The organism is Streptomyces sp. NPDC050743 (genome assembly GCF_044456925.1).
Classification (GTDB): Bacteria; Actinomycetota; Actinomycetes; order Streptomycetales; family Streptomycetaceae; genus Streptomyces.
In genome coordinates, this window is the sequence record NZ_JBITGJ010000001.1 from 112610 (window position 1) to 170046 (window position 57437).

Genomic DNA, 57437 nt, shown 5'->3' on the forward strand with positions numbered 1-57437 from the left:
AGAGCCAGACCTCGGGGTGTTCCTTGCGCATATGGGCGACGACCGTGCTCTTGCCGACCCCCGAGGGGCCGGAGAGCACGGTCAGCCGCGGACGTTCGCTCATGCAGCGATTATTCCAGCAATCCCGGAGTGCCCGGGACTCCCGGTCCGGCTGCGCCCGGACTCAGGAGCCGGTGCTGCCGAACTCACGCTCCAGGGAAGCGATCTGGTTGGAACCGAGACCGCGCACCCGGCGGCTCTCGGAGATGCCCAGACGCTCCATGATCTGCTTGGCGCGGACCTTGCCCACGCCCGGCAGCGACTCGAGCAGTGCGGAGACCTTCATCTTGCCGATGACGTCGTTCTCCTGGCCCTGCTTGATGACCTCGTGCAGGGAGGCGCCGGAGTGCTTGAGTCGATTCTTGACCTCGGCCCGCTCCCGGCGAGCCGCGGCGGCCTTTTCGAGCGCGGCTGCGCGCTGTTCGGGGGTAAGGGGCGGAAGAGCCACGCCTACGTCACCTCGGATGTCGAACTGTCGGATACGGACCGGTGAGGAACCTAGTCGCCCCACACCTGGGGAGCTACGAGCAACACGCTTCGCCCGTTCTCCCCCACTACCTGATGGGTGTGGGGGTGTCCCCACAGCTCGGAGACTAGCGGTCAAGTCCGCCAGAGTCAGCGAGAACAGCGGAAAAGTCCTGGTCAGCCTCCGCCAGGCCGGACATTTCAGACATAATGCCCCCGATTTGAGGATGTATTCACACTCAAGTCGCCGCCCCGCCGTCCTCCGAGGCCCCTTCGGAGGACTCAGGCGCCCGCGACGGCGGCCTGGATCTCCTCCGCGAAGCGCTCCGCGGACGCGCGCAGGGCCGCCACGTCGGGCCCGTGCCGCAGCACACCCCGACTGACGTTCGGCACGACGTTGCGCACGGCCGACCCGAACACCCCGGGAAGGTCGGCCGCGGTCGCCCCCTGTGCCCCGACGCCGGGCGCGAGGAGCGGGCCGTTGATCGCCAGGTCGTACGACGACAGGTCGCCGACCGTGGCGCCGACCACGGCACCGAAGGAGCCCAGCGGCTCCTCCCCCGCGTTCTCGACGGCCAGGTGGGCCAGCATGGTCGCGCCCACGGTGCGGCCGTCGGCGCGGATGGCGTGCTGGACCTCGGGGCCCTCGGGGTTGGAGGTCAGCGCCAGCACGAACAGGCCGGCGCCGCTCTCCCGGGCCAGCGCGACGGCCGGGCTCAGGGAGCCGTAGCCGAGGTAGGGCGAGACGGTCAGGGCGTCGCAGAACAGCGGGGCGTCCTTGTGCAGGTAGGCCTCGGCGTACCCGGCCATGGTCGAGCCGATGTCGCCGCGCTTGGCGTCCATCACGACGAGGGTGCCGGCCGCGCGGGCCTCCTGGACGACCTTCTCCAGCACGGCGACGCCCCGGGAGCCGAAGCGCTCGAAGAAGGCGCTCTGCGGCTTCATCACGGCGACCCGGTCGGCCACCGCCTCGACGACCGTGCGGCTGAACCGCTCCAGACCGGCCACTTCGTCGTTCAGGCCCCACTCCGCGAGCAGGGAGGCGTGCGGGTCGATGCCGACGCACAGCGGGCCGCGCTCGTCCATGGCGCGGCGCAGCCGGGCGCCGAAGGGCTCGTACGAGGTCATGCGGGCTTCCTCACGTCGGCGCCGACCGCGTCGGCGAGGGTGGCGTACGGGCTGGTGCGCAGGCGCGCGGCGAGACCCTTGTGGATCGCTCGGGACCAGAAGGGGCCCTCGTAGACGAAGGCGCTGTAGCCCTGGACCAGCGTGGCACCGGCCAGAATGCGCTGCCAGGCGTCCTCGGCCGTCTCGATGCCGCCCACACCCACGAGGGTGATCCGGTCGCCCACGCGCGCGTACAGGCGGCGCAGGACCTCCAGGGAGCGCGCCTTGAGCGGGGCGCCGGACAGCCCGCCGGCCTCCTTCACCAGCGAGGGTTGGGATCTCAAACCAAGTCCCTCGCGCGCGATGGTGGTGTTGGTCGCGATGATGCCGTCCAGGCCCAGCTCCACGGCCAGGTCGGCGACGGCGTCGATGTCCTCGTCGGCGAGGTCCGGGGCGATCTTCACCAGCAGCGGGACGCGCCGGTTCGCCACCGTGCGGTCGGCGGCCTCGCGGACGGCGGTCAGCAGCGGGCGCAGATGGTCCACCGCCTGGAGGTTGCGCAGGCCGGGCGTGTTCGGCGACGAGACGTTGACGACCAGGTAGTCCGCGTACGGCGCGAGGCGCTCGGCGGACTTCACGTAGTCGCCGACGGCCTCCGCCTCCGGGACGACCTTGGTCTTGCCGATGTTGACCCCGACGACCGTCCTGAAGACCGGCTCCCGGGTGGCGAGGCGGGCCGCGACGGCGAGCGAGCCGTCGTTGTTGAAGCCCATGCGGTTGATCAGCGCGCGGTCCGCGACCAGGCGGAACAGCCGCTTCCTGGGGTTGCCGGGCTGCGGCTCGCCGGTGACCGTGCCGATCTCGACGTGGTCGAAGCCCAGCATGGACATGCCGTCGATCGCGACGGCGTTCTTGTCGAAGCCTGCGGCGAGCCCGAAGGGGCCGTGCATGCGCAGCCCGAAGGCCTGAGTGCGCAGCTCCTTGTGGCGCGGCGCGAGGGCGGCCGCGACGAAGGTGCGCAGCACCGGGATGCGGACGGCGAGGCGGATCCAGCGGAAGGCCAGGTAGTGGGCCTTCTCGGGGTCCATACGCTTGAAGACCAGATTGAAAAAGATCTTGTACATGGTGTCCTCATGAAGAGGGGGACACCGTTTCCGGTGTCCCCCTCAGGGCTGCTAGTCGCGGGCCGCGGTCAGGTGTTCCGCGTGTTCCTGGAGCGAGCGGACGCCCACGTCACCGTGGTTGAGGGCGTCGATGCCCTGGACCGCCGCGGCGAGCGCCTGGACCGTGGTCAGGCACGGCACGGAGCGGGCCACCGCGGCCGTACGGATGTCGTAGCCGTCGAGGCGGCCGCCGGTGCCGTACGGGGTGTTGACGATGAGGTCGACCTCGCCGTCGTGGATCAGCTGGACGATTGTCTTCTCGCCGTTCGGGCCGGTGCCCTCGGACTGCTTGCGCACGACCGTGGCGTGGATGCCGTTGCGCTTGAGGACCTCGGCGGTGCCGGAGGTGGCGAGCAGCTCGAAGCCGTGCGCGACCAGCTCGCGCGCCGGGAAGATCATCGAGCGCTTGTCGCGGTTGGCGACCGAGATGAACGCACGGCCCTTGGTGGGCAGGGGGCCGTAGGCACCCGCCTGCGACTTGGCGTACGCCGTGCCGAAGACCGAGTCGATGCCCATGACCTCGCCGGTGGAGCGCATCTCCGGGCCGAGGACGGTGTCGACGCCGCGGCCGTGGATGTCGCGGAAGCGCGACCACGGCATGACGGCCTCCTTGACCGAGATCGGCGCGTCCAGCGGCAGCTCGCCGCCGTCGCCCGTCTTCGGCAGCAGGCCCTCGGCGCGCAGCTCGGCGACGGTCGCGCCCAGCGAGATCCGGGCGGCGGCCTTGGCGAGCGGCACCGCGGTCGCCTTCGAGGTGAAGGGGACCGTCCGGGAGGCGCGCGGGTTGGCCTCCAGGACGTAGAGGATGTCCCCGGCCATGGCGAACTGGATGTTGATCAGGCCGCGCACGCCGACGCCCTTGGCGATGGCCTCGGTGGAGGCGCGCAGCCGCTTGATGTCGAAGCCGCCGAGGGTGATCGGGGGCAGGGCGCACGCCGAGTCGCCGGAGTGGATGCCGGCCTCCTCGATGTGCTCCATGACGCCGCCGAGGTACAGCTCCTCGCCGTCGTAGAGCGCGTCGACGTCGATCTCGATCGCGTCGTCCAGGAACCGGTCGACGAGCACCGGCCGGGACGGGCTGATCTCGGTCGACTCGGCGATGTAGGCGGCGAGGCGGGTCTCGTCGTAGACGATCTCCATGCCGCGCCCGCCGAGGACGTACGACGGCCGGACCAGGACCGGGTAGCCGATCTCGTCGGCGATGGCCTTGGCCTCGGCGAAGGTGGTGGCCGTGCCGTGCTTCGGGGCCGGCAGGCCCGCCTCGGCGAGGACGCGGCCGAAGGCGCCGCGGTCCTCGGCGGCGTGGATCGCCTCGGGGGAGGTGCCCACGATCGGCACGCCGTTGTCCTTCAACGCCTGCGACAGGCCGAGCGGGGTCTGGCCGCCCAGCTGCACGATCACGCCCGCGACCGGTCCGGCCTGCTGCTCGGCGTGGACGATCTCCAGCACGTCCTCCAGCGTCAGCGGCTCGAAGTACAGCCGGTCGGAGGTGTCGTAGTCGGTGGAGACGGTCTCCGGGTTGCAGTTGACCATCACGGTCTCGTAGCCCGCGTCGCTCAGCGCGAAGGAGGCGTGGACACAGGAGTAGTCGAACTCGATGCCCTGGCCGATGCGGTTGGGGCCGGAGCCGAGGATGATGACGGCCGGCTTCTCGCGGGTCGCGACCTCGGTCTCCTCGTCGTAGGAGGAGTAGAAGTACGGCGTCTTGGCGGCGAACTCGGCGGCGCAGGTGTCGACCGTCTTGTAGACCGGGCGGATGCCGAGCGCGTGCCGGACCTCGCGGACGACGTCCTCGCGCAGGCCGCGGATCTCACCGACCTGCTGGTCGGAGAAGCCGTGCCGCTTGGCCTCGGCGAGCAGCTCGCGGGTCAGCTCGGGTGCCTCGGCCAGCTCGTCCGCGATCTCCTTGATCAGGAAGAGCTGGTCCACGAACCAGGGGTCGATCTTCGTGTACTCGAAGATCTCCTCGGGCGTGGCGCCCGCGCGGATGGCCTGCATGACGGTGTTGATGCGGCCGTCGGTGGGGCGCACGGCCTCGCGGAGCAGGGCTTCCTTGTCGCCCGTCTCGCCGGTGAAGGTGAACTGGCTGCCCTTCTTCTCCAGCGAGCGCAGCGCCTTCTGGAAGGCCTCGGGGAAGTTGCGGCCGATGGCCATGGCCTCGCCGACCGACTTCATGGTGGTGGTCAGCGTGGAGTCGGCCTGCGGGAACTTCTCGAAGGCGAAGCGCGGCGCCTTGACGACCACGTAGTCGAGCGTGGGCTCGAAGGAGGCCGGGGTCTCCCGCGTGATGTCGTTCGGGATCTCGTCCAGCGTGTAGCCGACGGCCAGCTTGGCGGCGATCTTGGCGATCGGGAAGCCGGTGGCCTTGGAGGCGAGGGCGGAGGACCGCGACACGCGCGGGTTCATCTCGATGACGATCACGCGACCGTCCTCGGGGTTCACCGCGAACTGGATGTTGCAGCCGCCGGTGTCGACGCCGACCTCGCGGATGACGGCGATGCCGATGTCGCGCAGGATCTGGTACTCGCGGTCGGTCAGCGTCATCGCGGGCGCGACGGTGATCGAGTCACCGGTGTGCACGCCCATGGGGTCGAAGTTCTCGATGGAGCAGACGACCACGACGTTGTCGTGCTTGTCGCGCATCAACTCCAGCTCGTACTCCTTCCAGCCGAGGATGGACTCCTCCAGGAGCACCTCGGTGGTCGGGGAGAGCGTGAGGCCCTGGCCGGCGATACGGCGCAGCTCCTCCTCGTCGTGTGCGAAGCCGGAGCCGGCGCCGCCCATGGTGAAGGAGGGCCGGACGACGACCGGGTAGCCGCCGAGCTGCTCGACGCCCTCGAGGACGTCGTCCATGGAGTGGCAGATCACCGAGCGGGCGGACTCGCCGTGCCCGATCTTGGCGTTGACGGCCTCCACGACGGTCTTGAACTGGTCGCGGTCCTCGCCCTTGTGGATCGCCTCGGGCTTGGCGCCGATCAGCTCCACGCCGTACTTGGCCAGGACACCGTTCTCGTGCAGCGAGATGGCGGTGTTCAGGGCCGTCTGGCCGCCCAGGGTGGGCAGCAGGGCGTCGGGACGCTCCTTGGCGATGATCTTCTCGACGAACTCCGGGGTGATCGGCTCGACGTAGGTGGCGTCGGCGATCTCCGGGTCGGTCATGATCGTCGCCGGGTTGGAGTTGACGAGGACGACGCGAAGGCCCTCGGCCTTGAGCACGCGGCACGCCTGCGTGCCGGAGTAGTCGAACTCGGCGGCCTGGCCGATGACGATCGGGCCGGAGCCGATGACCAGGACGGACTGGATATCGGTGCGCTTAGGCACGCTGGCCCTCCATCAGGGAGACGAAGCGGTCGAACAGGTAGGCGGCGTCGTGCGGACCCGCTGCCGCTTCGGGGTGGTACTGGACGGAGAAGGCCGGCTGGTCGAGCAGCTGCAGCCCCTCCACGACGTCGTCGTTGAGGCAGACGTGCGAGACCTCGGCGCGGCCGAACTTGGTCTCGCTGACCTTGTCGAGCGGCGCGTCCACGGCGAAGCCGTGGTTGTGCGCGGTGACCTCGACCTTGCCGGTCGTACGGTCCTGGACCGGCTGGTTGATGCCCCGGTGGCCGTACTTCAGCTTGTAGGTGCCGAAGCCGAGGGCGCGGCCGAGGATCTGGTTGCCGAAGCAGATGCCGAACAGCGGCGTCTTCCTCTCCAGGACGACGCTCATCAGCGCGACCGGGCCGTCGGCGGTCGCCGGGTCGCCGGGGCCGTTGGAGAAGAACACGCCGTCCGGGCCGACCGCGTAGACCTCGTCGGCCGTGGCGGTGGCGGGCAGCACGTGCACCTCGATGCCGCGCTCGGCCATCCGCTGCGGGGTCATGCCCTTGATGCCGAGGTCGATGGCGGCGACGGTGAAGCGCTTCTCGCCGATCGCGGGGACGACGTACGCCTCCTTGGTCGCGACCTCCTCGTAGAGGCTCGCGCCCTTCATGTGCGGCTGGGCCAGCACGCGCGCGAGGAGCTCGGACTCGGCGGCGATCGCCTCGCCGGAGAAGACGCCGGCGCGCATCGAGCCGCGCTCGCGCAGGTGGCGGGTGAGGGCGCGGGTGTCGATGCCGGAGATGCCGACCACGCCCTGGCGCTCCAGCTCGTCGTCCAGGGAGCGCTTGGCGCGCCAGTTGGACGGCACGCGCGCGGGGTCGCGCACGACGTAGCCGGAGACCCAGATGCGGCTCGACTCGTCGTCCTCGTCGTTCCAGCCCGTGTTGCCGATCTGCGGCGCGGTCGCGACGACGATCTGCCGGTCGTACGACGGGTCGGTCAGGGTCTCCTGGTAGCCGGTCATGCCGGTGGAGAACACGGCCTCGCCGAAGGTCTCCCCCACGGCCCCATAGGCACGGCCGCGGAAGATGCGGCCGTCCTCCAGGACGAGTACGGCGGGAACCCTGGCAGCTCCCCTGGTGGAGGTCGTCATCGTGCGCCTTCCGTGTCGTTGATCATGTGGTTCAGGGTGTCGACCCACTCGGTGTGCTCGGCCGAGCGGTCCGAGCGGAAACCGGAGTCGATCAGCTTGTCGCCGAGCTCCCAGGTCACCACCAGCAGTCCGCCCTCGGTGAGGACTTTGCCGGCGATGCCCTTGTCCAGCCGGGCTCCGCGCAGCGCGGCGGTGGGGATGAAGAAGTCGCTCGCTCCGGGACGCTCGACCTCCAGCCCTTGGTCGGTCAGGGTGAGCTCGGCCCGGCTGCGGGTGCCCAGGCCGTGGGCCACGATGCGGTCCAGCCACTGGCCGGCCGTGGTGGAGCCGTGGTAGCGGCCGCTCATGCTCAGTCTGGCCGGGCCGGTCTCCTCCGGCGCGCCGGGCGGCGCGGGCAGGTCGCTCTGGAGGGTGCCGCGCCACTTCCAGCCCTCGCGCATCAGCCAGTAGACGAGCGCGATGAAGAGCGCGAGTCCGACGAGCCAGCCGATGCGGGCCGGCCAGTCGGTGACCTCGGCCGACCTCTTGGCCTCGGCCAGCAGGATTACAGGTGTCACGTGAGCTTCCCGTCGACGAGCGTGGCCTTGCCCCGCAGCCACGTGTGCGTCACACGGCCCGGCAGCTCACGTCCCTCGTAGGGGGTGTTGCGGCTGCGCGAGGCGAAGCCCGCGGGGTCCACCTGGCCACGGTATTCCGTGTCGACGAGGGTGAGGTTGGCGGGCTCACCAGCCGAGACGGGACGGCCGTGCCCGGTGGCCTGTCCGATCTGCGCGGGCTTGACGGACATCCGGTCGGCGACGCCGGCCCAGTCCAGCAGGCCCGTGTCGACCATGGTCTCCTGGACCACTGACAACGCGGTCTCCAGGCCCACCATCCCCATGGCGGCCGCGGCCCACTCGCAGTCCTTGTCCTCGTGCGGGTGCGGGGCGTGGTCGGTGGCGACGATGTCGATCGTGCCGTCCGCCAGGGCCTCGCGCAGGGCGTGCACGTCCCGCTCGGTGCGCAGCGGCGGGTTGACCTTGTAGACCGGGTTGTACGTGCGCACCAGTTCGTCGGTGAGGAGCAGGTGGTGCGGGGTGACCTCGGCGGTGACCTGGATGCCGCGGGACTTGGCCCAGCGGACGATCTCGACGGACCCGGCGGTCGACAGGTGGCAGACGTGGACGCGGGAGCCGACGTGCTCGGCGAGCAGCACGTCCCGCGCGATGATCGACTCCTCGGCGACGGCCGGCCAGCCGCCCAGGCCCAGCTCGGCGGAGACGACGCCCTCGTTCATCTGGGCGCCCTCGGTGAGGCGCGGCTCCTGCGCGTGCTGGGCGACGACGCCGCCGAAGGCCTTCACGTACTCCAGCGCGCGGCGCATGATCACCGCGTCGTCCACGCACTTGCCGTCGTCGGAGAAGACGGTGACCCCGGCGGCGGACTCGTGCATGGCGCCCAGCTCGGCGAGCTTCCTGCCCTCCAGGCCGACGGTGACGGCGCCTATGGGCTGTACGTCGCAGTAGCCGTGCTCCCGGCCGAGCCGCCAGACCTGCTCGACGACACCGGCGGTGTCGGCGACGGGGAAGGTGTTGGCCATGGCGAAGACGGCGGTGTAGCCGCCGGAGGCGGCGGCGCGGGTGCCGGTCAGGACCGTCTCGGAGTCCTCGCGGCCCGGCTCGCGCAGGTGGGTGTGCAGGTCGACCAGGCCCGGCAGCAGCACCTTGCCGCCGGCCTCCACGACCTCGGCGCCCTCGGCGGACAGCCCGGTGCCCACCTCGGCGACGGTCTCGCCGTCGATCAGCACGTCCTGCGGCTCGCCGCCGAGCACCTTCGCACCACGGATCAGGATCTTGCTCATGGGTCTTACTTCTCCTCGGTACGAGAGTGGGTGACGGCGGGCTCGTTGCCACCGAGCAGCAGGTACAGCACGGCCATCCGGATGGAGACGCCGTTGGCGACCTGCTCGACGGCGGTGCAGCGGTCGGAGTCGGCGACCTCGGCGGTGATCTCCATGCCGCGCACCATCGGGCCGGGGTGCATCACGACGGCGTGCTCGGGCAGCTTGGCCATGCGGTCGCCGTCCAGGCCGTAGCGGCGGGAGTACTCGCGCTCGGTCGGGAAGAAGGCGGCGTTCATCCGCTCGCGCTGGACGCGGAGCATCATCACGGCGTCGCACTTGGGCAGCGTGCTGTCGAGGTCGTACGACACCTCGCAGGGCCAGGTCTCGACGCCGACCGGCACCAGGGTGGGCGGGGCGACCAGGGTGACCTCGGCGCCGAGGGTGTGCAGCAGGTCCACGTTGGAGCGGGCGACCCGGCTGTGCAGGACGTCGCCGACGATGGTGATCCGCTTGCCGGCCAGGTCCTGGCCGAGCCCCGCGTCCCGGCCGATCAGCCGACGGCGCATGGTGAAGGCGTCCAGGAGGGCCTGGGTGGGGTGCTGGTGGGTGCCGTCGCCGGCGTTGATGACCGCCGCGTCGATCCAGCCGGAGTTCGCCAGGCGGTACGGGGCCCCCGAGGCGCCGTGCCGGATGACGACGGCGTCGACGCCCATGGCCTCCAGGGTCTGGGCGGTGTCCTTCAGGGACTCGCCCTTGGAGACGCTCGACCCCTTGGCGGAGAAGTTGATGACGTCGGCGGACAGGCGCTTCTCTGCGGCCTCGAAGGAGATCCGCGTGCGCGTGGAGTCCTCGAAGAAGAGGTTGACGACGGTGCGGCCGCGCAGGGTCGGCAGCTTCTTGATCGGCCGGTCGGCGACCCGGGCCATCTCCTCGGCGGTGTCGAGGATCAGGACGGCGTCGTCGCGGGTGAGGTCGGCGGCCGAGATGAGATGGCGCTGCATCTGTCAGGCTCCGTAAGGCAGTTCAATCGGGAGAATTCAGGCAATCCGCTACGCATGTGGGCACGCCGGAGCGGCCCTGCGCCGGATCTGCTACTGGCCGGTCTGCTTCACGCCGAGCAGCACGGTGTCGCGACCGTCCTCCTCGGCGAGCTGGACCTTGACCGTCTCCCGCAGCGACGTGGGGAGGTTCTTGCCGACGTAGTCGGCGCGGATGGGCAGTTCACGATGGCCGCGGTCGACCAGGACCGCGAGCTGGACCGCACGGGGGCGCCCGATGTCGTTCAGGGCGTCGAGGGCGGCGCGGATGGTGCGGCCCGAGAAGAGCACGTCGTCGACGAGGACGACCAGCTTGCGGTCGATGCCGTCACCGGGGATCTCGGTGCGGGCCAGCGCACGCGGCGGGTGCATGCGCAGGTCGTCGCGGTACATGGTGATGTCGAGGGAACCGACCGGCATCTTGCGGTCGGTGATCTGCTCCAGTTTGACGGCGAGCCGCTGGGCGAGGAAGACGCCCCGGGTCGGGATGCCGAGGAGCACGACGTCGTCGGCGCCCTTGGCGCGCTCGACGATCTCGTGGGCGATACGGGTCAGCACCCGCGCGATGTCGGGGCCCTCGAGAACGGGCCGCGCATCGGACGCATGCGCAGTGGCGTGCGAGTCCTGCTTGTCCATACGAAAAGGACCTCCTTCTCCGCCTCACGGGACGGACCTTAAAGGACGTCTGATTTGCGCCATCAACCCTAGCAGGTCATGAGGCAGCCCCCGATCACCCCCCTGGCCCAGCGGGCCGTCACCACCACGGAAGAGTCGGTGTGGACCATTCGGCTTGACGCAGGAGTGTCACGCTGCGTAACCTCACAGTGAGTTACCAGCCGCGCGGCGGGAAGCCAGTCCGGCCGCGTCGACACAGTGTCCGGGGAGCTATATGTCCAGCGAATACGCCAAACAGCTCGGGGCCAAGCTCCGGGCCATCCGCACCCAGCAGGGCCTTTCCCTCCACGGTGTCGAGGAGAAGTCCCAGGGTCGCTGGAAGGCCGTGGTGGTCGGGTCCTACGAGCGTGGCGACCGTGCGGTGACCGTGCAGCGGCTCGCCGAGCTGGCCGATTTCTATGGCGTTCCGGTGCAGGAGCTGCTGCCGGGCACCACGCCGGGCGGCGCCGCCGAGCCGCCGCCGAAGCTGGTCCTGGACCTGGAGCGGCTGGCCACCGTGCCGGCCGAGAAGGCGGGCCCCCTCCAGCGCTACGCGGCCACGATCCAGTCCCAGCGCGGTGACTACAACGGCAAGGTGCTCTCCATCCGCCAGGACGACCTGCGCACACTCGCCGTCATCTACGACCAGTCCCCCTCGGTCCTCACCGAGCAGCTGATCAGCTGGGGTGTCCTGGACGCGGACGCGCGCCGCGCGGTGGCCACGCACGAAGAGGCCTGAGCCGCTCGACACCTGAGCAGAAACGTGCCGCCGGGGTGGTCGGAACTTTGCGGTTCCGACCACCCCGGCGGCGTTTTCGCGGTCGTCGGAAGAACGCCTGAGGGCCCGCAGCACAAGCGTGCTGCGGGCCCTCAGGCGCTGGCGTGCCGGGCGGTTACGCCTGGTCCCGGCGCAGGGACGGCTTGAGTTCCTTCAAGCGGCCCAGCAGGCCGTTCACGAACGACGGCGACTCGTCGGTGGAGAACTCCTTCGCCAGCTGCACCATCTCGTCCAGGACGACGGCGTCCGGGGTCTCGTCGACCCAGATCAGCTCGTACGCGCCCAGCCGCAGGATGTTGCGGTCCACGACCGGCATCCGGTCGAGCGTCCAGCCGACCGCGTACTGGGCGATCAGCTCGTCGATCCGCCTCGCGTGCTCGGCGTATCCCTCGACCAGCTGCATCGTGTACTCGCTGACCGGCGGCTGCCGGGTGTCGGACCGGGACAGCCGGATCCAGTCCGCGAGGACCGTCAGGACGTCGGCGCCGCGCTGGTCGCCCTCGAAGAGGATCTGGAAGGCGCGCTTGCGGGCCGTGTTGCGGGCAGCCACGGTTAGCTGTTCACCCGGCCGAGGTAGTCGCTCGTACGGGTGTCGACCTTGATCTTCTCACCGGTGGTGATGAAGAGCGGGACCTGGATCTGGTGACCGGTCTCCAGGGTGGCGGGCTTGGTGCCACCGGTGGAGCGGTCGCCCTGGACGCCCGGCTCGGTCTCGGCGATGGTCAGCTCGACCGCGGCGGGCAGCTCGACGAAGAGAACCTCGCCCTCGTGCTGCGCGACGGTGGCGGTGAAGCCCTCGACGAGGAAGTTCGCGGCGTCGCCGACGGCCTTCCTGTCGATGTGCAGCTGGTCGTAGGTCTCCATGTCCATGAAGACGAAGTACTCGCCGTCCATGTACGAGAACTGCATGTCGCGCTTGTCGACAGTGGCGGTCTCGACCTTGACGCCGGCGTTGAAGGTCTTGTCGACCACCTTGCCGGACAGCACGTTCTTCAGCTTGGTGCGCACGAAGGCCGGGCCCTTGCCGGGCTTGACGTGCTGGAACTCGACGACGGACCAGAGCTGGCCGCCTTCGAGCTTGAGCACCATGCCGTTCTTGAGGTCGTTCGTGGAAGCCACGGTTGCGGAATCTCCTGGACTGACGTACGACCCCGGCGCACGCCACTGCCTAGAGGGCGAGCAGCTCCTTGGTCGTGATGGTGAGTAGCTCGGGTCCGCCGTCCGCCTCGGGGCGTACGACGAGCGTGTCATCGATCCGGACGCCGCCCCGGCCCGGGAGGTGGACCCCGGGTTCGACGGTGACCGGCACGCAAGCGTCCAGTTTACCCATGGCGGCGGGGGCCAACTGCGGGTCCTCGTCGATTTCGAGTCCGACGCCGTGTCCGGTCAGCGGTGGCAGTGCCTCCGCATAGCCGGCGGAGTCCAGTATGTGGCGGGCCGCACGGTCCACGTCGCGGTAGGCGGCGCCGGGTGCCAGGGACTCGCGTCCGGCGCGCTGGGCGGCGAAGACGAGGTCGTACAGCTCGATCTGCCACTCGGCGGGCGAGGTGCCGATGACGAAGGTACGGCCGATCTCGCAGCGGTAGCCGCGGTAGGTCGCGCCCAGGCACACCGAGAGGAAGTCACCCTCCTCCACCCGCCGGTCGGTGGGCCGGTGCCCGCGACGGCCGGAGTTCGGGCCGGTCGCGACGGAGGTGGGGAAGGCCGGCCCGTCGGCGCCGTGGTCGACCAGGCGGCGCTCCAGCTCCAGGGCGAGGTGCCGTTCGGTGCGGCCGACCAGGATGGACTCGAGCAGCTCGCCGAGGGCCTGGTCGGCGATCTCGGCGCCGATGCGGAGGCAGGAGATCTCCTCCTCGTCCTTGACCACCCTGAGCTGCTCCACGGCTCCGCCGAGGTCGCCGAGGCGGAGCGTCGGAGCGGCCGAGGCGATCGCTCGGTGCCGGGTGACCGTGAGGTGGTGTTCCTCGACGGCCAGGGAGTCGGCCTCCTGGGCCACGGCCAGGCCCGCCGCGACGACCGCGGCGTCGCCGCCGATGCCGCTGCCGGCACCGACGCCGTTCGGCGGGAGGACATGGAGGCGCAGGTTCTCGTCCGGGCGGCCCTCGGCGGGGCGGTCATCGGGCTGGCCGATGCATACGAGGAGGTCCTCGCGTTTGCCGAGCAGCAGCGCGGAGCCCTGCGGGGCTGCGGCGGCGAGGTAGCGCACGTTGGCTGGGCGGGTGACGAGCGCTGCCGCGGTGCCGGCCGCGGTGAAGTGGTCTCTCAGCCGGGATCGGCGGGTCGCGTACACCTCTGACATGAGATGAGCGTAGGAGTTTTATGGCGGTTATGCCCGATTTGTGGGGGCCGAGTGGGGTTGCGGGGCAGGTGGGGGGCGATGCCGTGGCCGGGTGCCGGCGCGCTCCTCACGGCACCTCGGTTTCCCTGCTCACCAGCTCGGTGGGCTCGCTATCGCCCTGGCCAGGACCTCGTCCAGAACACGGGCCGTGCCGGGGATGTCCAGCTGGGAGTTGTCGACGATCGGCAGGCCCGAGCCGTACCAGCCGGCCATGCGGCCGTGGATGCGGGCCACCTCCTCGTCGGTGAGGCGGCGGTTGCCGGTGCGTTCGGCGTTGCGCTCCAGGACGATGTCCAGGCCGGGGAGGAGGACGACGGGCAGCAGGCCGGGGCCCACGTGGCGTTTCCAGCCGCCGAGGCCGACGACCGGCCGGTCCGGGAAGACCGCGTCGTCCAGGATGCAGGAGATGCCGTTGGCGAGGAAGTTGCGGGCGGCGAAGCCGCAGGTGCGGCGGGCCAGGCGGTACTGGGCCTCGGAGTTGTCGTTCCAGCCGGACTGGGGGTCGGCGAAGCCCGAGCGGACCCATTCGCGGACGTCGTCCAGGCTGATGTGAGCGGTGGGCACGCGGCGGTGGTCCGCCCAGTACTTGGCCACGCTGGTCTTGCCGGCGCCCGCCGGGCCGATCAGCAGGACGGCGAGGGTGGTGGTCCCCGGGTCCGGGGCGGCGGCGGGAGATGGGGGCGCGGTGGGCACGCCGACGGGGCCCCCGGGCGGCAGCGGGACGTGACCGGTGGTGTCGGGGGGTGGCGGGGCGGCGGGCTGGGCGGCCGGTGGCTGGGGCGCCGGGGGTTGCGGGGGCGTCGGCGGGACGGCGCCGGTGGGGGTGGGGAAGCCCGGTGGCGGGGGCACGGGGACGGGCCCCTGGGAGGCGCCCGGGTGCGGGCCCGGGTGGTGTGCGGCCGGCGCCCAGCCGGCGTGCGGCACCTGCCCCGGCCGGTGGGGCGGCGGCAGCGGAGACCCCACTGCGTGCTGCATCCGTTGCCACTCCGTCTCGTACAGGCAATTCGTGCCGGCAGCGGGCCGGAACCCGCTGCCTACCGAACGGTACCGTCCCCCGCCGTCGATTGGTGAAACGGTCGGGGGCGGCCCGAAGTGCCCGGTCCGGCAAAGGAATCGGACGGACGGAACAGTCGGGGACTTACTGCCCGACCTCGCCGTACGCGGCGAGCAGGACGGCCGGGTCGGGGCCCTCCAGGACGGTCGGCTTGGCCAGTCCGTCGAGGACGATGAAGCGCAGCAGGTCGCCGCGGGACTTCTTGTCGATCTTCATCGTCTCCAGCAGCTTGGGCCACTGGTCGTAGCGGTAGTACAGCGGGAGGCCGACCGCCTCCAGGACCGTGCGGTGGCGGTCCGCCGTCGCGTCGTCCAACCGGCCCGCCAGTCGGCCGAGTTCGGCGGCGAAGTGCATGCCGACCGCGACCGCCGCGCCGTGCCGCCACGTGTAGCGCTCGTTCTTCTCGATGGCGTGGCCCAGCGTGTGGCCGTAGTTGAGGATCTCGCGCAGGCCGGACTCCTTCAGGTCCGAGGAGACGACCTCGGCCTTCACCCGGATCGAGCGCTCGATCAGCTCGGCCGTGTGCGGGCCCTCGGGGGTCCGGGCGGCCTCGGGGTCGGACTCGATCAGGTCCAGGATCACCGGGTCGGCGATGAAGCCGGCCTTGATGACCTCGGCGAGCCCGGAGACGTAGTCGTTGACCGGGAGGGAGTCCAGCGCGGCCAGGTCGCACAGGACCCCGGCCGGCGGGTGGAAGGCGCCCACCAGGTTCTTGCCCTCGGCGGTGTTGATCCCGGTCTTGCCGCCGACCGCCGCGTCCACCATCGCCAGCACCGTGGTCGGGATCGCGATCCAGCGCACCCCGCGCAGCCAGGTCGCGGCCACGAATCCGGCCAGGTCCGTGGTCGCGCCGCCGCCCACCCCGACGACGACGTCGGAACGCGTGAAGCCGGACTGGCCCAGGGCCTTCCAGCAGTAGGCGGCGACCTCGGCGCTCTTGGCCTCCTCGGCGTTGGGCACCTGGATGGCGATCGCGTCGTAGCCCTGCCCGGCCAGGTCGGCGCGCAGCGCGTCACCGGTCTCGGCCAGCGCCTCGGGGTGGATCACCGCGACCCGCTTGGCCTTGGGACCGATCAACCCGGCCAGCTCGCCGAGCAGTTGGCGCCCGACCAGCACCTCATAGGGGTCGGTGCCCGCCGTGCCGGCGACCTGGATCCGGGTGACTGCCTCGCTCATGCTTCCTTCAACTCCAGTGCGTCCAGCGCTGCTTGGGTGACCTCTTCGGGGCTGCGGCCGTCCGTCGCCACGACGGCGGTGGCGACCTCCTCGTACAGGTGCCGCCGGGCCTCCATCAGCTCGCGCCACTGCCTGCGCGGGTTGACCGCGAGCAGCGGACGCGCCACGTTCAGCCCGGTGCGCTTGACGGCCTCCTCCACGTCCATCGAGAGGTAGACCACCCGCAGCCCGGCCAGCAGGGCGCGCGTGTCGGCGTCGAGGATCGCCCCGCCGCCGAGCGCGAGGACGCCCTCGTGCTCGGCGAGCGCGGTGTGCACGGCCCGTTTCTCGATCGCGCGGAAGGCGGGCTCGCCCTCGTCGACGAAGATCTCGGCGATGGTGCGGCCCTCGGCGGCGACGATGTCCTCGTCGGTGTCCCGGTAGCCGAGCCCGAGGCGCTCGGCGAGCAGCCGGCCGACGGTGGACTTGCCCACCCCCATCGGGCCGACCAGCACGACGGCGGGCACGGCGCTCACCGGATCGCCAGGTTGTCGAGGTACGACCGCACGTTGCGCCGGGTCTCCGCCACACTGTCGCCGCCGAACTTCTCCGCGACCGCGTCCGCCAGCACCAGCGCGACCATCGCCTCGGCGACGATGCCCGCCGCCGGCACCGCGGAGACGTCCGAGCGCTGATGATGGGCCTGAGTGGCCTCGCCGGTGGTGACGTCCACCGTCTTCAGCGCGCGCGGCACGGTCGCGATCGGCTTCATCGCGGCCCGCACCCGCAGCAGCTCACCGGTGCTCAGCCCGCCCTCGGTACCGCCGGCCCGCCCGGACATCCGCCGGATGCCCTCCGGCGTCTTGACGATCTCGTCGTGCGCCTTGGACCCGGGCACCCGGGCCAGCTCGAAACCGTCACCGATCTCCACGCCCTTGATCGCCTGGATGCCCATCAGGGCACCGGCGAGCCGGGCGTCCAGCTTGCGGTCCCAGTGCACGTGCGAGCCCAGACCCACCGGGACGCCGTACGCCAGCACCTCCACCACACCGCCGAGCGTGTCGCCGTCCTTGTGGGCCTGGTCGACCTCCGCGACCATCGCCTTCGAGACGTCCGCGTCCAGGCAGCGCAGCGGGTCGGCGTCCAGCCTCTCCACGTCGGCGGGCGTGGGGTACACACCCCGCGGAGCCTTCACGGAGCACAGCTCGACCACGTGCGAGACGATCTCGATACCGGTCGTCTCCTTCAGGTACGACCGCGCCACCGCGCCCAGCGCCACCCGGGCGGCCGTCTCGCGGGCGGAGGCACGCTCCAGGATCGGGCGGGCCTCGTCGAAGCCGTACTTCTGCATCCCCGCGAGGTCCGCGTGACCGGGACGCGGCCGGGTCAGCGGCGCGTTACGGGCCAGACCCGCCAGGATCTCCGGATCCACCGGATCGGCGGCCATGACCTGCTCCCACTTCGGCCACTCGGTGTTGCCCACCATGATCGCGACCGGAGAGCCGAGCGTCAGACCGTGCCGGACACCACCCAGGAAGGTGACCTCGTCCCGCTCGAACTTCATCCGCGCACCGCGGCCATAGCCGAGCCGCCGCCGCGCCAGGTGATCCGCCACCATCTCCGTGGTGATCGGCACGCCGGCGGGAAGCCCCTCCAGCGTCGCGACAAGTGCGGGACCGTGGGACTCCCCCGCGGTCAGCCAACGCAGCCTGCTCAACGGTGCTCCTGTCGTGTTCGCGCCCGGTACTGCCTGCCCTGCGTACGCACGTCCTCGCGTACGGCGACGGCGCGACCGGGTGCGCGACCCCGGCCCGCCACTCCGATCCTCCCACGTCCGGGGCCGGAATCCGGCCACAGGTCCATAAGGCGGACGCGTTCGGAGCGATCAGCGCGCGGCGAGCGCCTTCTCGCCGGCGCGGCGCATGGCGTCCAAGGGTGCCGGGGAGCGGCCGGTCATCTGCTCGACCTGCAGCACGGCCTGGTGCACCAGCAGGTCGAGGCCGCTGACCACGGCGCCGCCGAACATGGACCAGCGGGCCGCGAGCTCGGTGGGCCAGGGCTCGTAGAGCACGTCGAAGAGGGTGGCGGGGCACTCGGGCACGGCGGCGGCGAGGGCGTCGGTGGTGCCGGCGGGCGTGGTGGCGATGACCAGGGGGGCCCGCAGCGCCTGCTCGGCGTCCGCCCAGTCCGCCGTACGCACCTCCACGTCGAGCCGCTCGCCCCACTGCCGCATCTCGGCGGCGCGGGCCTCGCTGCGGACGTAGGCGACGACCTCGCCGGTGCAGATCCGGGCGAGGGCGGCGAGCGCGGAGGACGCGGTGGCGCCGGCGCCGAGGATCGCGGCGGAGCCGACCTGCTCGATGCCGTGCTCGCGCAGGGCGGCCACCATGCCCGGAATGTCCGTGTTGTCGCCGATCCGGCGGCCGTCCTCGGCGAAGACGACCGTGTTGACCGCGTCGACGGAGGCGGCCGTCCCGCTGATCTCGTCCACGAGCGGGATGACCGCCCGCTTCAGCGGCATGGTCAGCGACAGCCCCGCCCACTCCGGCCCGAGCTTCTCGAAGAAGCTCGGCAGTCCGGCCTCGTCGACCTCGAAGCGCTCGTACGACCAGTCGGTGAGCCCGAGTTCGTCGTACGCGGCCCGGTGCAGCACCGGGGAGAGGGAGTGGGCGATCGGCTTACCGAGCACGGCGGCGCGGCGGGCGTCAGTTGCCCGAGCTGGCATTGAACTTGTCCTTGAGTCGCTGGAATTCGGCGAGGGTCTTGGCGAATTCGGTGTTTTTCACTCCGTCGGTCGCCACGAAATACATCCAGCCGTCGTGGGTCGGATTCAGTGCCGCCTTCAGCGCGTCCTCGCCGGGGTTGCCGATGGGACCGGGCGGGAGTCCCTTGTGCCGGTAGGTGTTGTACGGGCTGGTGTTGCTCTGGATCTCCTTGAGGGAGATATGGATGTTGCTGGTGCCCTTGAGGTAGTTGTAGGTCGAGTCGAACTGCAGCAGCTGGTTCGTCTCGGTGTTGGTGGGCTTCAGTCGGTTGTAGACCACTTCCGCCATCTTGCGGAAGTCGTCGTGCGTCTTGCCCTCCGCCTGCACCAGGCTCGCGACGGTGACGAGCTCGAACGCGTTTTTCAGGCCCAGGGCCCGGGCCTTCGACGTGAGGCCGTAGGCGTCGTACTTGGACTTGGCCTGCGCGACCATCTGCTTCAGGATCGCGCCCGGCTTCATGCCCTTGGCGGCCGGATAGGTGCCCGGGAAGAAGAAGCCCTCCAGCGGGTCCTTTATCTCGCCGGCGTACTGCGTGTTCTGCGCCCAGGTGGGCAGGCCGAGGCTCTTGTATTCCTTGTCGGCGAGCTTCTTGGTGGTACCGTCGGCGAGTTCGAGTTTCTTGTCGATCGCCTCGTAGACGCCCGCGTTCCGCTCGCCCGGTCGCACGATGACATAACTCTGGCTCTTCGGGTCGAGCATCATTTTCACGGCGCTGGCGGCGGACATCTCCTTCTTCAGGACATACGCGCCTGCCTGGATTCCATCGGCCCCCGGGACGCCGCTCTGCGCATGCACGAAGGCCTCGGCGCTCTTGACGACCCCGGCCTCCTTCAGACGGTTGCCGATGTCCCAGCCGCCCGCGCCCTTGGGAATCTCGACCGTCACGGTCTGGTCGATGCCGTCGCCCGTGTAGTCGGGCGCCGGGGCGAAACGATTTTGGTAGAACCGGTAGCCGTAGTAACCCGCACCGGCGAGGCCGCCGCCGAGGACCAGGACGACGACCATGCAGGCGCAGCCGCTGCGCCGCTTCTGGCCCTTCTTGCCGGGTTTCTTCCCTTTGCCGCGCCGTTCGCTGCGGCTCTGGAGCTCGTGCTCCTCGTCGTCATCGTCATCGCCGCCGCCCGTGAAGAAGGGGTGCTGCTCCTCCTCGGGTTCGTCCTCGGGCTCGGGTTCCGGCTCGGGGCGCCTGCGGCCGGGCGGCACCGGCGGCGGGTAGGCGTCCTCGGTGCCGTAGAAGTCGGGCTGCTGCCCGCCGTAGGCCATGGGCTGCTGACCGTACGGGTCATTGGGGTCGGCGGCGTACGGCACCTGACCGTGACCGCCTGTCGCGTCCCAGCCGCCCTGCTGCTGGTACTGCTGCGGGGTGTGGCCGACGTACTGCTGATGACCCTGTCCGTCGTAGTACGGGTACTGCTCCTGGCCGTACCCGGGGTGCTGCTGCTGGTTCCAGTCGCCGTACTGCGGCTGCTGCGGGTAGGGCTGCTGCGGGTAGGGCTGCTGCGGCTGGCCGCCGTAGGCAGGCTGCTGGCCCGTGTGGGCCTGCTGCCCCTCCCATCCGCCGTCCCCGTACAACGGGTCCTGCGGATGCCACGGTTCGGAGCCCGGGCCCCGGCCATACTCAGTCATCGATCCCCTAGAGCCGCGAGGCCGACCGGTCACGCGGCCGGCGGGCCCGCTTCCGTTCCGCCTCTTGCTGTGCGCCGACTGTTCGAACACCGACACATCGCGCGGAACGTTACCGTATCGCGATCAGATGACCACTTCGACGTCCTCGCCGGGTGGTTTACCTGACGCTCGTTCGGATTCCAGGGCCTGTTGCAGGATGATGACGGCGGCGGCCTGGTCGATGACCGAGCGTCCCTTCTTCGACTTGACCCCCGAGGCGCGCAGTCCCTGACTGGCCGTCACGGTCGTCATCCGCTCGTCCACCAGGCGCACCGGCACCGGCTTGATGCCCTTGGCCAGCTCCTGGGCGAAGGCGCGGACCTTGACGGCGGCCGGGCCCTCGCCCCCCTTGAGGGAGCGGGGGAGTCCGACGACGACCTCGATCGGCTCGTACTCCTCCACCAGCTGCCTGAGCCGGCGGTGGGCGGCGGGGACGTCCCGGCCGGGGACGGTCTCCACCGGGGTGGCGAGGATCCCGTCGGGGTCGCACGAGGCGACCCCGATCCGGGCGTCCCCGACGTCGATCGCGAGTCGACGTCCTTTGCGCATTTCCGACCGTTTCCTTACTTTGCCGTCGGCTTCGCCGTCACTTGGCGGTGTCGGCGACAAGACGCTCGACGGCGTCGACGGCCTCACCGACGGCGGCGGGGTTCTGACCGCCGCCCTGGGCCACGTCCGGCTTGCCGCCACCGCCGCCGCCGAGGGTCTTGGCGGCGGCGCGGACCAGGTCACCGGCCTTGAGGCCGCGCTCGCGTGCGGCCTCGTTGGTGGCGATGACCGTCAGCGGCTTGCCGTTGTTGACCGTGAAGAGGGCGACCACGGCGGCACGTCCGCCCTGGATCCGCCCGCGCACGTCGAGGACCAGCTTGCGCAGGTCGTCGGGGGTCGTGCCGTCCGGGACCTGGCCGGTGACGACGGCCACGCCGCGGACGTCCTTGGCGGACTCGGCGAGACCGGCGGCGGCCTGCAGGACCTTCTCGGCGCGGAACTTCTCGATCTCCTTCTCGGCGTCCTTCAGCTTGCCGAGCATCGAGGAGACCTTCTCCGGCAGCTCCTCCGGGCGGCCCTTGAGCAGCTCGGTCAGCTGGTTGACGACCGTGTGCTCACGGGCGAGGAAGGTGTAGGCGTCCACGCCGACCAGGGCCTCGATACGACGGACACCCGAGCCGATCGAGGACTCGCCGAGCAGCTTCACCAGGCCCAGCTGGGCGGTGTTGTGCACGTGCGTGCCGCCGCATAGCTCCTTGGAGAAGTCGCCGATGGTCACCACGCGGACCCGCTCGCCGTACTTCTCGCCGAACTCGGCGATGGCGCCCTGCTTCTTGGCCTCGTCGATGCCCATGATCTCGGCGTGCACGTCGAGGTCGCGGGCAAGAACCTCGTTGATCTTCTGCTCGACGTCGGTCATCACGGCCGTCGGCACGGCGGACGGGGAGCCGAAGTCGAAGCGGAAGCGGCCGGGCTGGTTCTCGGAACCGGCCTGGGCGGCCGTCGGGCCGAGGGCGTCGCGCAGGGCCTGGTGGGTCAGGTGGGTGGCCGAGTGGGCGCGGGCGATGGCCTTGCGGCGGCGGTGGTCGATGGAGGCGTGGGCCTTGGCGCCCACGGTGACCTCGCCGACCTGGACGACGCCCTTGTGGACGTACACGCCCGGGACCGGCTTCTGGCAGTCGCGGACCTCGATGACGGCACCCGAGTCGACCTTGATGCGGCCGGTGTCGCCGATCTGGCCGCCGCCCTCGGCGTAGAAGGGGGTGCGGTCGAGGACGACCTCGACCTCGTCGCCCTCGGTGGCGGCCGGGGAGGACACGCCGTCGACCAGGATGCCGACGATCGTGGACTCGCCCTCGGTGTCGGTGTAGCCGATGAAGTCGGTCTCGCCGGCGGTGTCGGCGATCTCGCGGTAGGCGCCCATGTCGGCGTGGCCGGTCTTCTTGGCCTGGGCGTCGGCCTTGGCGCGCTCCCGCTGCTCCTTCATCAGGCGGCGGAAGCCCTCCTCGTCCACGGACAGGCCCTGCTCGGCGGCCATCTCCAGGGTGAGGTCGATCGGGAAGCCCCAGGTGTCGTGGAGCAGGAAGGCCTTGTCGCCGGGGAGGACCGTGCCACCGGCCTGCTTGGTCTCGGTGACGGCGGTGTCGAGGATGTTGGTGCCGGCCTTCAGCGTCTTGAGGAAGGCGTTCTCCTCGGCGACGGCGACCTTCTCGATGCGCTCGCGGTCGGTGACCAGCTCGGGGTACTGCTGGCCCATCATCTGGATCACGGTGTCGAGGAGGTCCTTGACGACCGGACCGGTGGCGCCCAGCAGCCGCATGTTGCGGATGGCGCGGCGCATGATGCGGCGCAGGACGTAGCCGCGACCCTCGTTGCCGGGCGTGACGCCGTCGCCGATGAGCATGGTGGCGGTGCGCATGTGGTCGGTGACCACGCGGAGGGAGACGTCCGAGTGGTGGGCGTCGCCGTAGCGGACGCCGGTCAGCTCGGTGGCCTTGTCGATGACGGCCATGGAGGTGTCGATCTCGTACATGTTCTGCACGCCCTGCAGAATCATGGCGAGGCGCTCCATGCCGAGGCCCGTGTCGATGTTCTTGCTCGGCAGCTCGCCGAGGATCTCGAAGTTGTCCTTGCCGGTGCCCTCGCCGCGCTCGTACTGCATGAAGACGAGGTTCCAGATCTCCACGTACCGCTCGTCGTTGACGGCGGGGCCGCCCTCGACGCCGAACTCGGGGCCGCGGTCGTAGTTGATCTCGGAGCAGGGGCCGCACGGGCCGGGCACGCCCATGGACCAGTAGTTGTCCTTCATGCCCAGGCGCTGGATGCGCTCCTTGGGCACCCCGACGACCTCGTGCCAGATGCGCTCGGCCTCGTCGTCGTCCTTGTAGACGGTGATCCACAGGCGCTCGGGGTCGAGGCCGTAACCGCCCTTGTCCTGGGGCGTGGTGAGCAGCTCCCAGGCGAGCTTGATGGCGCCTTCCTTGAAGTAGTCGCCGAAGGAGAAGTTGCCGCACATCTGGAAGAACGTGCCGTGGCGCGTGGTCTTGCCGACCTCTTCGATGTCGGGCGTGCGCACGCACTTCTGCACGCTGGTGGCGCGCGGGAACGGCGGCTTGACCTCACCCAGGAAGTAGGGCTTGAAGGGCACCATGCCGGCGGGGACGAGGAGCAGAGTCGGGTCGTCCGCGATGAGCGACGCCGAAGGGACGACGGTGTGCCCGCGCTCCTCGAAGAAGCTCAGCCAGCGGCGGCGAATCTCGGCCGACTCCATCAGTGGTCCTCATTCCGGTTGTACGAGTACATCGGGGCTTCGATGTACTTCGGTGTGCTGCTGTCGTTCCTGTGCTGGGCCTCGATGGCGGCCTGCCGCCTCGGTGCGGGGAGTTCGGGGTTCTCGTGGATCCCGAGGGCCTCCTCCAGCTCGGACTCCCGCTGGGCCATGTTGTCGCGGACGTCGAGCGCGAAGCCCACCGCGCGGTCCTTCAGGCGCTGACCGGTCTCCAGGGCCTTGTTCGCCGCGGTGGCGGCGAGGCTCTCCGGGGTCAGCTGCTTGAGCTTGCGGTTGACCTTGGTGGTCGCCCACACACCGGCGGCGACACCGGTGGTGAACCAGAACGTACGGCGGAACATCGCTCGGTCTCAGTCCTTACTTCCGCTTGCGTCGTGCGGCAGGGACCGTGCGGCCCACGATCACGGTACGCCGGGGCGCCTTCGCGGGCACGTCCTCCTTGCGGCCGCCGAGCGCCCGGCGGACGCCGTAGCCGAACGCCGCGACCTTGACCAGCGGTCCGCCGAAGGTGGAGGCGACCGTGGTGGACAGCGCGGAGGCGTTCGACGTGACCTCCTGGACGTCGGAGGCGATCGCGTCGACGCGGTCGATCTGGGTCTGCGCGGACCGCACCGCCTGGGAGGCGTCGGCGAGCAGCGGGACGGCCTGGTCGGTCACGTCCGCCACCAGCTTGGTGGTCGCCTTGAGCGTCTGGGCCAGCCTCGCGAGAGCCACCGCGAGGAAGGAGACCAGGATCGCCCAGAAGACGGCCACCAGGATCCCGGCCACCTCTCCACCGGACACTGTGCGCACCCGCTCCCTGAAACGTGCCTCACCATCGAAAAAGTCGTGTCCGAGCCTATCGCGCCGTGGCCAGGGCTCCGTACCGGATTACCGGGCGGCGCAGACGGAGTTGCGGGAAGCGATTGTACGCACTGAACACGTTTCAGTACGCTCCGTGTCCCATGCGAGGTCCTCAGCGCCCTGATCCCCTCTCCCCCGGCGATCCGCCCCTGGAACTGACCACGTTCGTCGGGCGCCGGGCCGAGCTCGGCGAGTTGGCGGACGCGCTCGGCGCGGCGCGGCTGGTGACCGTGACGGGGGTCGGCGGTGTCGGCAAGTCCCGGCTGGCCGCGCGGGTCGCCGCCGGATGGGCCGGCGGGGCCGGGCGGGTGGAGCTGGCGCCGGTGCGCGATGCGCAGTTCGTGGAGTACGCGGTGGCGGAGGCGCTGGGTCTGACCGACCACACCGCCCGGCCGCCCCGCCAGACGCTGCTGGAGCATCTGGCCGGCCGTCCGGTCCTGCTGGTGCTGGACGGGTTCGAGCATCTGGTGGAGGCCTGCGCCGAGTTGACGGCGGAGCTGCTGCGGAAGCTGCCTCGGCTGCGGGTGCTGGCGGTGGGCCGGCGTCCGCTGGGGCTGGCGGGCGAGCGGCTGTCGCCGCTGGCGCCGCTCGGCGAGGACGAGGCGGTGGAGCTGTTCACCGACCGGGCCCGGGAGCAGGGCCTTGAGGTGTCCGACGGCCCCGAGGTGCGCGAGCTGTGCCGGCGGCTGGAGGGGATCCCGCTGGCGCTGGAGCTGGCGGCCGGGCGGTTGCGGGCGCTGTCCCCGGCGCAGCTGCTGCAGCGGCTGGACGACCGGTTCCGGCTGCTGGCCACGAGCGGCTGGGAGGGTGCCCCGCGCCCGGTCCCGGGCGGCCCTCCGGCCCGCCACCAGACGCTGCGCACGGCGATCGGCTGGAGCCACGAGCTGTGCACGCCCGCCGAGCGGCTGTTGTGGGCGCGGCTGTCGGTGTTCGCGCAGACCTTCGACCTGGACGCGGCCGAATACGTGTGCAGCGGGGACGGGTTACCCGCCGAGGACGTCCTGGACGTGCTCTCGGAGCTGTTGGCCCAGTCGGTCGTGACCCGCGAGGAGAGCCCGGCCGGCCCCCGCTACCGGATGCTGGACACGGTCCGGGCCTACGGCGCCGACTGGCTGGAGGGGATAGGGGACGCGGGCCGGCTGCGCAGGCGGCACCGGGACTGGTACCTGGGCCTGGCGACCTGGTGCGAGCTGGACTGGTTCTCGCCCCGGCAGGGCGAGGTCGCCGCGCGGGTCGAGGCGGAGCTGCCCAATCTGCGGGCGGCGCTGGAGTTCTGTCTGACCGAGCCGGAGGAGGCCTACCTCGGCCAGTACCTCGCGGGGTCACTGTGGTTCTGCTGGGTCGGCTGCGGGCGGCTCGCGGAGGGCCGCCGCTGGCTGGCGCGCAGCGTGGAGCTGGAGTCGGAGTACGACCAGTCGCGGCTGAAGGCGCTGTGGGTGCTCGGCTATGTGGCGATCCTCCAGGGCGACACCGTGCCGGCACTGGCGGCGCTGCGGGAGTGCCGGGAGCAGGCCGAGCGGGTCGCGGATCCGGCGGCGGTGGCGTACGCCGAGCATCGCACCGGCTGTCTGGCGCTGGTCACCGATGACATGGCCCGTGCAGAAACGCTGCTTCGGTCGGCGCTGGACCGCTATCAGGAGATCGGCGAACTCAACAGCAATGTGCTCATGGGCCAGGTGGAGCTGGCGATGGCGCGCGCTTTCCAGGGGGACCTGCCGGACGCGGTACGGCTGTGCGAGGACGTGCGCCGGGTGTGCGAGGACCACGGGGAGCGCTGGGCCCGCTCGTACGCGCTCTATGTGCTGGCGTACGCGGCCTGGCGGGAAGGCGCCCAGGACACGGCGCGCGAGCTGCTGTCGGACTGTCTGCGCAACGCCCACGCCTTCCACGACCTGCTCGGCACGGTGCTGTCGATGGAGCTGCTGGCCCTGGTGACGGCGGCCCAGGGCGACCCGGCCGAAGCGGCACTGCTGCAGGGGGCGGCGGCCCGGATGTGGCCCTCCGTGGGGCTGCCCCTGTTCGGCTCGGCGTACTACAACGCACCGCACGAGCAGTGCGAGGCGATCGCGCGGCGGGCACTGGGGGACGCCCGGTACGAGGAGTGTGTGGGGGAAGGGGCCCGGCTGGACCGCGCGGCGGCGGTGGACCGGGCGCTGGGCCGGGGGCCGGTACGGCCGCTGGACGGGCTGCCGGCTCCACGGGGACCGGTGCTTCGGGGCGGCGGGGGCGCGAACCGCCCCGCGGCCACCGAGCGCGCCGCCGACTCCACGCGGGGCTCACGCGCCCCGTAAGGCGCCGAGGCCGTCCGGACCACTCCGACCCGCACCATGACGAGGCCGGGAAACGCGAACCCGCCGCCTCGCCCGCCCGGCAGGACCGGGTGGGGAGACGGCGGGCCGGAGTGTTACGCCGTGGCTGGGGTCAGCGGGCGTAGTACTCGACGACGAGCTGCTCGTCGCAGATGACCGGAACTTCCTTGCGGTTCGGCTCGCGGTCCAGGCGGAACGCCAGGGCCTTGAGATTCACCTGCAGGTAGCGCGGGGTCTCACCCTCGGGGGCGAAGCCACCCTCGCGGGCGATCTGGAAGAGCGTCTTGTCCTTGGAGCGGTCGCGGACCTGCACGACGTCGTCCGGACGGACACGGAAGGACGGCTTGTCGACCTTCTGGCCGTTGACCTGGATGTGGCCGTGGACGACCATCTGACGGGCCTGGTAGATGGTGCGGGCGATGCCCGAACGCAGGACCAGGGCGTCGAGACGGCGCTCGAGCTCCACGATCAGGGCCTCGCCGGTCTTGCCCTGGACCTTGGACGCGCGCTCGTAGGCGCGGACCAGCTGGCGCTCGGAGATGTCGTACTGAGCGCGCAGACGCTGCTTCTCCAGCAGACGGACCTTGTAGTCCGAGTTCTGCTTGCGGCCACGGCCGTGCTCACCCGGCGGGTAGGGGCGGGCCTCGAAGTACTTGACGGCCTTCGGGGTCAGCGCAATGCCGAGGGCACGCGACTTCTTGACCTTGGGGCGGGACTGGTTCGCCACTGTCTCAATCTCTTTCGTAGTTTTCGGCTCGTCAGGGTTAGGGAGGTCGCATCCGCAGCCGGGAAAACCCGCCGGGTCCTTGCCGGACCTGCCGGGCAGCCGCTTCCCTGGTCTGGGCACATACGTGCAGCACGCGAGTGGCCCACCGACCGTCCCGGGAATCCGAGTGGTGGTGGGCTGCCCGCGACACCGTTCGACGGTGCGCGACGCTCCTGGAACATCACGGCCTCGCGGCCGTGGGTTCCGGCTGGGTGTCCCGCTCTGACTGCACGGGACTCAGCACTTCGGGCAAGTCTACAGGGCGCTCACGACCGCCTGCGACCAAGGTGCTTCCGGGTCCACTCCACCGCATCCGCGTACCGCGCCTCGGCGCCGTGCCGGCCCGGGGTGTAGTACTCGCGGTCCTTCAGGGCGTCCGGCGCGTACTGCTGCTGGGCGATGCCCTCGGGCAGGTCGTGCGGGTACACATAGCCCTGGGCGTGGCCCAGCTTGGCGGCGCCCTTGTAGTGCCCGTCGCGCAGGTGCGGCGGGACCGGGCCGGCCAGGCCCTTGCGGACGTCCTCCATGGCGGCGCCGATGGCGGTGGTCGCCGAGTTGGACTTGGGGGCGAGCGCGAGCGCGATGGTGGCGTGGCTGAGGGTGAGGGCGGCCTCGGGGAAGCCGATCATGGCGACGGCCTGGGCCGCGGCGACCGCGATGGGCAGCGCATTCGGGTCGGCCAGGCCGATGTCCTCGCTGGCGGAGATCATCAGGCGGCGGGCGATGAAGCGGGGGTCCTCGCCGGCCTCGATCATCCGGGCCAGGTAGTGCAGGGCGGCGTCGACGTCGGAGCCGCGGATGGACTTGATGAGGGCGCTGGCGACGTCGTAGTGCTGGTCGCCGTCGCGGTCGTACTTCACCGCCGCCCGGTCGACCGTCTGCTCCAGCGTCTCCAGGCCGATCTCGCCCTCGCCCTGGTCCAGGGCGGCTCCGGCGGCGGCCTCCAGGGCGGTCAGGGCCCGGCGGGCGTCGCCGCCGGCGATGCGCACCAGGTGCTCCTCGGTGTCCTCGGGGAGGCCGACGGAGTCCTTCAGGCCGCGCTCGTCGGTCAGGGCGCGCCTCAGCAGGCCGCGGATGTCGTCGTCGGTGAGCGGTTCGAGCGTCAGCAGGAGCGAACGGGACAGCAGGGGCGAGATCACCGAGAAGTACGGGTTCTCCGTGGTGGCCGCGATCAGGGTCACCCAGCGGTTCTCGACCGCCGGGAGCAGGGAGTCCTGCTGGGCCTTGCTGAAGCGGTGGATCTCGTCCAGGAAGAGGACGGTCTCCTTGCCGAAGCCGCCGGTGGCACGGCGGGCGCCGTCGATGACCGCGCGGACCTCCTTGACGCCCGCGGTGATCGCGGACAGCTCCACGAACCGCTTGTTCGTCGCCTTGGAGACGACGTACGCCAGGGTGGTCTTGCCGGTGCCGGGCGGACCCCAGAGGATCACCGAGGACGGTCCGGCCGGGCCGCCGGAGCCCTCGCCGACCAGTCGGCGCAGCGGGGAGCCGGGCTTCAGCAGATGCTGCTGGCCCACGACCTCGTCGAGGCTGCGCGGGCGCATCCGCACCGCCAGGGGGCTGGCCGCCGGGTCCTTCTCCTGGCGTTCTTCTGCTGCGGCGGTGAAGAGGTCGGGTTCCACGTCCGAAACCCTAAATCACCGCACTGACAATGCGGCCGGGCCCGGGGTCAGGCCCAGAGCTGGCTGCCCCAGCGGGTCAGGATCAGCATGGCGATGATGCCGCAGTGCGTGACCGGCACCACCCAGGTGAACTCGCCGAAGAAGGACTTCAGCCGGCGCGGGGCCGGCAGGAAGCCGTTGCGGACGTTGAACGAGGTCACGTACCAGAACATGGTGATCGTGGCGACCCAGGCCAGCGAGCACCACAGGCACAGCGCGTTGATCCGGTACAGGGACTGGAACTGCAGCCAGGTGACGAAGCAGACACCGAAGAGTGTGCCGAAGTTGAAGGTCAGCCAGTACCAGCGCGGGAAGCGGGCGCGGGCCAGCAGGCTCATGCCGACGCAGATCACGATGCCGTAGCAGACCAGGCCGAGCATGGGGTTCGGGAAGCCGAAGACGGCCGCCTGCTTGCTCTCCATGACGCTGCCGCAGGAGACGACCGGGTTCACGCTGCAGCCGGGCGTGAAGGTCTTGCCCGCGACCTTGGCCTCCAGGATCTTGAACTTGTCGATCGTGATGACCCAGGCGGCCAGCAGTCCGGCCGCCCCGGTGATCACGAGCAGGAGGGCGAAGGCACGGCTGCCGCCCACCGCGCGCGGGGCGTCGGCGGCAGGCTCGGGACCCGACTCCGTGGAGACGTCGTTGACTGTCGTCTTGCTCATCACGCCGATTCCGTCACTTGAGAGTTGGACCATCTTCGGGCACGGCTCATTGTGCCGCACGCACGTGTGTGTCCACCGTTCGGTGGACATAAGGAGGTACGCACGGTGGTCACGGATCGTTCGGTTCCGGCCGATGCTCGGGGGCATGACAACACACGCGAACGAACTCGCGGTGGACGTCCGGGGGCTGCGCAAGCGGTACGGGGACGTGACCGCGGTGGACGGGCTCGACCTCGGCGTCCGGCGCGGTGAGGTGTTCGGCCTGCTCGGGCCCAACGGCGCCGGCAAGAGCACCACGGTGGAGATCCTCCAGGGCAACCGGGAACGGGACGGGGGCGAGGTGTCCGTCCTCGGCGCCGACCCGGCGACGGGCACGCGCGCGTGGAGGTCCCGTGTCGGAATCGTCTGGCAGGACGAATCGGCGCCCGCGGAGTTGACGGTCCGCGAGACGGTACGGCATTTCGCCCGCTACTACCCGCGCCCGCGCCACCCCGAGGAGGTCATCCGCCTGGTCGGCCTGGAGGCGAAGGCGAACAGCCGGATCAAGGCCCTCTCCGGCGGCCAGCGGCGCCGCCTCGACGTGGCGCTCGGCGTGATCGGCGACCCCGAGCTGCTGCTCCTGGACGAGCCGACCACCGGATTCGACCCGGCCGCCCGGCGGCAGTTCTGGGACCTGATCCGGCTGCTCGCCGACGAGGGCACGACGATCCTGCTCACCACGCACTACCTGGAGGAGGCCGAGGCCCTCGCGGACCGGCTCGCCGTGGTCGCGAGGGGCCGGGTGGTCGCCGTGGGCCGGCCCGGTGAGCTGCGCGAGCGGTACGGCAGCGAGGCCACCGTCACGTGGACGGAACGCGACGGCTCCCCGGGCACGGAACTGACCGACGCACCGACGAGGACGATCGCGGGGCTGCTGGACCGCTTCGACGGCGAGATACCGGGACTGACCGTGACCCGCCCCACCCTGGAGGACGTCTACCTCCGGCTGACCGGCCAGGAGGCCGCCCGATGACCACGACCGCCGTGCGGGCCGCCGCCCGCGAGTCCGCCGGAGCCGTCCCCGGCGCCTGGACGCTCGGGCTGCTGCGGGGCGCCCTGGAGATCAAGCAGTTCTTCCGGCTGCGCGACCAGGTGGTGTTCACCTTCTCCTTCCCGGTGGTGTTCCTGTTCCTGTTCGCGTCGATCTTCCGCGACCACGTCGGGCACACCGGGGTCACCGCCTCCCAGCTGTATGTTCCCGCGATGATGGCCTCCGGGATCATGTCGACGAGCTTCCAGTCGCTCGGCATCTCCATCGCCGTGGAACGGGACGAGAGGGTGCTGCGGCGGCTGCGGGGCACGCCGATGCCGCCCGCGGCCTACTTCCTGGGCAAGATCTGGCTGGTGCTGTTCACCGGTGCCCTGGAGACCGCGATCCTGCTGGCCGTCGGCACGGTGTGCTACGGCGTCCACCTGCCGTCCGACCCCGGCCGCTGGTTCGACTTCGCCTGGATCTTCGTGCTGGGCCTGACCGCGTGCGCGCTGCTCGGCATCGCCATCAGCTCGGTGCCGAAGTCGGCGAAGAGCGCCAGCTCCGTCGTCGTACTCCCCTTCCTGGTCCTGCAGTTCGTCTCCGGCGTCTACATCGCCATCGACACCATCCCCGGCTGGATGCTCGACTTCGGCGCTCTCTTCCCGCTGAAGTGGATGTGCCAGGGGCTGCGGGGTGTGTTCCTGCCGGACTCGGCGAAGGTCCTGGAGCAGGCGCACGCCTGGGAGTTCGGACGGATCGCGCTGGTGCTGGCCGCCTGGTGCGTCGGAGGATTGGCGCTGTGCTTGCTGACCTTCCGGTGGAAGAACCGGCGCGACGGGTGAGGGGTGACAGGGCCCGCGGAGTCCACGCCTGGGACCGTTCGATCCTGCTCTGGGACGTGTACTTCGCGGTGGCCTGGCTGGCCACGCAGACCATGCTGCTGGGCGCGGAGCATCCGGTGTGGTCGGTCCGGGCCGTCGCGGCCGGGCTTCTCGTGCCGCTGGTGCCCTGGTACGCGGTCCTGGGGCGCCGGCTCCTCGGCGAGGACCCGCCGGACGAGCGCCGCGCCCGGTACTACCTGGCCGGGGCGCTGGCCCTGTTCCTGCCGTCTGCGGTGCTGGCCGGTGAAACCCGGATCCTGGCCTTCGCCCTGATCCCCCAGTGCTTCATGACCCTGCGCATGCGCGACGCGCTGATCGCGGTGACCGTGACCAACGTGGTCCCGGTCGCGGGCTGGGCCCTGCTGTGGCGGCCGGGCGGTGAGGATCTGCTGGTCAACACGCTGTCCGCCCTGGTGACCCTGGTGTTCTCGGCGGTCGTCGGAGGCTGGATCATCCGGATCATCGAGCAGAGCCTGGAACGGGCCGAGCTGATCGCCGAGTTGGACGCCAGCCGGCACGAGATCTCCCGGCTGTCGGCCGCGCACGGCGCCCTCGCCGAACGCGAGCGGCTGGCCCGGGAGATCCACGACACCCTCGCGCAGGGCTTCACCAGCCTGCTGATGCTGGTCCAGGCCGTGGACGCGGAGCTCGACACGGACCCCGCGCAGGCCCGCCGCCACCTGGCCCTGATGGACGAGACGGCCCGCCAGAACCTCGCCGAGGCCCGTGCCCTGGTCGCCGGCGGCGCGCCCGCCGACCTGGCGGGAGCCTCGCTGCCGGACGCGCTGGACCGCCTGGCCGCGCGGCACGAGGCGACGCTGGAGGTGACCGGCCCGGTGCGCGTACTGCCCGCGGGCGTGGAGGTGGTGGCCCTGCGCGCCTGCCAGGAGGCCCTGACCAACTCCCGCAAGCACGCCGGGAGTTCGACACGGGTCGAGGTCCGGCTCGACTACGCCGGCGAGACGCTGACCGTCTCCGTCGGCGACGACGGCCGCGGTTTCGACCCGGCCGCCGTGTCGAGGGGATACGGTCTGGCGGGGCTGCGCGCCCGCGCCGCCGAGGTGGGCGGCACGGCGTCGGTGCGCAGCGCACCAGGCGACGGTACGACGGTGACCGTACGCCTGCCCGTCCCCGCCGCCGTGGCTGCCGACGTGAGGAGCATGACCCCGTGATCCGGATCGTCCTGGCCGACGACCACCCCGTCGTACGGGAGGGACTGCGCGCCATGCTGAGCGCCGAGCCGGACCTCGAGGTGGTCGGCGACGCGGCGAGCGGGCCGCAGGCGGAGGCGCTGGCGGCCGAACTGCGGCCCGACATCGTGCTGATGGACCTGCGGATGCCCGGCGGCGGAGGCGTGGACTCGATCGTGCGGATGACCGCGGCCGGGCTGCCGTCCCGGGTGATCGTGCTGACGACCTACGAGACGGACCGGGACATCCTGCGCGCCGTGGAGGCGGGCGCCGCGGGCTATCTGCTCAAGGACCTGCCCCGGCGGGAACTGGCGGACGCGGTACGGGCCGCAGCGCGCGGCGAGACCGTGCTGGCCCCCTCGGTGGCGGCCCGTCTGGTCGACCGGCTGCGCACCCGGCCGGAACGCCCGCGGCTGTCCGACCGCGAGACGGCGGTCCTCCGCCTGGTGGCCGACGGCTGCACCAACGCCGAGATCGGACGCCGGCTGTTCATCGGCGAGTCGACCGTGAAGACCCATCTGCTGCGGATCTTCGGGAAGCTGGGCGTGGACGACCGCACGGCGGCGGTGACGAGCGCGATGCGCCACGGCCTGCTGGAACAGTGAGAGGGCGCCGGGTGTGTGCCCGGCGCCCTCCTGCCGTCGTCGCGCGACTCAGCCGAGCCGGGACTCCAGTTCCGCCACGATCTCGTTGACACCGATCGCCGTCTGCTCGCCGGAGTCCATGTCCTTGAGCTGGACGACGCCCTCGGCGAGGTCGCGTTCGCCGGCCACGAGCGTGTAGCGGGCGCCGCTGCGGTTGGCGTTCTTCATCGCACCCTTCAGGCCCTTGCCGCCGTAACTGAAGTCCGCCGAGATGCCGACCTTGCGCAGCTCGGTGACCTTCGCGAACAGCACCCGGCGGGCCTCCTCGCCGAGCGGGACGGCGTACACCGACGTCGTGGACGGGAGGTCCAGCTCCACGCCCTCCGCCTCCAGGGCGAGGACCGTGCGGTCGACACCGAGGGCCCAGCCGACCGACGGCAGCGCGGGGCCGCCGATCATCTCGGACAGTCCGTCGTAGCGTCCGCCGCCACCCACCGCGGACTGCGAGCCGAGGCCGTCGTGCACGAACTCGAAGGTGGTGCGGGTGTAGTAGTCCAGGCCGCGCACCAGCTTCGGGTCGTCCTCGAAGGAGACGCCCGCCGCGGTGATCAGCTCACGGACCTCCTCGTGGTACGCCTTGCAGGCGTCGCACAGGTAGTCGCGCAGCAGCGGGGCGCCGGTCAGCTGCTTCTGCACCGACTCGCGCTTGTCGTCGAGCACCCGGAGCGGGTTGATGTCGACACGGCGGCGGGTGTCCTCGTCCAGGTCCAGGCCGCGCAGGAAGTCCTGCAGCGCGGCCCGGTACACCGGGCGGCACTCCTTGTCGCCCAGGCTGTTCAGCAGGATCCGGAAGTCGCGCAGGCCCAGCGAGCGGTACGCCTGGTCCGCCAGGATGATCAGCTCCGCGTCCAGCGCCGGATCCTCCGCGCCGATCGCCTCGGCGCCGACCTGGGAGAAGTGCCGGTAGCGGCCCGCCTGCGGCTGCTCGTAGCGGTAGTACGAGCCCGAGTACCAGAGCTTGACCGGGAGGTTGCCCTGCCGGTGCAGGCTGGCCTCCAGCGCCGCCCGCAGCACGGAGGCGGTGCCCTCGGGGCGCAGTGCGAGCTTGTCACCGCCCTTGGTCTCGAAGGCGTACATCTCCTTGGTCACGATGTCGGTGGACTCGCCGACGCCGCGCGCGAACAGTTCCACGTTCTCGAAGCCGGGCGTCTCGATGTAGCCGTAGCCGGAGTTGCGCAGCGGGGTCGCGATCGCCTCGCGGACGGCGAGGAACTTCGCGGAACGGGGCGGGATCAGGTCGTAGGTGCCCTTGGGGGCCTGGAAGGTACTCACGGAAGGCTCTCTCGTCACATTCCTCGTCGGGGAGCCGGGGAGGCTCCCTGGCCGGCCGCCAACTGCCGCAGATAGGGGTTGGTGGCGCGCTCCTGGCCGATGGTCGTCTGGGGGCCGTGGCCGGACAGCACCACGGTGGAGTCGTCGAGCGGCAGGCACACGCGGGCCAGCGACTCGAGCATCTCCTCCATGGATCCGCCCGGCAGGTCGGTGCGTCCGATGGAGCCGGCGAACAGCAGATCCCCGGAGAAGAACACCGACGGGATGTCGGCGGTCTCGGGCATCCGGAAGGTCACCGACCCCTTGGTATGGCCCGGCGCGTGCGCGACGGAGAACTCCAGACCGGCCAGTTCGAGGGTGGTGCCGTTCGCGAGCTCGCGGACGTCGTCCGGCTCCCCCACGGTCAGCTCGCCCATCAGGGGCATTCCGATGGACCGGCCGAGCGACTTCTCGGGGTCGCTCATCATGTACCGGTCCTCGGGGTGGATCCAGGCCGGCACGTCGTGCGCCCCGCAGACCGGGACGACCGAGGCCACGTGATCGATGTGCCCGTGGGTGAGGACGACGGCGACGGGCTTGAGCCGATGTTTCTTCAGTGCTTCCTCGACGCCTTCGGCGGCCTGGTGGCCGGGGTCGATGATCACGCACTCCTCACCGGCGGCGGGGGCGACGAGATAACAGTTCGTCCCCCAGGCCCCGGCGGGGAACCCGGCAATGAGCACGATCGTCCTTCGTTGTGTCGATACGGGTGACCACAAGCTGTGGTCCAGAGCCTACCGGCGCTGCCGTTTCCTCAGCTAACCCATATACGGTACGGGGCTACACACAGCGGTCGGCTCACGAGCACGCACGCGTACCGGTCGGCACACGACACGCATCGACACCCATGAGGAGAGAACCCGGTGGTCAGCCAGGAGCAGCGGCGGCGTCAGCTCGCCCGGGAGAAGTTCTTGCGGCAGCAGCAGCGGCGCACCCAGGCGCGCCGCAAGGCCAATGTGCGCAACTCCGTGATCGCGTCCGTACTGGGCGTGATCGTGATCGGGAGTGTCACGCTCTACACGACCGGGGCGCTGAAGGGCGACGACAAGAAGGCCAACGCCGCCGCGGACGTCACGCCCAGCGCCACGCCGACCAGCAAGGCCCCGGACCCGTGCGGGAAGCCGGCGGCCGGCTCGGTCGAGAAGATGAGCTGGAAGACGGAGCCGGCGATGACGATCGACACGTCGGCGAAGTACTCGATGAAGCTCGCCACGACGTGCGGCGACATCGACGTCGCGCTGAAGACGGCGGCGGCCCCGCACACGGTGAACTCGTTCAACTTCCTGGCGGGCAAGGGCTACTTCGACCACACCAAGTGCCACCGCCTGACCACCACGGGCATCTACGTGCTCCAGTGCGGCGACCCGCAGGGCACCGGCATGGGCGGGCCGGGCTACACGCTTCCGGACGAGAACCTGAAGGACAAGAGCCTGAAGAGCAACACGTACCCGGCCGGCACGGTGGCGATGGCCAACACCGGTCAGCAGCACACCGGCGGCAGCCAGTTCTTCCTGGTCTACAAGGACAGCCCGTTGCCGCCCAGCTACACACCGTTCGGCACGGTGTCGGAGGCGGGCATGAAGGTGCTGCAGAAGATCGCCGCCGCGGGCGCCCAGCCGGCCGACCCGACCACGCAGAACACCGCTCCGAACGCGACCGTGGTGATCAACAAGGCGACGGTGACGAAGTCCTGACGCCGTCCTGAAGACCAAGACGGCCAACTGCGGAATTTCGGTCGCGCTGGATGCGGACAGGCAACCCGCTGGTCGCCTATGTTGGCCGTGACGAAACTGTGGACGATGCCCGGGGGTGCTGAGGCCCCCCGCAGGCATCATGTGGAGGAGGCGCTGTGAGCAGCGACCCGTGGGGCCGCGTCGACGAGACGGGGACCGTGTACGTGCGTACGGCCGACGGCGAGAAGGTCGTCGGCTCCTGGGCGGCCGGCTCCCCTGAGGAGGCGCTGGCCTACTTCGAGCGCAAGTACGAGGGCCTGGTTGTCGAGATCGGCCTCCTCGAGAAGCGAGTACAGACCACCGACCTGTCGGCGAAGGACGCCCAGACCGCGATCGCCCACCTGCGCGAGCAGGTGGACGCCCACCACGCCGTCGGTGACCTGGAAGCCCTGCGGAAGCGGCTGGACAAGCTGGTGGCGACCGTCGAGGCCCGCCGTGAGGAGCGCAAGCAGCAGCGGGCCAAGCAGTCCGACGAGGCCCGCAAGGCCAAGGAGGACCTGGTCACCGAGGCGGAGCAGCTGGCGCAGTCCGACCAGTGGCGGGCCGCCGGTGAGCGGCTGCGGGCGCTGGTGGACACCTGGAAGGGTCTGCCGCGTCTGGACCGCAAGTCCGACGACGAGCTGTGGCACCGCTTCTCGCACGCCCGGTCGGCGTTCTCCAAGCGGCGCAAGGCGCACTTCGCGCAGCTGGACGCGCAGCGCGAGGAGGCCCGCCGGACCAAGGAGCGGCTGGTCGCGGAGGCCGAGGCGCTGTCGGGTTCGACGGACTGGGGTCCGACGGCGGCCCGTTACCGCGAGCTGATGGCGGAGTGGAAGGCCGCGGGCCGCGCCCAGCGCGAGCACGAGGACGACCTGTGGAACCGCTTCCGGGGCGCCCAGGACGTGTTCTTCGCCGCCCGCAGCTCGGTGTTCGCCGAGCGGGACGCGGAGCAGGCGGAGAACCTGAAGCTGAAGGAGGAGCTGGCCGAGGAGGCCGAGAAGCTCCTGCCGATCGGCGACCTGAAGTCCGCGCGGGCCGCCTTCCGCTCGATCAACGAGCGCTGGGAGGCCATCGGCCATGTCCCGCGGGACGCGCGGCCGAAGGTCGAGGCCCGGATGCACGCGGTCGAGCGGGCGATCCAGGAGGCCGAGGAGGCCGAGTGGCGCCGGACGAACCCGGAGGCACGCGCGCGTGCCGAGGGTCTGACCGGTCAGCTGCAGGCCGCCGTTGACAAGCTGAGGGCGCAGATCGACCAGGCGCGCGCCCAGGGCAACAACTCCAAGGCCGACAAGCTGGAGCGCGAGCTGGAGGGCCGCCAGGCGCTCCTGGACCAGGCTCTGAAGGGCCTGCAGGAGTTCGGCGGCTGATCCCCCGTCGCACATGTGAAAGGCCCCGTACGGCGCGTACGGGGCCTTTCACATGGCTGCTTGGCACTAGGGCTTACGTGCTTACGACCGGGTGCGTCCCGAGGTCACGCGGTACACGTCGTACACACCCTCCACGCCCCGCACGGCCTTCAGCACGTGGCCGAGGTGCTTGGGGTCGCCCATCTCGAAGGTGAACCGGGAGGTGGCCACCCGGTCGCGGGAGGTCTGGACGGCCGCCGAGAGGATGTTGACGTGCTGGTCGGACAGGACGCGGGTGACGTCCGACAGCAGGCGGGAGCGGTCCAGCGCCTCGACCTGGATGGCGACCAGGAAGACCGAGGACTGGGTGGGGGCCCACTCGACGTCGAGGATGCGCTCGGGCTCGCGGGAGAGCGACTCGACGTTGACGCAGTCGCTGCGGTGAACCGATACGCCGCTGCCCCGCGTGACGAACCCGATGATCGGGTCGCCGGGGACGGGCGTGCAGCAGCGGGCCAGCTTGACCCACACGTCGTCGACGCCCTTCACCACGACGCCCGGGTCGGCGCTGGAGCGGCGCTTGCGGCCACGGCTGCGGGACGGCGGGACCGCCTCGTCGATCTCCTCGGTGGCGGCCTCCTCGCCGCCGAGGGCCTGCACGAGCTTCTGCACGATGTGCTGTGCGGAGACATGGCCCTCGCCGATCGCGGCGTACAGCGCGGAGATGTCCGAGTAGCGCATCTCGTGCGCGAGCGTGACGAGGGAGTCGCCGGTCAGGATGCGCTGGATCGGCAGGTTCTGCTTGCGCATCGCCCGTACGATCGCGTCCTTGCCCTGCTCGATCGCCTCGTCCCGGCGCTCCTTGGAGAACCAGGCCCGGATCTTGTTGCGCGCCCGGGGCGACTTGACGAAGCCGAGCCAGTCGCGGGACGGCCCGGCGCCGGGCGCCTTGGAGGTGAAGACCTCCACCAAGTCGCCGTTGTCCAGGGTCGATTCGAGCGGTACGAGCCTGCCGTTGACCCGCGCCCCTATGGTGCGGTGGCCGACCTCGGTGTGGACGGCGTACGCGAAGTCGACGGGCGTGGCTCCCGCGGGCAGCGCGATGACGTCGCCCTTGGGGGTGAAGACGAAGACCTCGTTGCGGGACAGGTCGAAGCGCAGGGACTCCAGGAACTCGCCCGGGTCCTCGGTCTCCTTCTGCCAGTCCAGCAGCTGCCGCAGCCACGCCATGTCGTTGATGGCGTCCTTGTCCTTGCCGGAGGCCTTGGGCACGTCCGTACGCACCTTGGAGGCGCCGGCGACGGCCTCCTGCTTGTACTTCCAGTGCGCGGCGATGCCGTACTCGGCGCGGCGGTGCATGTCGAAGGTGCGGATCTGCAGCTCGACCGGCTTGCCGTTGGGCCCGATGACCGTCGTGTGCAGCGACTGGTACATGTTGAACTTGGGCATCGCGATGTAGTCCTTGAACCGGCCGGGGACCGGGTTCCATCGCGCGTGCACGGTGCCGAGGGCGGCGTAGCAGTCGCGGACCGTGTCGACGAGTACACGGATGCCCACCAGGTCGTAGATCTCGGCGAAGTCGCGACCCCGCACGATCATCTTCTGGTAGACGCTGTAGTAGTGCTTCGGGCGGCCGGTGACGGTCGCCTTGATGCGGGCGGCGCGCAGGTCGGCCTGGACCTCGTCGGTCACTATGGCGAGGTACTCGTCCCGCTTGGGCGCCCGCTCGGCGACGAGCCGGACGATCTCGTCGTACATCTTGGGGTAGAGGATCGCGAACGCGAGGTCCTCCAGCTCCCACTTGATGGTGTTCATGCCCAGCCGGTGGGCGAGCGGCGCGTAGATCTCCAGCGTCTCCCGCGCCTTCTTCTCCTGCTTCTCGCGCTTCAGGTAGCGCATGGTGCGCATGTTGTGCAGGCGGTCGGCGAGCTTGATGACCAGGACGCGCGGGTCCTTGGCCATCGCCACGACCATCTTGCGCACGGTCTCGGCCTGCGCGGCCTCGCCGAACTTGACCTTGTCCAGCTTGGTGACGCCGTCGACGAGCAGCGCGACGGTGTCGCCGAAGTCGCGGCGCAGCTGGTCCAGGCCGTACTCGGTGTCCTCGACGGTGTCGTGCAGCAGCCCCGCCATGAGCGTGGCGGGGTCCATGCCGAGCTCCGCGAGGATGGTGGTCACGGCGAGCGGGTGCGTGATGTACGGGTCGCCGCTCTTGCGCTTCTGCCCGCGGTGCCAGCGCTCGGCGACCTGGTAGGCACGCTCGATCTGCCGCAGAGTCGAGTTCTCGATCTTCGGATCATTGCTGCGCACTATCCGCAGCAGTGGTTCGAGAACCGGGTTGTAGGGGTTCGCACGCTGCACACCGAGGCGGGCCAGGCGGGCGCGGACGCGGTTGGAGGAGCCGGTGCGGCCGGGCTGGACGACGGGCGGGCGCACCACGGGCGGCTGGGCCGGACGCTCGGGCGGGGCCGGCTTGGGACGCGAGGCCTCGGCAGCCTTCTCGACGGGCGCGGACTGGGCGTGCTCGATCGGCCCGCGGGTGTCGTTCTTCGCGTTGGACACGTTCGGCGCGGGCTTCGCCGCGGCGGCCGAGGCGGACTCGGGCTTTGCGGCGGTCAGGTGCTGGGCCTCGTCTGGCAAGAGGGCTCCTCGTGCGCGATCCGGGTCCCCCGGTCAGGCTCCGGAGACCCCATGGTAGCGATCCTGCGGCTGGTCATCGCCTTCAGGCGGAAGTGAGGACCGTCTACCCATGCAACGCGGGGGGCTTCCGCCGGATTCCGGGAGGTGGATTCCGGGTGATTCGAGGGCGTGCGGGAGGTGTCACGGGGGTGGCCTCGCACCGCAGGCGCCTCCGGCCTTCGGCGGCCTCCCACGGTGGGAGACGGGAAACACAAAGCGGCCTACGGCGAAGCCGAGGCCGCTTGTGCGACAACCCGCTCAGACCTGGAGCAGCGCCTCCAGCGGCGCCCCGTCCAGCGCCGGCTCCAGCCGGGCACGGCCGCCCAGGAAGCCCAGCTCCATCAGCACCGCGAGGCCGGAGACATCCGCGCCGGCGCGCTGGATCAGCTGGATCGCGGCCTCGGCCGTGCCGCCCGTGGCGAGGACGTCGTCCACGATCAGCACCCGGTCGCCGGAGGCCAGGTCCTCGGCGTGCACCTCGATCTCGGCCGAGCCGTACTCCAGGTCGTAGGCCTGGCGCAGCGTCGCTCCGGGCAGCTTGCCCGCCTTGCGGACCGGGATGAAGCCGAGGCCCGCGCGGACGGCGACCGGGGCGCCCAGGATGAAGCCCCGGGCCTCCAGACCGACGATCTTGGTCGCGCCGGTGTTCGTGGCGATCTCGGCCAGCGTGTCCGTCAGCGCCGTGAACGCGGCCGGGTCCGCCAGGAGCGGGGTGATGTCCTTGAACATCACGCCCGGCTCGGGGTAGTCGGCGACGTCACGGATGCGGCTGAGCAGCAACTCCTTGATGTCGGTCATCGGCGCTTCCCGGAGGGTCGGCCGCGGCCCCGGCCGCGGGACGCGGGCTGGTTGCGGGGGCCCACGACCGCGGGGGCTGCATCGGAGTCGTCGTCGGCGCGGTCCGCCGCGAGGTCCTCCTCGGCGGCGGCCTGGGCACGCTTGGCCAGGACCCGCTTGGTGAGGGCCTTCATCGCAGGCTCGCGCTCCTTGAGGTCGGCGACGAGCGGCGTGGCGATGAAGATCGACGAGTAGGCACCGGCCGCGAGGCCGACGAACAGCGACAGCGAGATGTCGTTCAGCGTGCCGGCGCCGAGGAAGCCACCGCCGATGAACAGCAGGCCCGCGACCGGCAGCAGGGCGACGACCGTGGTGTTGATGGAACGGACCAGGGTGCCGTTGATCGACCGGTTGGCGATGTCGCTGTACGTCCAGCGGGTCTGCCTGGTGATGTCCTTCGTCTGCTCCTTGAGGCTGTCGAAGACGACGACCGTGTCGTAGAGCGAGTAACCGAGGATCGTCAGCAGACCGATGACCGTACCGGGCGTGACCTCGAAACCGACCAGGGCGTAGATACCGGTCGTGATCGTGATGTCGTGGATCAGCGCGACCAGGGCCGCGACGGCCATGCGCCACTCGAAGGCGATAGCCAGGTAGATCACCACGAGCACCATGAAGATCCCCAGGCCCTCCCAGGCCTTGTTGGCGATCTGCTCGCCCCAGCTCGGTCCGACCAGGTCGGCGGCGAGCTTCTCGGGGTTGAGGTTCAGGTCCTTGGCCAGCTCCTGCTTGATCTGGTCGGACTTGTCGGTGTCGATGCCGGCGATCTGGATGCGCAGGCTGCCGTTGCCGAGCTTCTGCACGATCGCCTCGTGGCCGGAGGCGTCCTTGGCGTAGGTCTCCGCCTGGGCCACCGAGGTGCTCATGTGGGTCGGCGTGGTGAAGACCGCGCCGCCCTGGAACTCGATGCCCATGTTCAGGCCGCGCACCGCCAGGCCGACGATGGCCGTGATGGTGATCAGGATGGAGACGCCGTACCAGATCTTGCGCTTGCCGACGAAGTCGTACGCGATCTCGCCGCGGTGCAGTCGAGCGCCGAGGTTGCCGAGTTTCGACATCGCTCAGGCCTCCTTCGGGTCGACAGAGCCGGTGGCGGGACCGGCGGGACGGCGGGTGCGGCGCAGCGGCGGCTTGGCACCCAGGCTCTTCGGGTCGAGACCGGACCACTTGTGGCCGTTCGCGAAGAACTTGCGGCGGGCGAGCAGGGTCATCAGCGGCTTGGTGAACAGGAAGACGACGACGACGTCGAGCAGGGTGGTCAGGCCGAGCGTGAACGCGAAGCCCTGGACCTTGCCGACGGTCACGATGAACAGGACCGCCGCGGCGAGGAACGACACGAAGTCGGAGACCAGGATGGTGCGCCGGGCGCGCGGCCAGGCCCGCTCGACGGCGGGGCGCAGCGAGCGGCCCTCGCGGATCTCGTCCCGGATGCGTTCGAAGTACACGATGAACGAGTCCGCGGTGATACCGATGGCGACGATGGCACCACAGACGGCCGGCAGGTTCAGCGCGAAGCCGATGGCCGGGCCGAGCAGCGACATGATCACGTAGGTGAGGATCGCGGACACCAGCAGCGAGGCCATGGCGACGATCGACAGGCCCCGGTAGTAGGCGACCAGGTAGATCACGACCAGGGCGAGGCCGATCGCGCCGGCGAGCAGACCGGCGTGCAGCTGCTGACCGCCGAGCGCGGCGGTGACGGTGGTGACGGACTGCTCCTGGAAGGACAGCGGCAGGGCGCCGTACGACAGCATGTTGGCGAGGCTCTGGGCGTCCTGCTGCGTGAAGCTGCCGGAGATCTCCGCCTGACCGCCGGTGATGGCTCCCTGCACGAACGGGCTGGAGACGACCTCGCCGTCCAGGACGATGCCGAACTCGTTCTGCGGGGACTGGTTCTTCGCCAGCTGGCCCGTGATGTCGGCGAACTTCTTGGCGCCGCTGCTGCTGAAGGTCATCTGGACCTGCCAGCCGGAGGCCCCCTGGGTGTCGAAGACGGCCTGCGCCTTCTTCACCTCGGTGCCGTCGACGGCGGCCGGGCCGAGCACGTACTTGTACCAGACCTTGCGGATCTGGCCGCAGGCCACCGTGGGCTCGCCGGGCTTGGAGGCGCCTCCCACCTTGGCCCGCTCCGCGGGCTTGGAGCAGTCCAGGGCGGCGTACTGGGCCTGGAGCTTGGCGGCGGCGGTGCCGGCGCTGGAGGAGGCCGAGGGGGTCGCCGACGGGGTGGACGACGGCTTGGCGCTGCCGGAGGCGGACGCGCTCGGCGTGGGGGTGGAGCCGGCCTTCAGCGCGTCGGTGACAGGGCGGCCCTGGGAGGTCGCCGTGGCCGTGGGGGACGCGGTGGAGGACGAGGACGCCTTCTCGCTGGAGGAGGAAGAGGCGGAGGGGCTCGTGCTCGGCTGCGGCGAGGAGCTGCCGCTGGGGGTCGCGCTCGGCGACGGGCTCTGCGCGGCGCCACCGCTGGGCTCGCTGGCCAGGACCGGGCGGAAGTACAGCTTGGCGGTGGTGCCGACCTGCTGCTGGGCCTCCTTGGAATTGGTGCCCTTGGGGATGTTGACGATGATGTTGTCGGTCCCCTGGGTCTGCACCTCCGCCTCGGAGACGCCGAGGCCGTTGACACGGCGGTTCATGATGTCGACCGCGGTGTCCATGTTGGCCTTGTTGACCGCGGACCCCTGGTCGGCCTTCGCCTTGAGCGTGATGCTCGTGCCACCGGCGAGGTCGATGCCGAGACGCGGAGTCTTGTTCCCGGACAGGAACATGCCTCCCGTGAGCGCCACGATGGCGATCAGGATGAGGGCCAGCGAGCGCCCTGGCTTGCTCTGGGCGCTCGCGCTCCGGCCCCTCTTAGGTGCTGCCACCTTCTCGTACTCCCTCTCGGGCCGCCCCACGCGGTCGGCGCGGTCGGCCATGACATGGTGTCGGGCTGTTCCGTACGGGAAACAGACGCCCGGTGGTGCGCGGGGCGCGATCTTTCCGCGCAGCGCACCACCGGGGCGTGACTACTTCGCGTCGGTGTCGCCGTCGGTCTTCTTCGGCTCGTCCTCCGCCTTGGCCTCGGCGGCCACGGCCGTGTCGGTGCCGTCCTCGTCGGCGTCCTTCTTACCGAGGTCGACGGCCTTGTCGTCGGAGGCGGCGGCAGCGGGCGAGTCGGACTCGTCGGTCTCGGTGAGGGAGGAGGCGTCGTCCGGGACGATGTCGGCGTCGGACTTCAGGTCGTGCTCGATGCCGTGGACGATGCGGTTGTACTCGTCGTCGGTGAGAACGGCGCCGATCGCGTTCTTGGCGAAGAGGAGCTCGACGCCCGGGCCGGCGTCGAGGAGGACGGTTTCCTCGTTGACCTCCTTGACCGTCGCGTACATTCCCCCGATCGTGCGGACACCGGAGCCGGGCTGCATCTCGTTCCGCATGGTGGCGGCCTGCTGCTGCTTCTTCTTGGCCGAACGCGTCATCAGGAACATGGCCGCGATGAGCACGATGAAGGGGAGAAGGGTAAAGGCATTCACGGGACGGGGTTTCCTTCGCGCGACCGCGACGGAGAGCGGCCTGTTGATGGGGGTGTGGGTCGGCGCCGCCCACAAAGGCGGCATCGGCGGAGTCTAAGCGAGTCCGCGTGCATGGAACAACGTTCAGCATGGCACCTGAGTTCCTGACCGGGCCAATGTGCTCGCCGCCACGAGACATCATCGCGCCGTCAGGTCCCGAACAAGTCCTGTTGTCCGTTTCCGCCGGTCGCTCCCCCGCTCGCCGTGCCGGGCGGGGTCAGACCGAGGTGCGCCCAGGCGGCCGGGGTGCCGACCCGGCCACGCGGGGTACGGGCGAGCAGTCCCTCCCGGACCAGGAACGGTTCGGCGACCTCCTCGACGGTCTCCCGCTCCTCCCCGACCGCGACGGCGAGTGTGGACAGGCCGACGGGGCCGCCGCCGAAGAGCTTCAGCAGGGCCTCCAGGACGGCGCGGTCGAGTCGGTCGAGGCCGCGCGCGTCGACCTCGTAGACGGCGAGGGCGGCCGCGGCGATCTCACGGGTGATCACACCGTCCGCCTTGACCTGCGCGTAGTCGCGGACGCGGCGCAGCAGGCGGTTGGCGATGCGGGGGGTGCCGCGGGAGCGGCCGGCGATCTCGGCGGCGCCGTCCGGCTGGATCTCGACGTCCAGCAGGTTCGCCGAGCGGTGCACGACCCGCTCCAGCTCGTGGGGCTCGTAGAACTCCATGTGCGCGGTGAAGCCGAAGCGGTCGCGCAGCGGGGGCGGCAGCAGGCCCGCGCGGGTGGTGGCGCCGACCAGGGTGAACGGGGGCAGGTCGAGCGGGATCGCGGTGGCGCCGGGGCCCTTGCCGACGATGACGTCGACGCGGAAGTCCTCCATCGCCATGTACAGCATCTCCTCGGCGGGCCGGGACATGCGGTGGATCTCGTCCAGGAAGAGGACCTCGCCCTCCTGGAGGGAGGAGAGGATCGCGGCGAGGTCGCCGGCGTGCTGGATGGCGGGGCCGGAGGTGATGCGGATGGGGGCGCCCATCTCGGCGGCGATGATCATCGACAGCGTGGTCTTGCCGAGGCCGGGCGCGCCGGAGAGCAGCACGTGGTCGGCGGTGGCGCCACGCGCGCGTGCGGCCCGCAGGACGAGGTCGAGCTGTTCGCGGACCTTCACCTGGCCGATGAACTCGCCGAGGTCCTTGGGGCGCAGCGCGGCCTCGACGGCCTGGTCCTCCCGGTCGGCGGACGCACCGACGAGCCGCTCGGGGGCGGGGGTGTCGGTGGTGTCGTCCCAGTTCATATGCGTGTGCCTCGATCGTCGTGGGGTCAGCGGGCGCGGTTCAGGGTCTGCAGGGCGGCCCTCAGCAGCTGTCCGACCTGCGGGGTGCCGTCGGCGGCCTCGGCCTGGGGCGCCACCGCGGCGACGGCCTCGTCGGCCTCGCGGGTGGCGTAGCCGAGGCCGATGAGGGCCGCGTGCAGCTGGTCGCGCCAGCCCTGGGTGACCGGGGCGCCGATCGCGGGGGCGCCGACGGGCTCGCCGAGCCGGTCCTTCAGCTCCAGCAGCAGCTTCTGCGCGCCCTTCTTGCCGATGCCGGGGACGGCGATGAGGGCCTTCTCGTCGCCGGTGGCGACGGCGCGGCGCAGCGCGTCCGGGCTGTGCACGGCGAGCATGGCCTGGGCCAGGCGCGGGCCGACGCCGCTCGCGGTCTGCAGCAGCTCGAAGACCTGCCGCTCGTCGTCGTCGGCGAAGCCGTACAGGGTCAGCGAGTCCTCGCGGACGACGAGCGAGGTGTGCAGCTTGGCGGGCTGGCCCATGCGGAGCGTGGACAGCGTGTTCGGCGTGCACTGCACGGCCATGCCGACGCCGCCGACCTCGACGACCGCGGCGTCGGGGGCGAGCGCGGCGACCGTGCCGCTGACGAAGGCGATCATGCCGTACGGCCTTTCGTTGCGTTGACTGTGTGGCGGGCGACCGCCTGCTGGAGCCGGGTCTGGGCGGGGGCGCGCCAGATGTGGCAGATGGCGAGCGCGAGGGCGTCGGCGGCGTCGGCCGGCTTCGGTGGCGCGGAGAGCCGGAGCAGCCGGGTGACCATGGCGCCGACCTGTGCCTTGTCGGCGCGTCCGGAGCCGGTGACGGCCGCCTTGACCTCGCTCGGGGTGTGCAGCGCGACGGGGATGCCGCGCCGGGCGGCGCACAGCATGGCCACGGCGCTGGCCTGGGCGGTGCCCATCACCGTGCGCACGTTGTGCTGGCTGAAGACGCGCTCGACGGCGACGAACTCGGGCCGGTGCTCGTCCAGCCACTGCTCGATGCCCTGCTCGACGGCGAGGAGGCGGTGGCTGAGATCGGCGTCCACGGGTGTGCGCACGACACCGACGCCGAGCATGGTGAGCGGGCGGCCCGCGACCCCCTCGACGACGCCGACACCGCACCGGGTCAGTCCCGGGTCCACCCCCAGTACCCGCACCGGGCCCCTCCCTCCGATCGCCTCGATCACGTGTTTGTGCAGGCTATCGGGTCCCACTGACAATGCCGGCGGGCCGGTGGGACGTGTCCCACCGGCCCGCCGGAAATCCGCTGAGCGCGCGGCGCGTTACGCGTCGACCTTCTCCATGATCTCGTCGCTGACGTCGAAGTTGGCGAAGACGTTCTGCACGTCGTCGCTGTCCTCGAGCGCGTCGATCAGCTTGAAGATCTTCTTGGCGCCCTCCTCGTCCAGCTCGACCTGCATGGTCGGGACGAAGTTGGCCTCGGCGGACTCGTAGTCGATGCCCGCCTCCTGGAGGGCGGTGCGGACCGCGACCAGGTCGGTGGCCTCGCTGATGACCTCGAAGTTCTCGCCGAGGTCGTTGACTTCCTCGGCACCGGCGTCCAGGACCGCGCCGAGCACGTCGTCCTCGGTCAGCTCGTCCTTGGGGACGATGACGACGCCCTTGCGGTTGAACAGGTACGACACCGAGCCCGGGTCGGCCATGGAGCCGCCGTTGCGGGTCATGGCCACGCGGACGTCGGAGGCGGCGCGGTTGCGGTTGTCGGTGAGGCACTCGATGAGCACCGCGACGCCGTTGGGGCCGTAACCCTCGTACATGATCGTCTCGTAGTCGGCGCCGCCGGCCTCGAGACCGCCGCCCCGCTTAATCGCGGAGTCGATGTTCTTGTTCGGCACCGACTGCTTCTTGGCCTTCTGGACGGCGTCGTAGAGCGTCGGGTTGCCGTCGAGGTCGACGCCGCCCATACGCGCCGCGACCTCGATGTTCTTGATCAGCTTCGCGAAGAGCTTGCCGCGCTTGGCATCGATCACGGCCTTCTTGTGCTTCGTCGTGGCCCATTTAGAGTGGCCGGACATCTGCCTGTCTCCTTCGCGTAACCAATCTCTGTACGAACGTCAGAGATCCTACAAGGACTCCGGCGTACGGTTGGCGCGCACCATGTCGACGAACAGGGAGTGCACGCGGTGGTCGCCGGTCAGTTCCGGGTGGAACGACGTGGCGAGCGCGTTGCCCTGGCGGACGGCGACGATGTGGCCGTCGTGCTCGGCGAGCACCTCGGCCCCGGCGCCCACGGACTCCACCCAGGGGGCGCGGATGAAGACGCCCTCCACAGGATCGCCCGTGACGCCCTTCACGTCGACCGCGGCCTCGAACGACTCGTTCTGCCGGCCGAAGGCGTTGCGGCGCACGATCATGTCGATGCCGCCGATGGTCTCCTGACCCGAGCGCGGGTCGAGGATCTTGTCGGCGAGCATGATCATGCCGGCGCAGGTGCCGTAGACGGGCATGCCCTCGGCCACGCGCGCGCGGAGAGGCTCCATCACGCCGAAGAGGACGGCCAGCTTGGAAATGGTGGTGGACTCGCCGCCGGGCAGGACGAGGCCGTCGACCTCGGCGAGTTCCTCGGGGCGCCGCACCGGCCTGGCCACGGCGTCGGCCGCGGCCAGGGCGATGAGGTGCTCCCGTACGTCGCCCTGGAGGGCCAGGACGCCTATGACGGGGGTGTTCATGTGATCCAGTGCCTTACCAGCCGCGGTTGGCGTAGCGCTCGGTCTCGGGGAGGGTGTCGCAGTTGATGCCGACCATGGCCTCGCCGAGGTTGCGGGACGCGTCCGCGATGATCTTGGGGTCGTCGTAGAAGGTGGTCGCCTTCACGATGGCGGCGGCGCGCTTGGCCGGGTCGCCGGACTTGAAGATGCCGGAGCCGACGAAGACGCCCTCGGCGCCGAGCTGACGCATCAGGGCCGCGTCGGCCGGGGTGGCGACGCCACCGGCGGAGAAGAGGACCACCGGGAGCTTGCCCAGCTCGGCGACCTCCTTGACCAGCTCGTAGGGGGCGCGCAGCTCCTTGGCGGCGGCGTACAGCTCGTGGTTGTCGAAGCCGCGCAGCTTGGCGATCTCGTTCTTGATCTGGCGCAGGTGGCGGACGGCCTCGACGACGTTGCCGGTGCCGGCCTCGCCCTTGGAGCGGATCATCGCGGCGCCCTCGGCGATGCGGCGCAGGGCCTCGCCCAGGTTGGTGGCGCCGCACACGAACGGGGTGGTGAAGGCCCACTTGTCGGAGTGGTTGACCTCGTCGGCCGGGGTGAGGACCTCGGACTCGTCGATGTAGTCGACGCCGAGGGACTGCAGCACCTGGGCCTCGACGAAGTGGCCGATGCGGGACTTGGCCATGACGGGGATCGAGACGGCGTCGATGATGCCCTCGATCATGTCCGGGTCGGACATACGGGCCACGCCGCCGTCCTTGCGGATGTCGGCCGGGACCCGCTCCAGGGCCATGACGGCGACGGCGCCCGCGTCCTCGGCGATCTTCGCCTGCTCCGGCGTGACGACGTCCATGATCACGCCGCCCTTGAGCTGCTCGGCCATACCGCGCTTCACGCGGGCGGTGCCGGTCTCGGGAGCCTGGTTCTCGATGGTGGACACGGGTGACCTCACTGAAGTGAAAGGTGGTTGATGCTTCACCGAGGAAACGCGAGTGGACCAGGCCACAGCAAGGGCCAATGGCAAGCCGGTGGATCCTTTTCGTCCAGGGAAGGTTCCCCCCGGGGTTCAGGAGACGCGTTCCACCAGGGCCGCGGGGGGCTCGTCGTCCATCTCGAAGGCCAGCGGGAACGGGGCGTGGCCGGCCAGCCGGAACCAGCGGACCTTGCGGTGTTCGCGGAGCCTGCGTGCGGCTCCCACGGCGTCGTTGTGGAAGCGGCGGGCCATCGGGACCCGGCGCACCGCCTCGGCCAGCTCACGCGCCGCCTCCTCCCCTCCCGGGGCGTCCCTGACGGCTTCCACCTGCGCCGGATCCTCGAAGACCGCGCGCAGTGCCTGGCTCAGCTCGCTCTCGGCGACCTCCCGCTGCTCCTCCTCGGCCTGCCGGGCGGCGTGCGCGGCCTCGTACAGCACGATCGACGCGGCCGGGTCCAGCACGCCCGAGGTGGCCAGTTCCTGAGCGACGGAGGCCCGCCGCAGCAACTGCGCGTCGAGCGCGGCCCGCGCGGCGTCCATCCGCACATGCAGCCGGTCCAGCCGCCCGGCCGTCCAGCTCAGGTACACGCCGATCGCGACGAGCGCGACGAGGATCCAGATGAGGGTTGCGGTCACGGCCGAAGGCTATCGGCCCCGCACACACGCCTCACACGGCGATCCCACACCCGTATCCGGTCCGATCCGTGTCCGCGCGCTCAGTCCCGGGCCAGTCCGAAGCGTGCCCGGAGGCCTGTGGTGCGTTCGTCCGCCGCGACCGCTGCCGCGCCTGCCGTCACCGTCTCGTAGACGGACAGGATGTCCGCGCCGACCGTCGACCAGTCGAAGCGCCGTACATGGGCGCTGCCGCGTTCGCGCAGCTCCGTGCGACGGGCCGGGTTCTCCAGGAGGCGTATGGCAGCCTCGGCGAGCGCGTCGGCGTTCTCGTTGGCGAACAGCTCGCCCGCCTCGCCCTGGTCCAGGACCTGGACGAAGGCGTCCAGGTCGGAGGCGAGCACGGGGGCGCCCGCCGACATCGCCTCGACGAGGATGATGCCGAAGCTCTCGCCGCCGGTGTTGGGCGCCACGTACACGTCGACGCTGCGCAGAAAGCGTGCCTTGTCCTCGTCGCTGATCATGCCGAGGAACTCCACACGCGCACGTAGCTCCCTCGGGAGGTCCTCCACGGCCGCCTCCTCGTCTCCCCGGCCGGCGACCAGGAGACGGGTCTGCGGGCGGGCGGCCAGGATCTTCGGCAGCGCCTTCATGAGGACCGGCAGGCCCTTGCGGGGCTCGTCGATACGGCCGATGAAGCCGATGGTGTCGCCCTGCCACGCGGGGTTCGGGTCGGCCTTGGCGAAGAAGTCCACGTCGACGCCGTTGGGGATGACCACCGCGTCCCCGCCCAGGTGCTCGACCAGGGTCCGGCGGGCGTACTCGCTGACCGCGATCCGCGCGCTGATCTTCTCCAGGGCCGCCTGGAGGATGGCGTACGCGGCGATCATCGCGCGCGAGCGGGGGTTGGAGGTGTGGAAGGTGGCCACGATCGGGCCGGACGCCGCCCAGCAGGTCAGCAGGCCCAGCGAGGGCGAGGTCGGCTCGTGGATGTGGACCACGTCGAAGGCGCCCTCGTGCAGCCAGCGCCGCACCCGCGCGGCCGACAGGAAGCCGAAGTTGAGCCGGGCCACCGAGCCGTTGTACGGCACCGGGACGGCACGGCCGGCGGAGACGACGTACGGCGGCAGGGGGGTGTCGTCGTCGGCCGGGGCGAGCACGGAGACGTCGTGGCCGAGGCGCAGGAAGTACTCGGCGAGGTCGCGGATGTGGAACTGGACGCCACCGGGCACGTCCCAGGAGTACGGGCAGACGATCCCGATTCTCACGAGGGTCCCTTCGCGGGGTCGAGGTCGGCGAGCCACAGCCGCTGCAGCATGTGCCAGTCCTCCGGATGGTCGGCGATCCCGGTGGCGAAGGCGTCGGCCAGCGCCTGTGTCATGACAGACGTCTTCTCGCCCCGGCTACCTGACTCGGGTACCTCGACCGGGGGGTGGACCCGGCCCTGCATGACGGGTGAGTCGTCGTACCAGAGCGTGACCGGGAGCAGCAGCGCGCCGGTCTGCTGGGCGAGCAGGGCCGGGCCCGCGGGCATCCGGGTCTTCTCGCCGAAGAAGTCGACCTCGACGCCGGAGGCGGACAGGTCACGGTCGGCGACCAGGCAGACCAGGCCGCCGTCGCGCAGTCTGCGGGCCAGGGTGCCGAAGGCGGCGCCGCCGCTGTGCGGCAGGACCTCCATGCCGAGGCCCTCGCGGTAGGCGACGAAGCGGTCGTACAGCGTCTCGGGCTTGAGCCGCTCGGCGACCGTCGTGAACGGCGTCTCCAGCTTGGTGGTGACCCAGGCGCCGGCCAGGTCGTAGTTGGCCATGTGCGGCAGGACCAGGATCACGCCGCCGCCGGCGGCCAGCCCGTCGGTCAGGAAATGTATGTCCTTGGGATCGAAGCCCGACTTCACGCGCTCCCGGCTCCAGGCCGGCAGCCGGAAGGACTCCATCCAGTAGCGCAGGTACGAGCGCATCCCCGCGCGCGACAGCTCGCGCAGCCGCTCCGGGCCGGCGCCGGGCACCACGCGCGCGTAGTTGCTCTCCAGCCGCTGCACGCCCTTGCCGCGCTGCTTCCAGGCGAGGTCGGCGATGGTCTGCCCGAGCCGGACCGCGACGGGTTCGGGAAGCTTCTTCACGGTGCTCCAGCCGAGCCCGTACAGACTGTCCGTGAACCGTTCAGCGGCGCTCATTTCGCGGCCTCGCTGGGGCTCTGCCGGGCCGCGGCGGCCTCGGCCTCGGCGGACTCGCGGCGGACGGTGACGACCCGCTGGATCAGCGTGACGAGGCTGCCGACGGCGACGATCCACAGGGCGATCGGCAGCAGCCACTGGATGCCCGGCACACCGAACTTGTGCAGGCCCGCGAAACCGGCCGCGACCAGCGAGATGACCAGGCGCTCGGCGCGTTCGACCAGGCCGTTGACGGCGACCGGCAGCCCGATCGACTCGCCGCGCGCCTTGGTGTACGACACCACCTGGCCGCTGGCCAGGCAGAAGATCGCCACGGCGCACAGGACGTTGTCGTCCCCGTTGCCCGCGTACCAGAGCGCGAAGCCGCCGAAGATCGCGCCGTCGGCGACCCGGTCGAGGGTGGAGTCCAGGAAGGCGCCCCAGCGGCTGGAGCGGCCCAGCTGGCGGGCCATGTTGCCGTCGACCAGGTCGGAGAAGACGAACAGGGTGATCACGACCGTGCCCCAGAAGAACTCGCCCCGGGGGTAGAAGACCAGCGCGCCCGCGACCACTCCGGCCGTGCCGATGAGCGTGACCGTGTCGGGGCTCACGCCCCGGCGGATGAGAAACGCGGCGAACGGTGTGAGGACACGCGTGAAGAATGCACGCGCGTACTTGTTCAGCATGGCCTTCCCGAGGGTCGGTGTCGCCGCGGCCCCTGGTGGCCGCCGGCTGGCCCATCGTAGCCACGCGCGCGTGCGCGCGGCGGGCGGGCCACCCGGGGCCCGTCGCGCGAACCGGTGCGCGCCGCCGTACGCGGGGCGCGCGTGGCGCGATCGGCATGCGCGGTTGTCGTTCGTATGGACGCAGCGTGACGGGAGTGGAAAGCTCGAATAACCGCGGGCGACGCCGGAGCCGCCAGTGCACGCGGGTCCCGCGTGTCCGCGCCCACAGTGACCTCACCGTGCACGGGAGGCAGGATCATGGGCGACAAGACTCAGACGCACCACCCCGGGGCCGCCGGCAGGGCTTTGGAGGCCGACCAGCCCGCATCCGTACGGAACGTGGTGCTGGTCGGCCACTCCGGTTCGGGCAAGACGACCCTGGTGGAGGCCCTCGCGCTGACCGCGGGGGCGGTGAACCGGGCGGGCCGCAAGGAAGACGGCGGCACCGTCTCGGACTACGACGAGATCGAGCACCGGCAGCAGCGCTCGGTGCAGCTCTCCCTGGTGCCGGTCGAATGGGACGGCATCAAGATCAACGTGCTCGACACCCCCGGATACGCCGACTTCGTCGGGGAGCTCAGGGCCGGTCTGCGCGCCGCGGACGCGGCTCTCTTCGTCGTCTCGGCCTCGGACGGTGTGGACGGCTCCACCCGGATGGTCTGGGAGGAGTGCGCGGCCGTCGGCATGCCGCGCGCGATCGTGGTCACGCACCTGGAGGCGGCCCGCGCCGACTTCGAGGAGATGACCCGGATCTGCGCGGAGGCCTTCGGCGGCGACGACCCCGATGCCGTGCTGCCGCTGTATCTGCCGCTGCGCGGCCCCGAGGGCCCCGACGGGCACGCGCCGGTGACCGGGCTGGTCGGGCTGCTGTCGCAGAAGCTGTTCGACTACTCGACCGGGGAGCGCAAGGAGTCCGAGCCCGGCGAGGACCAGTTGCCGAACCTGGAGGAGGCCCGCAACCGGCTCATCGAGGGGATCATCGCCGAGAGCGAGGACGAGACCCTCATGGACCGCTATCTCGGCGGGGAGCAGGTCGACGTCAAGACGCTGATCCAGGACCTGGAGCGGGCCGTCGCCCGCGGCTCGTTCTTCCCCGTCCTGGCGGCCGCCCCCGCGGCCGACGGCGCCAAACAGGGCCTCGGCACGGTCGAGGTGCTGGAGCTGATCACCGGCGGGTTCCCGACCCCGTTCGAGCACCCGATGCCCGAGGTCACCACCATCGACGGCAAGGCGCGCGAGCTGAAGCCGTGCGACACCGGCGGCCCGCTGGTCGCCGAGGTCGTCAAGACCTCCTCCGACCCCTACGTCGGCCGGGTCTCCCTGGTGCGCGTCTTCTCCGGCACCCTGCGCCCCGACCAGACGGTGCACGTCTCCGGGCACGGGCTGGCCGACCGCGGCCACGAGGACCACGACGTCGACGAGAAGGTCGGCGCGCTGTCCATGCCCTTCGGCAAGCAGCAGCGCCCGGTGACGCACGCCGTCGCCGGCGACCTGGTGTGCGTGGCCAAGCTCGGCCGGGCCGAGACCGGGGACACGCTCTCCGCGAAGGACGACCCGCTCCTGATGGAGCCCTGGCGGATGCCCGACCCGCTGCTGCCGCTTGCCATCCAGGCGCACAGCAAGGCCGACGAGGACAAGCTCTCGCAGGGCCTGTCCCGTCTGGTGGCCGAGGATCCGACCATGCGTCTGGAGCAGAACCAGGACACCCACCAGGTGGTCCTGTGGTGCCTGGGCGAGGCCCACGCGGACGTCGCCCTGGAACGGCTGCGCAGCCGCTACGGCGTCCAGGTCGACGTCGTCCCGCACAAGGTCTCCCTGCGGGAGACGTTCGCGAACAAGGCCACCGGGCGCGGGCGGCATGTGAAGCAGTCCGGCGGGCACGGGCAGTACGCCATCTGCGAGATCGAGGTGGAGCCCCTGCCGGGAGGCTCGGGCATCGAGTTCGTGGACAAGGTGGTCGGCGGCGCCGTACCGCGTCAGTTCATCCCGTCCGTGGAGAAGGGCGTACGGGCGCAGGCCGCCAAGGGGGTCGCCGCCGGTTATCCGCTGGTGGACGTGCGGGTCACGCTGCTGGACGGCAAGGCGCACTCGGTGGACTCCTCCGACGCCGCCTTCCAGACCGCGGGCGCGCTCGCGCTGCGCGAGGCCGCGGCCGACGCGCGGATCCATCTGCTGGAGCCGGTGGCGGAGGTGTCCGTGCTGGTCGGCGACGACTTCGTGGGCGCCGTGATGAGCGATCTGTCCAGCCGGCGCGGCCGGGTGCTCGGCACCGAGCAGGTGGGTTCCGGGCGGACTGTGATCAAGGCCGAGGTGCCCGAGTTCGAGATCGGCCGGTACGCCGTCGATCTGCGCTCGCTGTCGCACGGCACGGCACGGTTCGACCGCTCCTACGCCCGGCACGAGCCGATGCCGCCGCAGATCGCCGAACGGATCCGCGAACAGGCGGGCGACAACGGCTAGTCCGGTGCCGTCGCGGGGGTGTGTGGGCGGGCGGCTTCGGCCGTCCGCCCGCCGGTTGTCGGTGGCGGCGGATACGCTGATCACGTGATCGGGCCGTGCCGCAGTCGTCCGGTTGTCGGCGGGTAATCGACGCGACGGCCCGTTCAACAGGTGTGCGGGGCAGGGAAGTCGGGAAGGCCGCAGAAGCGACGCCGTGCGGCGAGGGGGCGGGAATGTCGTTGGGAACGGAGTGGGACGGACCCCAGGTGCCCGTCTCGGGCGACGAGGGGCAGGCGGCGACCTCCGCGCTGGCCTCCGCGGCGTACCGGGACAGCCCGATGGAGGAGATCAAGAAGGCCGACAACGAGTGGCACGAGTCGACCCTCAAGCCCGGCAGGATCGCACTGCTGAGGCCCAATCTCGGTGAGGCGTTCTCGCGGGCCGTGGTCGCCCGGATGCTCGCTCCCGGCCGCAAGCCGCTCATCCAGTCCTTCGGCTCCGAGCCCCAGTTCGTCGTGGAGCACTGCCTCGCGGCGAACAACATCCGCCGGGAGCGCGACAACCGCCTGACCGCCGTGACGGTCCTGTGCGGTGTGCTCTTCCTGCCCGGGCTGCTCGTCTGGCTGCTCGTCTTCCAGCTGCGCACGTTCGTCGCCAGGCGCGAGGACAAACGGGTGGGTGCGCTCGCCACCGCCCTGCTCCTCGGTGTCGGCGTGCTCGCCGCGCTGTTCCTGCTCAAGATGCCGTTCAGCGGCTTCTGGGCGTGGTACGCGCGGGCGTGTGTCGTGCTCCCCGTGCTCGGCTGGTTCTGGGCCAAGCGGATCTGCGAGCGCACGGCCAAGGACCTGCGGGCCCGCTGGGACGGGCTGCTCTCGGGCACCAGCGTCGGCGCGAAGGTCCCCGAGGCCGTGCCGCGCAGCCCCGGCCAGACCGCGGCCGAGGAGCTGCGCCAGTCGCTGGCCCGGCTCAGCGCCGAGCAGCAGTCCAACTCGGTCTTCTACGCCGGCCCCAAGGGCATACTCGGCATGGGCACCCGCTGGGGCGCCTGGCAGCTCGCCGAGGACCTGGTGCCCGCCGACCCGACCCGGGAGATCCACCCGTTCCGCAGCTGGGACGTCATCCGCGCGATCCACGACCAGCTCGCCCTGCTGGAGCGCGGCCCGCTGAACACCGGCGGGTTCCCCAAGCCGTCCATCAAGCACTGGATCGTCACGCCGATCGGCGAGAAGGCCACGGCGGTGTCCCGGCCCGAGGGCACCGACGTCGAGGCCTTCCAGGTCAAGCCGCACGCGATACAGGAGATCTGCAACAAGCAGCAGTTCGGCAGCGGCGACCGGCACTATCTGGGCGTGCAGTGGACGCTGTGGGACGGGCAGCTGGTCCTCACGATGCTGATCACGGTGACGGTGCTGCACGAGACGCTGCGCATCGAGGTGACCGGGCACGCC

53 protein-coding genes (2 of these 53 running past the window's edge) are annotated in these 57437 nt (G+C 70.8%); 10 read left to right on the forward strand and 43 right to left on the reverse strand.

Going from position 1 to position 57437, the window contains the following annotated elements; translation table 11 throughout:
- The 10 genes from gmk to pyrR form a co-directional block, all read right to left on the reverse strand.
- Positions 1-103, reverse strand: the 5' portion of a protein-coding gene (gene gmk, locus ACIBJF_RS00495; protein WP_388626135.1) for a guanylate kinase. Its footprint begins 455 nt before the window's first position; 103 of the gene's 558 nt are visible here — the first part of the coding sequence; it begins with the start codon at positions 101-103; the stop codon falls past the left edge of the window.
- Positions 104-163: 60 nt separating this feature from the next.
- Positions 164-487, reverse strand: a complete 324-nt coding sequence (locus ACIBJF_RS00500; protein ID WP_003977346.1) for an integration host factor — start codon at positions 485-487, stop codon at positions 164-166.
- 299 nt (positions 488-786) lie between these two features.
- Complete coding sequence (gene pyrF, locus ACIBJF_RS00505; protein ID WP_399171449.1) at positions 787-1632, reverse strand: orotidine-5'-phosphate decarboxylase; 846 nt, start codon at positions 1630-1632, stop codon at positions 787-789.
- Complete coding sequence (locus ACIBJF_RS00510) at positions 1629-2735, reverse strand: quinone-dependent dihydroorotate dehydrogenase (protein ID WP_399171450.1); 1107 nt, start codon at positions 2733-2735, stop codon at positions 1629-1631. Before ACIBJF_RS00510 ends, pyrF begins: the two co-directional genes overlap by 4 nt.
- Before the next feature lie 51 nt (positions 2736-2786).
- The gene (carB, locus tag ACIBJF_RS00515) at positions 2787-6095 is read right to left on the reverse strand and encodes a carbamoyl-phosphate synthase large subunit (protein ID WP_399171451.1); all 3309 of its coding nucleotides are present in this window, start codon (positions 6093-6095) and stop codon (positions 2787-2789) included.
- The gene (gene carA / locus ACIBJF_RS00520; protein WP_399171452.1) at positions 6088-7230 is read right to left on the reverse strand and encodes a glutamine-hydrolyzing carbamoyl-phosphate synthase small subunit; all 1143 of its coding nucleotides are present in this window, start codon (positions 7228-7230) and stop codon (positions 6088-6090) included. Before carA ends, carB begins: the two co-directional genes overlap by 8 nt.
- On the reverse strand, positions 7227-7787 hold the full coding sequence (locus ACIBJF_RS00525) for a hypothetical protein (RefSeq protein WP_365332701.1): 561 nt from the start codon (positions 7785-7787) through the stop codon (positions 7227-7229). Before ACIBJF_RS00525 ends, carA begins: the two co-directional genes overlap by 4 nt.
- Positions 7784-9070: a dihydroorotase gene (locus tag ACIBJF_RS00530; RefSeq protein ID WP_399171453.1), complete on the reverse strand. Its 1287-nt coding sequence runs from the start codon at positions 9068-9070 to the stop codon at positions 7784-7786. Before ACIBJF_RS00530 ends, ACIBJF_RS00525 begins: the two co-directional genes overlap by 4 nt.
- Before the next feature lie 5 nt (positions 9071-9075).
- Positions 9076-10053 (reverse strand): aspartate carbamoyltransferase catalytic subunit, encoded by a 978-nt coding sequence (locus ACIBJF_RS00535; protein WP_399171454.1) that lies wholly within the window; start codon positions 10051-10053, stop codon positions 9076-9078.
- Between the two features lie 90 nt (positions 10054-10143).
- Positions 10144-10725 carry a bifunctional pyr operon transcriptional regulator/uracil phosphoribosyltransferase PyrR gene (gene pyrR / locus ACIBJF_RS00540; protein ID WP_399171456.1) on the reverse strand — a complete coding sequence of 194 codons (582 nt, stop codon included), beginning with the start codon at positions 10723-10725 and terminating at the stop codon, positions 10144-10146.
- A gap of 253 nt (positions 10726-10978) precedes the next feature.
- Between pyrR and bldD the strand changes: the two genes are divergently transcribed.
- A complete protein-coding gene (gene bldD / locus ACIBJF_RS00545) occupies positions 10979-11482 on the forward strand; it encodes a transcriptional regulator BldD (protein ID WP_014671524.1) in 504 nt (167 codons plus the stop codon).
- A 154-nt stretch (positions 11483-11636) separates the two neighbouring features.
- Here bldD and nusB read toward each other — a convergent pair whose 3' ends face one another.
- From nusB to ACIBJF_RS00610, 13 genes are all read right to left on the reverse strand, one after another.
- Positions 11637-12071 (reverse strand): transcription antitermination factor NusB, encoded by a 435-nt coding sequence (gene nusB / locus ACIBJF_RS00550; RefSeq protein WP_351813130.1) that lies wholly within the window; start codon positions 12069-12071, stop codon positions 11637-11639.
- Positions 12072-12073: 2 nt separating this feature from the next.
- Positions 12074-12640, reverse strand: a complete 567-nt coding sequence (efp, locus tag ACIBJF_RS00555) for an elongation factor P (protein WP_014671526.1) — start codon at positions 12638-12640, stop codon at positions 12074-12076.
- Positions 12641-12689: 49 nt separating this feature from the next.
- Entirely contained in the window at positions 12690-13820 is a 1131-nt protein-coding gene (locus tag ACIBJF_RS00560) for an aminopeptidase P family protein (RefSeq protein ID WP_399171457.1), read from the reverse strand.
- A 129-nt stretch (positions 13821-13949) separates the two neighbouring features.
- Positions 13950-14834, reverse strand: a complete 885-nt coding sequence (locus ACIBJF_RS00565) for a Pro-rich N-terminal domain-containing protein (RefSeq protein ID WP_399171458.1) — start codon at positions 14832-14834, stop codon at positions 13950-13952.
- A 163-nt stretch (positions 14835-14997) separates the two neighbouring features.
- Positions 14998-16089 (reverse strand): 3-dehydroquinate synthase, encoded by a 1092-nt coding sequence (gene aroB, locus ACIBJF_RS00570; RefSeq protein WP_399171459.1) that lies wholly within the window; start codon positions 16087-16089, stop codon positions 14998-15000.
- Positions 16086-16568 carry a shikimate kinase gene (locus tag ACIBJF_RS00575; RefSeq protein WP_399171779.1) on the reverse strand — a complete coding sequence of 161 codons (483 nt, stop codon included), beginning with the start codon at positions 16566-16568 and terminating at the stop codon, positions 16086-16088. The genes aroB and ACIBJF_RS00575 overlap by 4 nt, the downstream gene beginning before the upstream one ends.
- 32 nt (positions 16569-16600) lie before the next feature.
- A complete protein-coding gene (gene aroC, locus ACIBJF_RS00580) occupies positions 16601-17785 on the reverse strand; it encodes a chorismate synthase (protein WP_399171460.1) in 1185 nt (394 codons plus the stop codon).
- 168 nt (positions 17786-17953) lie between these two features.
- A complete protein-coding gene (locus ACIBJF_RS00585) occupies positions 17954-18793 on the reverse strand; it encodes a shikimate dehydrogenase (RefSeq protein ID WP_399171461.1) in 840 nt (279 codons plus the stop codon).
- Complete coding sequence (mltG, locus tag ACIBJF_RS00590) at positions 18774-20459, reverse strand: endolytic transglycosylase MltG (protein ID WP_399171463.1); 1686 nt, start codon at positions 20457-20459, stop codon at positions 18774-18776. The genes ACIBJF_RS00585 and mltG overlap by 20 nt, the downstream gene beginning before the upstream one ends.
- A 123-nt stretch (positions 20460-20582) precedes the next feature.
- A complete protein-coding gene (gene ruvX, locus ACIBJF_RS00595; protein ID WP_399171464.1) occupies positions 20583-21047 on the reverse strand; it encodes a Holliday junction resolvase RuvX in 465 nt (154 codons plus the stop codon).
- Between the two features lie 37 nt (positions 21048-21084).
- On the reverse strand, positions 21085-23757 hold the full coding sequence (gene alaS / locus ACIBJF_RS00600; RefSeq protein ID WP_399171465.1) for an alanine--tRNA ligase: 2673 nt from the start codon (positions 23755-23757) through the stop codon (positions 21085-21087).
- On the reverse strand, positions 23757-24116 hold the full coding sequence (locus ACIBJF_RS00605) for a hypothetical protein (protein ID WP_399171467.1): 360 nt from the start codon (positions 24114-24116) through the stop codon (positions 23757-23759). Before ACIBJF_RS00605 ends, alaS begins: the two co-directional genes overlap by 1 nt.
- Before the next feature lie 16 nt (positions 24117-24132).
- The gene (locus tag ACIBJF_RS00610; protein ID WP_209438828.1) at positions 24133-24567 is read right to left on the reverse strand and encodes a DUF948 domain-containing protein; all 435 of its coding nucleotides are present in this window, start codon (positions 24565-24567) and stop codon (positions 24133-24135) included.
- 152 nt (positions 24568-24719) lie between these two features.
- Between ACIBJF_RS00610 and ACIBJF_RS00615 the strand changes: the two genes are divergently transcribed.
- Positions 24720-26909: an ATP-binding protein gene (locus tag ACIBJF_RS00615; RefSeq protein WP_399171468.1), complete on the forward strand. Its 2190-nt coding sequence runs from the start codon at positions 24720-24722 to the stop codon at positions 26907-26909.
- A 130-nt stretch (positions 26910-27039) separates the two neighbouring features.
- Here the strand turns inward: ACIBJF_RS00615 and rpsD are convergent, their stop codons facing one another.
- The 3 genes from rpsD to ACIBJF_RS00630 form a co-directional block, all read right to left on the reverse strand.
- A complete protein-coding gene (rpsD, locus tag ACIBJF_RS00620) occupies positions 27040-27654 on the reverse strand; it encodes a 30S ribosomal protein S4 (RefSeq protein ID WP_228618885.1) in 615 nt (204 codons plus the stop codon).
- Between the two features lie 305 nt (positions 27655-27959).
- Positions 27960-29315 (reverse strand): replication-associated recombination protein A, encoded by a 1356-nt coding sequence (locus ACIBJF_RS00625; RefSeq protein WP_365332287.1) that lies wholly within the window; start codon positions 29313-29315, stop codon positions 27960-27962.
- A 47-nt stretch (positions 29316-29362) separates the two neighbouring features.
- On the reverse strand, positions 29363-30019 hold the full coding sequence (locus ACIBJF_RS00630; protein ID WP_399171470.1) for a vitamin K epoxide reductase family protein: 657 nt from the start codon (positions 30017-30019) through the stop codon (positions 29363-29365).
- 145 nt (positions 30020-30164) lie between these two features.
- Between ACIBJF_RS00630 and ACIBJF_RS00635 the strand changes: the two genes are divergently transcribed.
- The 4 genes from ACIBJF_RS00635 to ACIBJF_RS00650 are packed head-to-tail and all read left to right on the forward strand — an operon-like array spanning position 30165 to position 33707.
- On the forward strand, positions 30165-31031 hold the full coding sequence (locus ACIBJF_RS00635; protein WP_399171471.1) for an ABC transporter ATP-binding protein: 867 nt from the start codon (positions 30165-30167) through the stop codon (positions 31029-31031).
- Positions 31028-31873, forward strand: a complete 846-nt coding sequence (locus ACIBJF_RS00640; protein ID WP_399171472.1) for an ABC transporter permease — start codon at positions 31028-31030, stop codon at positions 31871-31873. The genes ACIBJF_RS00635 and ACIBJF_RS00640 overlap by 4 nt, the downstream gene beginning before the upstream one ends.
- Positions 31870-33084: a histidine kinase gene (locus ACIBJF_RS00645; RefSeq protein ID WP_399171473.1), complete on the forward strand. Its 1215-nt coding sequence runs from the start codon at positions 31870-31872 to the stop codon at positions 33082-33084. Before ACIBJF_RS00640 ends, ACIBJF_RS00645 begins: the two co-directional genes overlap by 4 nt.
- Positions 33081-33707 (forward strand): response regulator transcription factor, encoded by a 627-nt coding sequence (locus ACIBJF_RS00650; RefSeq protein ID WP_356307394.1) that lies wholly within the window; start codon positions 33081-33083, stop codon positions 33705-33707. Before ACIBJF_RS00645 ends, ACIBJF_RS00650 begins: the two co-directional genes overlap by 4 nt.
- A gap of 48 nt (positions 33708-33755) precedes the next feature.
- On the opposite strand, the gene hisS is transcribed toward ACIBJF_RS00650, so the two are convergent.
- Both hisS and ACIBJF_RS00660 read right to left on the reverse strand, forming a co-directional pair.
- Complete coding sequence (gene hisS, locus ACIBJF_RS00655) at positions 33756-35018, reverse strand: histidine--tRNA ligase (protein WP_399171474.1); 1263 nt, start codon at positions 35016-35018, stop codon at positions 33756-33758.
- Positions 35019-35032: 14 nt separating this feature from the next.
- The gene (locus ACIBJF_RS00660; RefSeq protein WP_356307390.1) at positions 35033-35740 is read right to left on the reverse strand and encodes an MBL fold metallo-hydrolase; all 708 of its coding nucleotides are present in this window, start codon (positions 35738-35740) and stop codon (positions 35033-35035) included.
- Positions 35741-35920: 180 nt separating this feature from the next.
- Here ACIBJF_RS00660 and ACIBJF_RS00665 point away from each other — a divergent pair, with 180 nt between their 5' ends.
- Positions 35921-36751, forward strand: coding sequence for a peptidylprolyl isomerase (locus ACIBJF_RS00665; RefSeq protein ID WP_399171475.1), 831 nt, complete (start codon positions 35921-35923; stop codon positions 36749-36751).
- Between the two features lie 155 nt (positions 36752-36906).
- Complete coding sequence (locus tag ACIBJF_RS00670; protein ID WP_399171476.1) at positions 36907-38136, forward strand: DUF349 domain-containing protein; 1230 nt, start codon at positions 36907-36909, stop codon at positions 38134-38136.
- 81 nt (positions 38137-38217) lie between these two features.
- On the opposite strand, the gene ACIBJF_RS00675 is transcribed toward ACIBJF_RS00670, so the two are convergent.
- From ACIBJF_RS00675 to pgsA, 15 genes are all read right to left on the reverse strand, one after another.
- Complete coding sequence (locus ACIBJF_RS00675) at positions 38218-40755, reverse strand: bifunctional (p)ppGpp synthetase/guanosine-3',5'-bis(diphosphate) 3'-pyrophosphohydrolase (protein WP_351812352.1); 2538 nt, start codon at positions 40753-40755, stop codon at positions 38218-38220.
- Between the two features lie 297 nt (positions 40756-41052).
- The gene (locus tag ACIBJF_RS00680) at positions 41053-41592 is read right to left on the reverse strand and encodes an adenine phosphoribosyltransferase (protein ID WP_351812350.1); all 540 of its coding nucleotides are present in this window, start codon (positions 41590-41592) and stop codon (positions 41053-41055) included.
- Positions 41589-42689 (reverse strand): protein translocase subunit SecF, encoded by a 1101-nt coding sequence (gene secF / locus ACIBJF_RS00685; protein WP_399171477.1) that lies wholly within the window; start codon positions 42687-42689, stop codon positions 41589-41591. Before secF ends, ACIBJF_RS00680 begins: the two co-directional genes overlap by 4 nt.
- 3 nt (positions 42690-42692) lie before the next feature.
- The gene (gene secD, locus ACIBJF_RS00690; protein ID WP_399171478.1) at positions 42693-44492 is read right to left on the reverse strand and encodes a protein translocase subunit SecD; all 1800 of its coding nucleotides are present in this window, start codon (positions 44490-44492) and stop codon (positions 42693-42695) included.
- Positions 44493-44633: 141 nt separating this feature from the next.
- Entirely contained in the window at positions 44634-45137 is a 504-nt protein-coding gene (yajC, locus tag ACIBJF_RS00695) for a preprotein translocase subunit YajC (protein ID WP_399171479.1), read from the reverse strand.
- Between the two features lie 188 nt (positions 45138-45325).
- Positions 45326-46408 carry a Holliday junction branch migration DNA helicase RuvB gene (gene ruvB, locus ACIBJF_RS00700; RefSeq protein ID WP_399171480.1) on the reverse strand — a complete coding sequence of 361 codons (1083 nt, stop codon included), beginning with the start codon at positions 46406-46408 and terminating at the stop codon, positions 45326-45328.
- Between the two features lie 26 nt (positions 46409-46434).
- Positions 46435-47040, reverse strand: coding sequence for a Holliday junction branch migration protein RuvA (gene ruvA / locus ACIBJF_RS00705; protein ID WP_399171481.1), 606 nt, complete (start codon positions 47038-47040; stop codon positions 46435-46437).
- On the reverse strand, positions 47037-47576 hold the full coding sequence (gene ruvC, locus ACIBJF_RS00710) for a crossover junction endodeoxyribonuclease RuvC (protein ID WP_356307377.1): 540 nt from the start codon (positions 47574-47576) through the stop codon (positions 47037-47039). Before ruvC ends, ruvA begins: the two co-directional genes overlap by 4 nt.
- A gap of 126 nt (positions 47577-47702) precedes the next feature.
- The gene (locus ACIBJF_RS00715) at positions 47703-48455 is read right to left on the reverse strand and encodes a YebC/PmpR family DNA-binding transcriptional regulator (protein WP_399171482.1); all 753 of its coding nucleotides are present in this window, start codon (positions 48453-48455) and stop codon (positions 47703-47705) included.
- Between the two features lie 48 nt (positions 48456-48503).
- Positions 48504-49109, reverse strand: a complete 606-nt coding sequence (pdxT, locus tag ACIBJF_RS00720; RefSeq protein ID WP_399171483.1) for a pyridoxal 5'-phosphate synthase glutaminase subunit PdxT — start codon at positions 49107-49109, stop codon at positions 48504-48506.
- Between the two features lie 13 nt (positions 49110-49122).
- On the reverse strand, positions 49123-50028 hold the full coding sequence (gene pdxS, locus ACIBJF_RS00725; RefSeq protein WP_069781943.1) for a pyridoxal 5'-phosphate synthase lyase subunit PdxS: 906 nt from the start codon (positions 50026-50028) through the stop codon (positions 49123-49125).
- Positions 50029-50154: 126 nt separating this feature from the next.
- Positions 50155-50697, reverse strand: a complete 543-nt coding sequence (locus ACIBJF_RS00730) for a hypothetical protein (protein WP_351804466.1) — start codon at positions 50695-50697, stop codon at positions 50155-50157.
- 80 nt (positions 50698-50777) lie between these two features.
- Positions 50778-51941 (reverse strand): glycosyltransferase family 4 protein, encoded by a 1164-nt coding sequence (locus ACIBJF_RS00735; protein WP_399171484.1) that lies wholly within the window; start codon positions 51939-51941, stop codon positions 50778-50780.
- Positions 51938-52846: a phosphatidylinositol mannoside acyltransferase gene (locus tag ACIBJF_RS00740; protein ID WP_399171485.1), complete on the reverse strand. Its 909-nt coding sequence runs from the start codon at positions 52844-52846 to the stop codon at positions 51938-51940. The genes ACIBJF_RS00735 and ACIBJF_RS00740 overlap by 4 nt, the downstream gene beginning before the upstream one ends.
- The gene (gene pgsA / locus ACIBJF_RS00745) at positions 52843-53511 is read right to left on the reverse strand and encodes a phosphatidylinositol phosphate synthase (protein ID WP_390681817.1); all 669 of its coding nucleotides are present in this window, start codon (positions 53509-53511) and stop codon (positions 52843-52845) included. The genes ACIBJF_RS00740 and pgsA overlap by 4 nt, the downstream gene beginning before the upstream one ends.
- A gap of 297 nt (positions 53512-53808) precedes the next feature.
- Here pgsA and ACIBJF_RS00750 point away from each other — a divergent pair, with 297 nt between their 5' ends.
- Entirely contained in the window at positions 53809-56010 is a 2202-nt protein-coding gene (locus ACIBJF_RS00750) for an elongation factor G-like protein EF-G2 (protein WP_399171486.1), read from the forward strand.
- 212 nt (positions 56011-56222) lie between these two features.
- Positions 56223-57437, forward strand: the 5' portion of a protein-coding gene (locus ACIBJF_RS00755; protein ID WP_399171487.1) for a hypothetical protein. Its footprint extends 432 nt past the window's final position; only the first 1215 of its 1647 coding nucleotides appear in the window; it begins with the start codon at positions 56223-56225; its stop codon lies off the right edge, out of view.

Coding starts and splice junctions, on each gene's coding strand:
- pyrF (WP_399171449.1), bottom strand. CDS start 1,632: ATGACCTCGTACGAGCCCTTCGGCGCCCGGCTGCGCCGCGCCATGGAC.
- ACIBJF_RS00510 (WP_399171450.1), bottom strand. CDS start 2,735: ATGTACAAGATCTTTTTCAATCTGGTCTTCAAGCGTATGGACCCCGAG.
- carA (WP_399171452.1), bottom strand. CDS start 7,230: ATGACGACCTCCACCAGGGGAGCTGCCAGGGTTCCCGCCGTACTCGTC.
- ACIBJF_RS00530 (WP_399171453.1), bottom strand. CDS start 9,070: ATGAGCAAGATCCTGATCCGTGGTGCGAAGGTGCTCGGCGGCGAGCCG.
- ACIBJF_RS00535 (WP_399171454.1), bottom strand. CDS start 10,053: ATGCAGCGCCATCTCATCTCGGCCGCCGACCTCACCCGCGACGACGCC.
- pyrR (WP_399171456.1), bottom strand. CDS start 10,725: ATGGACAAGCAGGACTCGCACGCCACTGCGCATGCGTCCGATGCGCGG.
- bldD (WP_014671524.1), top strand. CDS start 10,979: ATGTCCAGCGAATACGCCAAACAGCTCGGGGCCAAGCTCCGGGCCATC.
- ACIBJF_RS00560 (WP_399171457.1), bottom strand. CDS start 13,820: ATGTCAGAGGTGTACGCGACCCGCCGATCCCGGCTGAGAGACCACTTC.
- ACIBJF_RS00565 (WP_399171458.1), bottom strand. CDS start 14,834: ATGCAGCACGCAGTGGGGTCTCCGCTGCCGCCGCCCCACCGGCCGGGG.
- aroB (WP_399171459.1), bottom strand. CDS start 16,089: ATGAGCGAGGCAGTCACCCGGATCCAGGTCGCCGGCACGGCGGGCACC.
- ACIBJF_RS00575 (WP_399171779.1), bottom strand. CDS start 16,568: ATGGGGGTGGGCAAGTCCACCGTCGGCCGGCTGCTCGCCGAGCGCCTC.
- ACIBJF_RS00585 (WP_399171461.1), bottom strand. CDS start 18,793: ATGCCAGCTCGGGCAACTGACGCCCGCCGCGCCGCCGTGCTCGGTAAG.
- mltG (WP_399171463.1), bottom strand. CDS start 20,459: ATGACTGAGTATGGCCGGGGCCCGGGCTCCGAACCGTGGCATCCGCAG.
- ruvX (WP_399171464.1), bottom strand. CDS start 21,047: ATGCGCAAAGGACGTCGACTCGCGATCGACGTCGGGGACGCCCGGATC.
- alaS (WP_399171465.1), bottom strand. CDS start 23,757: ATGGAGTCGGCCGAGATTCGCCGCCGCTGGCTGAGCTTCTTCGAGGAG.
- ACIBJF_RS00605 (WP_399171467.1), bottom strand. CDS start 24,116: ATGTTCCGCCGTACGTTCTGGTTCACCACCGGTGTCGCCGCCGGTGTG.
- ACIBJF_RS00615 (WP_399171468.1), top strand. CDS start 24,720: ATGCGAGGTCCTCAGCGCCCTGATCCCCTCTCCCCCGGCGATCCGCCC.
- ACIBJF_RS00630 (WP_399171470.1), bottom strand. CDS start 30,019: ATGAGCAAGACGACAGTCAACGACGTCTCCACGGAGTCGGGTCCCGAG.
- ACIBJF_RS00635 (WP_399171471.1), top strand. CDS start 30,165: ATGACAACACACGCGAACGAACTCGCGGTGGACGTCCGGGGGCTGCGC.
- ACIBJF_RS00640 (WP_399171472.1), top strand. CDS start 31,028: ATGACCACGACCGCCGTGCGGGCCGCCGCCCGCGAGTCCGCCGGAGCC.
- ACIBJF_RS00680 (WP_351812350.1), bottom strand. CDS start 41,592: ATGACCGACATCAAGGAGTTGCTGCTCAGCCGCATCCGTGACGTCGCC.
- secF (WP_399171477.1), bottom strand. CDS start 42,689: ATGTCGAAACTCGGCAACCTCGGCGCTCGACTGCACCGCGGCGAGATC.
- ruvB (WP_399171480.1), bottom strand. CDS start 46,408: ATGAACTGGGACGACACCACCGACACCCCCGCCCCCGAGCGGCTCGTC.
- ruvA (WP_399171481.1), bottom strand. CDS start 47,040: ATGATCGCCTTCGTCAGCGGCACGGTCGCCGCGCTCGCCCCCGACGCC.
- ACIBJF_RS00715 (WP_399171482.1), bottom strand. CDS start 48,455: ATGTCCGGCCACTCTAAATGGGCCACGACGAAGCACAAGAAGGCCGTG.
- pdxT (WP_399171483.1), bottom strand. CDS start 49,109: ATGAACACCCCCGTCATAGGCGTCCTGGCCCTCCAGGGCGACGTACGG.
- ACIBJF_RS00740 (WP_399171485.1), bottom strand. CDS start 52,846: ATGAGCGCCGCTGAACGGTTCACGGACAGTCTGTACGGGCTCGGCTGG.
- pgsA (WP_390681817.1), bottom strand. CDS start 53,511: ATGCTGAACAAGTACGCGCGTGCATTCTTCACGCGTGTCCTCACACCG.
- ACIBJF_RS00750 (WP_399171486.1), top strand. CDS start 53,809: ATGGGCGACAAGACTCAGACGCACCACCCCGGGGCCGCCGGCAGGGCT.